The organism is Tsukamurella ocularis, from assembly GCF_965138335.1.
Lineage (GTDB): Bacteria > Actinomycetota > Actinomycetes > Mycobacteriales > Mycobacteriaceae > Tsukamurella > Tsukamurella ocularis_A.
In genome coordinates this window covers 1-54,693 of record NZ_CBCSDV010000013.1, presented here as the reverse complement: position 1 = coordinate 54,693, position 54,693 = coordinate 1, and the positions used below count along the sequence as shown (strand labels likewise).

Sequence of the window (54,693 nt, the reverse complement as noted above, 5' to 3'; positions counted from 1 at the left end):
CGTGATCTGCAGGGTGCCACGCGCGGGGCGGTTGCGGGTGATCCGCCGCTCGGCGAGATCGGCGAGCACCGTCGTGTCGTCGGGGTGCTCGGACGCGCGCAGCGAGAGGGCGAACCGCGCCGCGGCACCGTCCTGCGCCTGGATCGCGAGCATGCCCCGGGCGGCGTCCGGGGCGGTGCGCCAGTCCCGCACGCCGGGCACGAGTCCCTGGGCGCGGAGGCGGAGCGCACGGATGCGGCGGATCTCGGGATCGACGGCGGCCATGGGCGGAATCCTGCCACGGGCGTAGCCTCGTCGGTGTGTGGAACACCTGGCTGACGCGCACCCTGGACATCGACCTGCCGATCCTCGGCGCCCCCATGGGCGGTCGCGCCGGCGGTGAGCTCGCCGGGCAGGTGACGGCCGCCGGCGGGCTGGGCATGGTCGGCGCCGCCCGGTACGCCACGCCCGAGTGGATCGATGAGCAACTGCGCGTGATCCGCGCTGCGGCGGGCGCGGGCGCTCCGCTCGCGTTCGGGCTGCAGACCTGGTCGCTCGCGGACAGCCCCGAGCTGCTGGACTCCGTGCTCGCCGCGCGGCCGAAGCTGGTCTCGCTGTCGTTCGGTGACCCCGCGCCGTTCGTGCAGCGGGTCAAGGACGCCGGGGCAGTGGTGATCTCGCAGATCAACTCCGTCGAGGATCTCCGGGAGGTCGAGGCCGCGGGCGTCGACGCCGTGGTCGCACAGGGCGGCGAAGCGGGCGGGCACACCGGGCGGGTCGCGACCCTGCCGCTCCTGCAGGAAGTGCTCCGCGCCACCGACCTCCCCGTGCTCGCGGCGGGCGGTATCGGCACCGGCGCAGGCCTGGCAGCCGTGCTGGCCGCCGGCGCGCAGGGAGCGCTCATCGGCACCGCCCTGCTCGCCTCGCCCGAGACCGTCGGGCCCGATTACGCGATCCCGGCTTTGCTCAAGGCCCGCAGCGCCGACACCGTCTACACCGACGTCTTCGACAAGGCGCGGCACCAGCCCTGGCCCACGCGCTGGTTCGGTCGCGCGCTCACCAACGACTTCACCGACCGCTGGCACGACGGCGACGGTGCCGAGGCGTCCTCCGGCACGGAGGAGGCGGTCAGCGCCGCCTACGACGGTGCGCTGCCCGAGGTGGGCGTCGTCTACGCGGGGCAGGCCGCGGGCCTCGTCGACGAGGTGCGCCCCGCCCGCGAGGTGGTCGCGTCCATCGCCGCCGACGCCGAGGCCCGGCTGCGCGCCGTCGCCGGACTGCTCGACTGAGGCGGAGCCACGGCGGCTGCTCCCGCGCATCGGTCTCCGACCTGGGATTCGATCCCGGTGTCGGTGGCGGGAGGTACGTTCGTCTGCGTGAACGTCGACGCCGCTGCTGCCTCCCGGATCGCACCCCTCCTCTCGGAGGTGCGTGCCTGATGGCCGGCCTCGTCGCACCGAAGATCTCACCCCTGCGCCTCGGCGACCTCGAGGAGGGGAACACCGACGAGCTGATGCCGGGCGACACCGAGGATCGCCGTCGCTTCGCGGGCCCCACCGTCCAAGGGCGCGACCTCAGTGGGATCACGTTCAGTGAGTGCGAGCTGGCGGGCTGGGAGGTCCGCGATGCGCTATTCACCGAATCGGCGTTCCTCGAGACACGGATCAGCGCGCTGTTCGCCACGGGCTTCCGGGCCACGCGCTCGACCCTCCGGCAGGTCGAGGTCGACGATGCCCGCATCGGCGCCGTCGAGCTCATGGACGCCAAGCTGCGCTCCGTCGTCTTCACCGACGTCCGGCTCGGCTTCGTCAACCTGCGTGGCGCCGGGCTCACCGACGTGGTCTTCCGCGGATGCGTGCTCGACGGCGTCGACGCCGCCGACGCGACGCTCAACCGGGTGGCCTTCGAGGACTGCACCGCGGGCGAGCTCGACGTCACACGGGCGAATCTGCAGCACGTGGACCTGCGCGGCCTGCAGTTGGAGCGGATCCGCGGGCTCGAAGGCATCGCCGGCGCCACCATGTCGCACCTGCAGGTGGTCGGCCTCGCGGAGGTCTTCGCCGCGCACCTGGGCGTCAACGTCACCGACTGACGGGCGCGCGAGCGCTACAGCGCCATCGCTGCGTTCGCCATGCCGCCGGTGACGACGGTGCAGAGCACGACCAGGCCGATGCCCACGAGGGGCCAGTAGAACCAGTACCGCTGTCGGCGCGCCTGGACGACGCTACCGATGAAGGCGCCGACCACGATGGCGGCGATACCCGCCCACTGCAGGAGGATCGCGGCGCCGGCGGCGTCCGAGGCGGCGCAGGGGCCGGGCGGGCACCCGTCGGCCGCCATCGCGTAGAAGCCGGCGAACATCGCCGCGACGTACGCGGTGCCCAGGAACAGGATCCACAACACGACACCTGCGGCGGTGTCCGCGGCCGAGGACCGCTTCGTCCGCGGCGCGGGCTCGGTGGTGACCAGGGTGGGGAGGGCTATCGGATCGCTCATGGAATCAGCATCGCCGGGTCGCGGGCGCGCGTGATCCGTGGAACTACTCAGTGCCGACCCGTAGTCTCCCCGCTTCCGTCGTGAGGTCCGTTCGGAAGGGCGGTAGGTTCGAAACGTGACCATCGACGCCGTTCTCGCCCCCAGCACCCTGCCCTTCGCCCTGCCGGATTTCGCCGCGTTCGCGGACGCGGACTTCGAGGCGGCGTTCGCCGAGGGCTTCGCCCGGCACCGTCGGGACATCGCGGCGATCGCCGAGAATCCCGAGCCCGCCACGTTCGCGAACACCGTGGAGGCGATGGAGCGCGCCGGGCAGGACCTGGGGCGCGTCGCGGCGGTCTTCTTCTCGCTGACCTCCACCGACCGCACCGACGCACTGGAGGCCGCACAGGCGGCGATCTCGCCGCGGTGGTCGGCGCACTTCGATGCGATCCTGATGGACGCCGCGCTGTTCGCCCGCATCGACGAGCTCCACTCCCGACGGGCCGAGCTCGACCTCGACGCCGAGCAGCAGCGCCTCCTCGAGCGCTATCACCTGCGGTTCACCCGGGCCGGCGCCGGGCTGGACGCCGCCGCGCAGGAACGGCTTCGGGCGATCAACACCGAACTCGCCGAGGTCACCACCGAGTTCTCCCGTCGTACCCTGGCCGAGACCAACGTCTCGGCCGTCCATTTCGCGACCGAGGCCGAGCTCGACGGCCTGGACGCGGATGCGGTGGCGGCCGCCCGTGCAGCGGCCGAGGCCGCGGGTCGCGAGGGATTCCTTCTCGCGCTGGGATACCCGCTCAATCAGCCGAGCCTCGCACGGCTGACGGACCGGGAATCGCGCCGCAAGGTCTTCGAGGCGTCGTCGGAGCGGAACACGCGCGGCGGCGAGAACGACACCCGCGAGCTGATCGCCCGCGTCGCAGCCCTGCGCGCCGAGCGGGCCGCGATCTTCGGGTACCCGCACCACGCGGCGTACCAGATCGCCGACCAGACCGCCGGTACGGCGGAGGCGGCCCTCGCGATGCTGCGGGACCTCGCCGTCCCGGCCGCGCGGAACGCCGCCGCCGAGCGCGCCGAGCTGGAAGAGATCGCCGGGCATGCGATCGAGGCCTGGGACTGGCCGTTCTACGCCCGCCTCGCCGAGCAGCGCGCGCAAGCGGGGGAGAGCGGCGCAGAGGGGCCGCGGCTCAGCGACTTCCTCGCGCTCGACACGGTCATCGAGAAGGGCGTGTTCGAGGCCGCGTCCCGCATGTACGGGCTCGGCTTCACCGAGCGCACCGACCTCATTCTGCACCACCCGGACGCGCGGGCGTGGCAGGTCACGGGGCCCGACGGCACGCCGCTCGGTCTGTTCATCGGCGACTACTTCGCGCGCCCGAGCAAGCGCGGCGGCGCGTGGATGACGAGCTTCGTCGACCAGTCCCGCCTCCTCGACGCGCGGCCCGTGATCATCAACGTCTGCAACTTCGTCCGGCCGCCCGCCGGGCGGCCCGCGCTGCTCACCCGTGACGAGGTGACCACCGTCTTCCACGAGTTCGGGCACGCGCTGCACGGCCTGCTCTCGGACGTGACGTACCCGTACTTCTCGGGAACGAGCGTCCCGCGCGACTTCGTGGAGTTCCCCTCGCAGTTCAACGAGATGTTCGCTGCGTGGCCGACGATCCTGGACGGCTACGCCCGGCACCACGAGACGGGCGAACCGCTGCCGGCGGGACTGCGGCGGTCGGTGCTCGAACCCGGCACGCGCGGTGAGGGATTCGGCACCGTCGAATACCTGGCGGCAGCCGTGATCGACCTGGCCTGGCACACGATCGAGCCCGGCACCGTCGTCGCCGATGTGGACGCCTTCGAGACCGCGGCGCTCGCCGAGGTGGGCCTCGACGTACCGGGGGTGCCGCCGCGGTACCGCGGGCCGTTCTTCAACCACATCTTCTCGGGCGGCTACAGCGCCGGGTACTACAGCTACATCTGGTCGGAGGTGCTCGACGCCGACGCCTCCGCGTGGTTCACCGCACACGACGGCCCGACGCGCGAGAACGGCGAGAAGCTGCGTGCGGCTGTGCTCTCCCGCGGCGGGAGCGTCGACGCCTCGCAGGCGTACCGCGACTTCCGCGGCGCCGACCCGGACATCACCCCGCTGCTGGAACGTCGCGGCCTGACGGCGTAGCGGCACGATGTTCCGACTCCCGGAGGTGCCGGTGTCGTCGGGCCTGACGAGTCGTTCGATATACGTGGTGTAATCGCAAATGTGAGCGTAGAATGAGGTCATGGCCATTCCGTCGGCGCTGCGCGATCTACCTGGGGATTTGATTCCACGGGGACTCGCCGCTGCCGGTGTTGAGGAGTGCGCGGTGGCTCGGATTCTGTTCGAACAAAGGTGTGATGAGAATCTGGCGTTCTGTCGCACCATGACGAGCGTCTATGCGCTGCACCGGGTGATGTACGCGGACGGTGAGGCGGAGTACCTGGCGCAGCCGGGTGGCTACGAAGAGGCGGTGCAGGCCAGGCGTCGGCTCTCCGCTGCGGCCGAAGCTTTGGAAGCGCAGGTCTCCACGTTGCTGCGCATAGGCTCGGCAGCGGCAGCACATGCGATCGAGAAGGCCGTGGGCTTCGTCGAGCGCATCCCGAAGGTGTTCGCGCTCATCAGTGAGGGTGTGATCTCGCCGAAGGCCGGCGAGGTCGCATTGACGCGCTCGCGCGTGCTCACCGCGGAACAGGTCCGGGTCTTCGACGGGCGTCTCGCGGAGCGCCTGACCGAGCAGTACGAGGTACTCGCGATCCCCGCCCTGCGCGAGGCGGCCGACCTTCTGGTTGATCAGATCGATCCCGAGGCCGTGGAGCGGCGCCGTCGGGCGGCCGAGCAGGACCGCCGGGTCACGTTCCGCCCCGAGGAGGACGGGATGGCGGCCGCGTTCGCGCTGCTGCCGGCGCACGACACCGCTGAACTGTCGACGCGGGTGGACCACATCGCGGGCACCGTGTGCGCGGAGGATCCGCGGACGCTGCCGCAACGGTACGCGGATGGCTTGATGCAGCTCACCCGCGGGTACTCGACGCTCGGGTGTCGTTGCGAGGCATCGGAATGCAAGTACCGCGAAGCCCGCTACCAGGGTGAACCGGACGCCGACGGCGTGATCACCCGGTTCATCACGATGATCAACGTGGTGGTCAATGAAAAGGATCTCGCCGAGCCGGCGGAAGGCACGGAGCGAGTTGCGGAGTCCGAATCGGTCGGCAAGGCACTGGAAGGCGGACCTGCGGGGTTCGGGTACCTGGTGGGCCACGGGCCGATCACAGGGGCGCACGCGCGCGAACTCGCCGCCCGCAAGGATGCGAAGATCCGCCCGTTCGGGCAGCGGATCTCGGACACCGTGGCCGAGGCCGCCACGCAAGAGGTGGCCGGAGCGGCGCAGTGTTCGGCAGAGGCGGAGTCAGAGGCCGAGCCAGAGACAGGGGGCGAGTCAGAGGCAGGNNACGGGGCGTCGCNGGGGTCGCGGGNCATCGCGTTCGCATGCGCATTCGCCGAGATCATCGCCCACCTCGAGGGGCACACCGGGCCAGGGGAAGGCTTCGGCGGCACGAGCTCCGACGACCCGCAGCCCGATGATTCCGGACCCGATGATTCCGGCCCGGCCGGCTCCGGTCTCGGCGATGGTGACCCGCCGCCCGCCGGCGGACCGCCGCCGCACGCGGGGCCGGGCGGGCTTCCGTCGCCGAGTGGCCGCTCGTTATCGGATGTCGGTCCGCCGGACGCGCACGTCGTCGATTCTTCGCGCGTGAGCGGCAGGCGCCGCCCGGCCGGTGCACTGGTCACGGCACGCGGTAGCGCCGGGTACCGCCCCTCTGCGGACCTGCGCCGGTACCTGAGGTTGGTGTTCCCGCGGTGCGTGTTCCCGTTCTGCAACCGTCCGGCGTCGAGGGCGCAGATCGACCATCGCCGCGAGTACGACCATCGCGCGCCCGAGCTGGGTGGCATGACGACGGCGGAGCAGATGCAGCCACTGTGCGTCGCCCACCATCAGCTGAAGACCGCGGGGGATTGGATCGTCGCGCGACTGTCCGACGGTCGGATCCTGTGGACCTCGCCGGACGGCAGGCGCTACATCGTCGACCCGCACGGCGTCGTGCTGGAGCTCTTTCCGGATCTCGCTCGCGTCGAGTGGATCGTCCCCGAGCGGGCGCCGTCGCCCGAGGTCGCGCCCGCGCCATGCGGACGGACGCGTCTGCAGCGCGAGCACGCCCGCCGGGAGAGGCTGCGCCGCCGGAACATCGCCGCGATGGAAGCGGAGCGCGAGCGGGAGGACGAACCGTCGAGTGAGGTCGACGACGGTCTCGCGGCCGTGCTCGGAGTCCCGCGACCGGCGCGTCGCGCTCCCTCGTTCGAGCCTCCACCGCCCTACTGACCGGCCGGGAAGACCGATCGCAACGGGCACCCACTCACATGCCGGCGTGACAGCCGTTCTCGCGGCGTCAGGAAACGATCACGCCGCGCGGGTCGGTGCGGCTCTCCCGGTCGGCGACGGCGCGATGGATGTCCCGGGCGCGGAAGTCCAGGCCGTTCCGGTCGCTCGTCAGCCAGACGAGGAAGACGACGAATGCGATCAATGCCAGCACGCTGAGCATCTCGACCTCCTTGGTTCGTGGAAATCACTTCTGATAGTGATGAACCATCAAGCTATCACCGTGATTCCGGCCGATCGAGGTGACGCTGAGCACGTCAGCGGCGAAAGCGCAGCGTGACGAGCTGGAAGGGGCGCAGCGTGATTCGCATCTCACCGGCGGGCTCGGGATCGGCCTGCGGTCGCTCCAGCAGGTCCGTGCGGACCACGGACTCGTGCTCGAAGTCGGCGCGCACCGTCGTATGAACCCGGGTGCCGCGGGATTCGTAGAGGCGCACGACCACGTCGCCGGAGCCGTCCTCGGCCAGCTTGACCGCCTCCACGACGACGCCCGGATGATCGACGGAGACCAGCGGGGCCACCGCCGCGGCCGCGCCGGCCACGCTGCGCGGTGCGAGATTGCGGCGGTAGCCCTCCTCGACGGCGTCGCCGATCGTCGCGTTCGGCCGGACCGCGACGGCGAGACGGTGCCGGCCCTGGTCGGTGTCGGGATCGGGGTAGCGGGGAGCCCGGAGCAGTGACAGGCGCACGACCGTGCCGGAATCGCCCGTGCGGCGGGTGATGTCGTGGCCGTAGGTGGAGTCGTTCGCGACGGCGACGCCGTAGTCGGGCTCGCCGACGTGCACCCAGCGGTGCGCGCAGATCTCGAACTTCGCCGCGTCCCAGGAGGTGTTCGCGTGTGTCGGCCGGAAGACGTGACCGAACTGCGTCTCCGCGGCACTGCGGTCGGCGTGGACGTCGAACGGGAAGGCGAGCTTGAGCAGCTTCTGCCGCTCGTGCCAGTCGATGTCGCTCTCGATGTCGAGAGCCGGGGAGTCCGCGCGCAGGGAGATCCGCTGCGTGATCGTCGAGTCTCCGAAGGCGCGGCGCACGACCACGGCGTCGCCGTCGACAGCGACCGATTCCACGTCGACGAGGTCCGTGACGTCGCGGCGGTAGAACGAGTCGATGTCCCACGCCTCCCAGTGGTTCGGGATGTCGCGGTGCAGCTGCAGGAGGTTGCCGGGCGCCGCCATCGCTTCCCGGCCGGTCGCGGCGTCGACGAGCGAGACGAGCAGGCCGCGGCCGTCGATGAGCGCGGAGATCACGCCGTTGTCCAGTCGGAAACCCGGGCCCTCGGCGGTCGGGGCCACGGGAACCGCTGCGTCGACCACCGCCGCGCCCAGGGCGGGCACCCCGTCGCGGGCGTGCGGTGCGGCGTTGAACACCAGTCGGCGCTCGCCCGCATCGGCGGCCTGCGGAGTCCCGGAGTCGTTGCCCGGCAGCGCTTCCAGTGCCGCGGCGATGATCCGCTCCAGTCGCTTCGCCACCGCGGCGTAGTTCCGTTCCGCGTCCCTGTGCACCCACGCGATGGAGCTGCCGGGAAGGATGTCGTGGAACTGCTGGAGCAGCACGAGGTGCCAGATCTCCTCGAGTTCCTCGGCGGGGTAAGCGAACCCGGTGCGCACCGCGGCCGTCGCCGCCCACAGCTCGGCCTCGCGCAGCAGGTGCTCGCTGCGACGGTTGCCCTGCTTGGTGTTCGCCTGCGAGGTGTACGTGCCGCGATGGAACTCCAGGTACATCTCGCCCACCCACCGCGCCGGGTGGGGCAGCTCCGCGGCGGCGGCGTCGAAGAACTCGGCGGGCGAGGCGATCTCGACGGTCGGGGAGCCCTCCAGCGAGGCCGTCCGCGCCGCGGCCGCGAGCATCTCCCGGGTCGGCCCGCCGCCACCGTCGCCCCAGCCGAACGGGACGAGCGAACGCGTGCCCGCGCCCTGCTCCCGGTAGTTCTTCTGCGCCCGTGCGAGATCCGCACCGGAGAGGTCCGAGTTGTACGTGTCGACGGGCGGGAAGTGCGTGAACAGCGCGGTGCCGTCGATGCCCTCCCAGAGGAAGGTCGAGTGCGGCATCCGGTTGGTCTGGTTCCACGAGAGCTTCTGCGTGAGGAAGTACTGCGAGCCCGCGGCGGCGACGATCTGCGGCATCGCGGCGGAGTAGCCGAAGGAATCGGGCAGCCAGGCCTCCGGCGGGTCGATCCCGAACTCGTGCAGGAAGAACCGCTTGCCCGCGACGAACTGGCGGGCCATCGCCTCGCCGCCGGGCATGTTCGTGTCGGCCTCGACCCACATGCCGCCCACCGGGACGAACTGTCCGGTCGCGACCTTGTCCTTGATCCGCCCGAACAGGTCCGGGTACCTGTCGCGCACCCACGCGAACTGCTGCGCGGACGAACAGGCGAAGCGGAACGAAGGATCGCGGTCCATGAGGTCCACGACGTTCGCGAAGGTGCGCGCGCACTTGCGGGCGGTCTCGCGCACGGGCCACAGCCAGGCGGAATCGATGTGCGCGTGGCCCACCGCCGTGATCCGATGCGCCGATCCGTACGCGGGGGAGGCCAGCGCGGGCGCGAGCGCCTCCCGCCCCGCCGCGGCGGTACCGGCCACGTCGTGCGGATCCATCGCATCGAGCATCCGCTCCAGCGCGCGGAGCACCTCGTGTCGCCGCGGCAGGTCGAAGGGCAGCTCGTGCATGAGGCCGTTCAGCGTCCAGATGTCCTGCTGCAGCTCCCACACCGTCACGTCCCGCACTGCGAGGTCGATCGTGCCGAGGCGGTACAGCGGACCGTCGCCCGCGGTCTCCCGATCACCCAGGTACGTGGGAGAGACGAAGTCGCCGCCCAGATCGGGGTTCGCGGCGGCCTCGATGTACAGATCCACGGTCTCGCCGGGGGCCAGCGGGACGTAGGCGTTGAACGGCGAGATCCCCTTCACGACGGTGCCGTCCGCCCGGTACACGAGCCCCTCGGCGTTGAAGCCGGGGCCGCCCGTGAAGCCGAGCTCCACGCGGAGCTCGAGGGCACCGTCGACCTCCGTCCAGTCCGCCGGCGGCGCCCCGGTCACGTGGAGCCACAGCGTGGACCACGGCGCGCCCCACGGTGTGCCGGGCGTGATGGGCGTGAACTCCTGCGCTACCGCCTCGGCGAAGGGCACGGGCTCGCCCGGCGCCGCCCACGCCGTGACGGTGACCGGGGCGGAGTGCGAGTACACCGCCCCGTTCAGGAACTCCCGGGTGAACCTGTCAAGCCGCTCTTCGGTCAGCCGCCGGTCGTCGTGCATGACTGCACGCTACTTCCGTCAGGGCGTGTGATGTGCGGGAAGGAACGCGGACGCGTCGTGCCCCGCCTCCTCGGCCCGGATCACGTGCACTACGGCGTTGATGAGCGCCAGGTGGGTGAAGGCCTGCGGGAAGTTCCCCAGGTGCTTGCCCGATTTCGGGTCGATCTCCTCCGCGTACAACTTGAGCGGCGACGAGTACGCCAGCAGCCGCTCGCACAGCGCCCGCGCGCGGGTGACTTCGCCGATCTCGACCAGCGCCGAGACCAGCCAGAACGAGCAGATGGTGAACGTGCCCTCCTCGCCGTGCAGGCCGTCGTCGGTCTCCTCCACGCGGTAGCGCAGCACGAGCCCGTCCTCCGTGAGCTCGTCGGCGATCGCGAGTACCGTCGCCCGCACGCGCGCGTCGTCCGACGGCAGGAATCGCAGGAGTGGCACCAGCAGGAGCGAGGCGTCGAGCGCGGGCGCGCCGTAGCGCTGGGTGAACACGCCGCGGTCGTCGACGCCGTGCTCGAGGATGTCGGCCTTGATCACCTCGGCCTTCTCCGCCCACTCGCGGGCGTAGTCGTTCTCGCCGTGCATGGCCGCGAGCTTCGCGCCGCGGTCCAGCGCGACCCAGCACATGACCTTCGAGCTGGTGAAGTGCTGCGGCTCGCCGCGCACCTCCCAGATGCCGCGATCGGGCTCGCGCCAGTGCTTGAGCGCCTCCTCGACCTGCTCCTTGAGCACCGGCCACAGGGTCTCGGGGATCCGCTCGGACGACTTGGTGTTCAGGTACACCGAGTCCAGCATCGTGCCCCAGATGTCGTGCTGCCGCTGGTCGAACGCCCCGTTGCCGATGCGGACCGGCCGCGCACCGTCGTACCCGGAGAGGTGACCGAGTTCCTCCTCGAGGAGCGTGCGCTCCCCGCCGACCCCGTACATGACCTGCAGCGGGTGCCGCTCGCCGTTGTTGGCACCGGAGACGTCGGCGATGAAGGAGAAGAAGTCCTCGGCCTCCCGGTCGAGGCCCAGCGTGTAGAGGCCCCACAGCGCGAACGTCGAATCGCGCACCCAGGCGTACCGGTAGTCCCAGTTGCGCTCGCCGCCCGGCGTCTCCGGGAGCGACGTGGTGGAGGCGGCGAGCAACGCGCCCGTGGGGGAGTAGGTCAGGCCCTTGAGCGTGAGCGCCGAGCGTTGCAGGTAGGTGCGCCACGGGTGATCGGGGAACTGGCCGCGGTTGATCCACTGGCGCCAGGACTCGGCGGTGGCCCACATCTTCTGCGTGGCCTCGGGATAGGTCTGCGGCACGGGGTGCTTGCTCCACGACAGGGCGACGAAGACCTCGTCGCCCTCCTTGAGCCGGGTGTGCGCGCGGGCCTCCCGGCCCTCCAATCCCAGCCGCATGTTCGTCGTGAGCTTGAGCTCCGGGTTCATGCCGAAGTCGGTGCGCGCCCGCGCGACCGCCTCGCCGTAGCCGTCGGCCGAGTAGGTCCACTCGGCGCCGGCCCGGTGGTAGTCGAACGCGGGCTCGCAGTTGAGCTGCAGTTCGACGGTGCCGGAGACGCACCGGGCCGTGCGGAGCAGGATGTGCTCGGCGTCCCAGTCCGTCGGGGTCCGACGGTGCGTGCGCGACCGGGTGCGCGTGTCGTGCCACGGGCCCATCACGAGGGCGTCGCGCACGATGAGCCAGCCCGTCGAGGTCTGCCACGTGGTCTCGAGCATCAGGCTGCCGGGCAGGTACCGCCGGTCGACCGGGACCTTCACGCCGTACGGCCCGAGCCGGAAGGAGCCGGCGCCGCGATCGAGGATCGCGCCGAAGACGCTGGGGGAATCGGGCCGGGGGATGCACATCCACTCGACGCTGCCGTCCCGCGCGACCAGGCACGTGTTCTCGCAGTCCGAGAGGAAGGCGTAGTCGTGGATGGGCGGGAAGACGGCGTCGCCGATCGACGGGGCGTCGGTGACGAGCGCGTCGAGGCCGAGCACATCCGGGCCGGACGCGTCGGAGCCGGATGCGGCGGGGCCGGATGCGGCGGGGCCGGATGCGGCGGGGCCGGGAGCTTCGAGGGTCGGGCCGTCGTTCTTCGCTGCCATGCACACCATGATGAGGCACGGCGGTGGGTTCGCGCACGGCGGTCGCTAGGCTGGTCGGGTGCATGCGATCGCGCAGTGGTGGGACTCGGTGGAGCTGTGGCTCACGGGTCTGCCCTACGTACTGCAGGTCAGCCTGGTGATGGTTGTACTCGCAGTGATCGCAATGCTGGTGGTGCGCGTCCTGAGCGCTCTCATCGATCGCGTCGCCGACGCGCTGGACGCTCGCCTCGAGCGGTCCGGTCGCGCGGACGTCGCAGGTCAGCGTGCCGGAGAAGGGAATGACGAGAGTGTCTGAGACAGGCCGCGGATGGCGGGCGCTGGTGCCCAAGTCGAAGGTGACGCTCGCGCTGATCGCGCTGCTGGTGCTCCTCGTGGTCGCGTGGGCCCTGCTGCGCTGATCGCGCTTCGTAGGATTCTCGCCTGACCGAAGTCCCGAGGAGAACGGCGAGACGTGATCCGACCCAGCCTCCGCGGCCGTGCTGTGAGCATCGTCGCGGTCGCCCTGACCGTGCTGCTCGCAGCATGCGGCGGCGGTTCCACCGATGACCCGCACGGCGTCGACATCTCCAGTGGCGACCAGCGCGTGAACCTGGTCGCCTTCGCGGCGCCCAAGCCCGCCTTCGACGTGGCCATTCCGCTGTTCCGGGAGAGCAACCCGGACGTGGGTTTCTCGCAGTCCTACGGCGCCTCGGGCGACCAGTCCCGCAAGGTCGCCCGCCACGTGCCGGCCGACGTGGTGAACATGTCCGTGGCGCCGGACGTGACCCGCATCGTCAAGGCCGGGCTCATCGACAAGGACTGGGAGAAGGCGTTCCCGCGGCGGTCCGTGCCCTTCACCTCCCTCGTCGCCGTCGTGGTCCGGCCCGGCAACCCCAAGGGCATCCACGACTGGGCGGACCTGCTCAAGCCCGGCGTCGAGGTGGTCACCCCGAATCCGGCGAGCTCCGGCTCGGCCAAGTGGAATCTGCTCGCGCCCTACGCGGCGCTGTCGAACGGCGGCCAGGAACCCGAGAAGGGCCTGGCCTTCGTCAAGGAGCTCATCCGCGAGCACACGACGGTGAGCCCCGGCTCCGGCCGCGACGCCACCTCCGCCTTCGAATCCGGGCAGGGCGACGTGCTGCTCAGCTACGAGAGCGAGGCCGTGCTGCTGCAGCGGCAGAGCGAGAAGGACGGCAAGCCCAGGCCCGAGTACTTCATCCCGCCGCAGTCGTTCCGGATCGACTTGCCCGTGGCCGTCGTGAACACCGCGCAGTCACCCGAGGCGGCGCAGCGCTTCGTCGGTTTCCTGTTTTCGCCGGCGGCGCAGCGCGCCATTCCGCGGTCGGGCTTCCGGGCGGGCGATCCGGCGATCGCCGCCGAGACGGCGCACCTGTTCTCCGCGCAGCCGCAGAAGCTGTGGACCGTCGACGAGCTCGGCGCCGTGCTCGGCAGGGGCACCGGCGCGAAGAACAACGGCAAGGACCTCACCGGCTGGCCGGCCGTCGACGCCGCGCTGTTCGGCGACAAGGGCGCGATCGCCACGGCCTACAAGAACGGCGGCAAGTGATGCGGCGCCTCGTCAACCCGCTGCGCATCGGCGTCGCGTGGCTGTGGATCTCGCTGATCGTGCTGCTGCCGATCGCCGCGATCACGACCAAGGCCTTCGACCACGGCTGGTCGGGCTTCTGGGACGCGCTCACGGCCAAGAACGCCGTCTCCACGCTGGTCATCACCGTGTGGGTCTCGCTGCTCGTGACGCTGATCAACGTGGTGATGGGGACCGTCATCGCCTGGGTGCTGGTGCGCGACGACTTCCCCGGCAAGGGCGTCGTCAACGCGCTCATCGACCTGCCCTTCGCGCTGCCGACGATCGTCGCCTCGATCGTGCTGCTCTCGCTGTACGGTCCGGACAGCCCCGTCGGGCTGACACTGAACGCGAGCCAGCCGGCCATCGTCATCGCGCTGGCCTTCGTGACCCTGCCCTTCGTGGTGCGGCAGGTGCAGCCGGTGCTCATCGAGCTCGACCGGGAGGTGGAGGAGGCCGCGGCCTCGCTCGGCGCGCCCAACCGGGTGATCGTCGCGAAGATCGTGATCCCCACGCTGCTGCCCGCCATCCTCTCCGGCGCCGGCCTCGCCTTCACCCGCGCGATCGGCGAGTTCGGCTCCGTCGTCCTCGTCGGCGGCAACATCCCCGGCGAGACCCAGGTCGCCTCGCAGTACATCCAGCAGCAGCTGGAGGTCGACAACCAGGTGGCCGCGTCCGCGGTGTCCGTGGCGCTGCTCGCCATCGCGTTCGTGCTGCTGGCGGTGATGCGGTTCGTCGGATCGCGGACGGCCAAGCGGGAGGAGAACGACTGATGACCGGACGCAGGACGACCCCGCGCGGTGGTCCCGGGGGACGCAGGGAGGAGAACAGCGAATGAATCTCTCCAGGAAGACGGTGCTGAGCCTCCGGTCGGTCGCGCTGCTGTACCTGCTGGTGCTGCTCGTGCTGCCCATCGGCGTGATTCTGTACCGCTCGTTCGAGCGCGGCTTCGGCGAGTTCTGGGCCTGGATCACCACCCCGGCTGCGATCTCCGCACTGCAGCTGTCGGTGCTCATCGTCGCCATCGTGGTGCCGCTCAACGTGATCTTCGGCGTGCTCGTCGCGCTGGCCCTGGCGCGCGGGAAGTTCCGCGGCAAGGCCGCGCTGCAGGCGGCCGTCGACCTGCCGTTCGCGGTCTCGCCGGTGGTCGTGGGCGTCGCGCTGATCATGCTGTGGGGCGTGGGCGGGTGGTTCGGCGGCATCGAGTCGCTGGGCTTCCGGATCATCTTCGGGTTGCCCGGCATGGTGCTGGCGACGACCTTCGTGACGCTGCCCTTCGTGGTGCGCGAGGTGGAGCCGGTGCTGCACGAGATCGGTCAGGACCAGGAGCAGGCCGCCGCGACCCTCGGCGCGAGCGCGCGGCAGACGTTCTGGCGGATCACCCTGCCCGCCATCCGCTGGGGCCTGACCTACGGCGTGGTGCTGACCATCGCCCGTGCGCTGGGCGAGTACGGCGCCGTGCTCATGGTCTCGTCCAACTTCCCCGGCATCTCGCAGACGCTCACCCTGCTGGTGAGCTCGCGCAACCACGACGACTACAACACCTTCGGGGCGTACGCCGCCGCGACGCTGCTCATGCTGCTGGCGCTCGTCGCGCTGGTGGTGATGTCCCTGCTCGAAGCGACCCGCAGGAGGAACCGCGATGACGATTAACGTGGTGGGAGCCAACAAGCGCTACGGCGACTTCGCGGCCCTCGATGACGTCTCCCTGGAGATCCCGGACGGCTCGCTGACCGCGCTGCTCGGGCCCTCGGGGTCCGGCAAGTCGACGCTGCTGCGCTCGATCGCCGGCCTCGACCGGCTCGACTCGGGCCTGGTCGAGATCAACGGCACCGACGTCACGCATGCGACGCCGCAGCAGCGCGACATCGGCTTCGTCTTCCAGCACTACGCGGCGTTCAAGCACATGACGGTGCGCGAGAACGTGGCGTTCGGCCTCAAGATCCGCAAGCGCCCCGCGGCGGAGGTCAAGGCCAAGGTCGACGACCTGCTCGAGGTCGTCGGGCTGACGGGGTTCCAGACCCGGTATCCGGCCCAGCTCTCCGGCGGGCAGCGCCAGCGGATGGCGCTCGCCCGCGCGCTGGCCGTCGACCCGCAGGTGCTGCTGCTCGACGAGCCCTTCGGGGCGCTGGACGCGAAGGTCCGCGAGGAGCTGCGGTCCTGGCTGCGCCGCCTGCACGACGAGGTGCACGTGACCACCGTGATCGTGACCCACGATCAGCAGGAGGCCCTAGACATCGCGGACCGCATCGCAGTGCTCAACAAGGGCCGGATCGAGCAGGTCGGCACACCGGCGGACGTCTACGACCGCCCCGAGACCGAGTTCGTCATGTCCTTCCTGGGCTCGGTGGCCAAGCTCAACGGCGTGCTGGTGCGCCCGCACGACATCCGCGTCGGCCGCACGCCGGAGCTCGCCCGCGCGGGCGGGCTCAGCTCCGAGGAGGCGGGCGTCCTCCGCGCCGAGGTCGAGCGCGTGGTCTACCTCGGCTTCGAGGTGCGTGTCGAGCTGACGAACGCGGCGACGGGGGAGCGCTTCCACGCGCAGATCACCCGCGGCGACGCCACCGCGCTGGACCTGTCGGAGGGCGACGTGGTGTACGTGCGCGCCACGCACGTCCCGGAGATCGCCGTTCCGAGGTAGCGTTCGCCGCAGCGCGGCTGATGTACGGTCGTGAACATGGCGGCGCGGCATGAAGAACCGCGGGAGTCGCGCGATCGCGATGCAGGGCTGCGGGCGCGGGACGTCGATCGAGCGTGGGTGATGGCCCGGCTCGACGAGGCGTTCGTGGACGGTCAGCTCTCCGCCGACGAACACCTCGATCGACTGGAGAGCGCCCGGACCGCGGTGCGGGTCCACGAGCTCGATCACGTGCTGCGCGATCTCCGGCTGCCGGCGGCTCCGACGGCGCGGCCGCGGGAGAGCCTGCGGCGTGCGCGGATCGTGGTCGGCCTGGCGATCGTCGTCGTGGTCGCGGCGATCGCCGCGGTGGGCGCGGCATGGCTCTCCACCGAGGCGACACCCGACGGTGCCGCACCCGACCGTGCCGCACCCGACCGTGCCGCACCCGGCGGTGCGGCCCCAGCGGTCGAGACCGAGGCGGATCGCCTCGTGGGTGGCCCGGTCTTCGCGGCCGCCGGCCTCGACGAGGTGGTGCGGGCGATCCGCGAGAAGTTCGGCACCACGGTGATCAAGGGCGTGCACTTCTATCGCGACAAGGCGGTGGCGAGCATTCCCGAGGCGGCCTCCCCGACGGGCTCGGCCTGGTACACCTACTCGCTCGGAGGCGCCTTCCATGAGCGCGAGGTGTACGGCGGCCTGTCGGTGTCGTCGGACCCGGATCTCCGCGTGGACGTGGCGAAGCTCGACACGCGTCGCCTCGCGGCGCTGATCGCCGGGGCGCCCGAGCGGCTGGGATTGACGACGGCGACGTTGTCGCCGAACGTGCCCTTCCGCGTCACCGTGGGCGGAGACGACGGCGGCCAGGTGTGGATGGGCGTGAACGATATCGGCATCGATTCGCACCTCGTCGCCGGGCTCGATGGCACGATCCACGGCGTGCACCGCTGCGGTTGGGGATGCTGATCCGGAAATCCGATTGTGCGCGTCGGTAATGTTGCCGGTATGACCGATTCGAGCGGTATCGACTTCCAGCGCGTCAGCAGTCGCGAGCAGCTCCTCGGGTTCCAGGAGTGCGCGACCATCGGCTTCCAGAGCCGCCTGCCCGACGCCGAGCAGTGGCTCGAAATGGTCTCCGCGCAGCTGGACTCGCTGGACTTCCGCGTCGCCGTCGACGGTGCACGGACCGTCGGGACCTTTCTCTCCTTCGACCAGGAGCTGACCGCCGTCGGCGGTGCGCGAGTGCCGGTCCGCGCGGTCTCAGCGGTGACGGTGCTGCCCACGCACCGCCGCCGCGGCATCCTCGGCCGGCACATGCGCGAGTGCCTGACCGCGGCCCGTGCCGACGGGGCCGCCGCGGCCACCCTCATCGCCGCCGAGCACGCGATCTACGGCCGGTACGGCTTCGGGCAGAGCACCGAGTCCACCGATCTCCGGATCGCGGTGGATCGCGGCCGACTGCCGCAGCCGACCGTCGACGAGGTGCGGTACGCCGGCGGCGAGGAGTACCTCTCCGCGTCGATCCGGATCCGCGAGCTGCTCGACGTGCCGGGCCGTGTGTCGAAGCTCGATGTCGAGATGCGCCGCGCGGCGGGGCTCGTCAGGGGCGGTGACCCCGACGAGACGCGGCGCGTGGTCCTACGCCGCTCCGGCGAGGTGGCGGGCGTGCTCGCCTACACGGTCGCGCCCAAGTGGACCGACAGTCGCCCCGACTCCACGCTCAAGGTCACCGAACTGCTCGGCGTCGATGCGGCCGCCGAGCGGGATCTCTGGTCGTTCGCCATGAGTATCGACTGGGTGCGGTGGGTGGAGGCCGTGCAGCGGCCGCTCGACGACATCGCGACGACCGTCCCGGCGGACCCGCGGACCGTGCAGCCGTCCAATCGCACCGACTTCCTGTGGATCCGGCCCTTCGACGTACCCGCCCTGTTCTCGGCGCGCACCTACGCCGCGCCGGGCCGGCTGGTGCTCGACGTGACCGATCCGGGGTACGACGGTGCCGGCCCCGGCCCGGCGCACGGGCGGTTCCTGATCTCCACCGACGGGGGAGCGGGCACCTGCGTTCCCACCGACGAGCCGGCGGATCTCGCGCTCGACGTCACCGACCTCGGCCGGCTGTGGCTCTCCGACGAGCCCGTCACCCGCCGCGTGGCCGTGGGGTCCGTCCGCGAGCTGACCGACGGTGCGGCGGCCCGCGCCGACCTCATGTTGTTCAGCCCGCGGCGCGCGTGGGCCGTCGAGATGTTCTGATGCGCGACCACTCGTGATCGAACGGCGGTGTGGGAGAGCGCCGACGGTTCGGAGTGGTACCGGATCGGGGAACTCCCCGAGGGCAGGTAGCGGCATACGCGGCACTCTCGGTTTCTGTCCATCCTGGACAGCGTGTCCGAACCGGTCAGAATCCGAGAGTCGACCGCAAGGCGAGCACACCGCGCCGACGATGACGGCCGCACCCCCGCGGAGCGGGAGTGCGGCCGGCGGACCGCCGAACTACTCAGACCAGGTGGGCCAGGGCGTCCCCGACCAGACCCGCGGCGAGGGTGTTGCCGCCCGCGGGGTCGATGAGCAGGAACGAGCCCATCTCGCGGTTGACGTCGTAGTCGTCGGCGACGATCGGCTCGGCGGTCTGGATCGAGATCCGGCCGATCTGGTTGAGCTCCAGCGTGGTGCCCTCGCCGACGGTGAGATTCTGCTCGTCGAACACCGCATCCAGCCCGCCGACGATCGCCTGCGTGGTCTTGGTGCCGTGCTTGAGCAGCAGCCGCGCGCCGATGCGCAGCGGCTTCTCGGCCAGCCAGCACACCGTCGCCTCGAACTGCTGCCGGGCCTCGGGGGCGTCGGCGGCGGAGACGATCACGTCGCCGCGGCTCACGTCCACGTCGTCGGCGAGGATCACCGTGACCGAGCGGCCGGTGTGCGCCGAGGCGAGCTCGCCGTCGGCGGTGTCGATGCGCTCGACGCGGCTGCGGGTGCCGGCGGGGAGCACGAGCACCTCGTCGCCGACGTCGACGGTGCCGGCGGCCACCTGTCCGGCGTACCCGCGGTAGTCGGGGTAATCGGGGGTACGGGGCCGGATCACGTACTGCACCGGGAAGCGGAAGCCGATCGGCTTCGTGTCCGGGTCCGTCGGGATCGACTCGAGGTGCTCGATGAGCGACGGGCCGTCGTAGTACGGCGTCTGATCCGAGCGCGAGGCGACGTTGTCGCCGTGCAGCGCCGAGACGGGGATCGCGTGGACGGCCTCGTCGGCCCAGCCCAGCGAGCCGGTGAGGGCGCGGAACTCCGCCGAGATCTCCTGGAACACCGACGCGGGATCGGAGACGAGGTCGATCTTGTTCACGGCCAGGACCAGGCGCGGCACGCCCAGCAGCGAGAGCACCGCGGCGTGGCGGCGGGTCTGCTCGATGACGCCCTTGCGCGCGTCGGTCAGCAGGATCACGACCTGCGCGGTGGACGCGCCGGACACCGTGTTGCGGGTGTACTGCACGTGGCCGGGGGTGTCGGCGAGGATGAAGGACCGGTTGGGCGTCGCGAAGTAGCGGTAGGCGACGTCGATGGTGATGCCCTGCTCGCGCTCGGCGCGCAGGCCGTCGACCAGCAGCGACAGGTCGGGGGTGTCGAGGCCCTTGTCGACGGACGCGCGGGTGACGGCGTCGATCTGGTCGGCGAGCACCGACTTCGTGTCGTAGAGCAGCCGCCCCACGAGCGTGGACTTGCCGTCGTCGACGGAGCCGGCGGTGGCCAGGCGGAGGAGCGCGGGTGCGGTGCTCATCAGAAGTAGCCCTCTTTCTTCCGGTCCTCCATGGCGGCCTCGGAGACGCGGTCGTCGCCACGGGTGGCGCCGCGCTCCGTGAGGCGCGACGCCGCGACCTCTGCCATGATCTGCTCGTTGTCCGACGCGGTGGATTCGATCGCGCCGGTGGTGGAGCCGTCGCCCACGGTGCGGTAGCGCACCGACAGGGTCTGCACCTCTTCGCCCTCGCGCGGGCCGCCCCACACGCCGGAGGTCATCAGCATCCCGTCGCGCGAGTAGACCTCGCGCTCGTGCGCGTAGTAGATCGACGCCAGCTCGATGTCCTCGCGCGCGATGTAGCGCCAGATGTCGAGCTCGGTGAAGTTGCTGATGGGGAACACCCGCACGTGCTCGCCCGGCGCGTGCCGGCCGTTGTACAGGTTCCACAGCTCCGGGCGCTGCCGCTTCGGGTCCCACTGGCCGAAGGCGTTGCGCAGCGAGAAGATCCGCTCCTTGGCGCGGGCCCGCTCCTCGTCGCGGCGGCCGCCGCCGAAGACCGCGTCGAACCGGTTCTCGGAGATGGCGTCGAGCAGCGGCACCGTCTGCAGCGGGTTGCGGATGCCGTCGGCCCGCTCCTCGAGCCGGCCGTCGGCGAGGTAGTCCTCGACCTTCGCGACGTGCAGGCGCAGGTTGTACTTCTCGACCATCCGGTCGCGGAAGTCCAGCACCTCGGGCAGGTTGTGGCCCGTGTCGACGTGCAGCAGCGCGAACGGCAGCGGCGCCGGCCAGAAGGCCTTCACCGCGAGGTGCAGCAGCACCGTCGAATCCTTGCCGCCCGAGAACAGGATGACGGGGCGCTCGAACTCGCCCGCGACCTCGCGGAAGATGTGGATGGCCTCGGACTCCAGCGCGTCGAGCGTGCTGAATTCCGTGGGGTCGCCAGTGGACACGATCGGCTCCGTGGGCTCGGTGATGGTCATGAGGCGTGCAGTCCGCATTCTGTCTTGGTCGAACCGGCCCAGCGGCCGCTTCGAGGATCGGAACCCGGGGCGGGCTTGTTGGTGCAGGGCTGGCAGCCGATCGACGGGTAGCCCTCGTCGACCAGCGGGTTCACCAGGATGCCGTTCTCCTCGATGAATCGCTGCATCTGCTCGTCGGACCAGTCGACGATCGGGTTGACCTTGAGCAGCCCGAAGCCCTCGTCGAAGGAGATGAACGGGGCGTTCGCGCGGGTGGGCGACTCGACCCGCCGGATGCCGGTGACCCAGGCGCGGTAGCCCGACAGGGTCTGGCGCAGCGGCACGACCTTGCGCAGGTTGCAGCACTGCGCGGGATCGGTCGCGAACAGGTCCTTGCCGACGGTCGCGTCCTGCTCGCCGACGCTCTGCGCGGGCGTCACGTTGAGCAGCTCCACCTCGTAGATCGACTCCACCGCGTCGCGCATGCCGATCGTCTCGGGGAAGTGGTAACCGGTGTCGAGGAACAGCACCTTCGGCCGGTCCTGCACCTGCTTGGCGAGGTGCACCAGCACGCCGTCCTGCATGTTCGACGCGACGACGAAGTCCTCGCCGAAGGTGTCCAGCGTCCACTGCAGGAGCGTCAGCGGATCGGCGCCCTCCAGCTCCTTCGACGCGCGCTCCGCGAGGGCGCGGAGCTCGTCCGCGTCGCGTCCGGTCAGGGGGTTCGACGGTGCGGTCATCGCAGGTCCTCCTCCGCGGCGCGGAGGGTCCACTGCGCGAAGCGCTCGTCGGCCTCGCGCTGTGCGACGAAGTTCCGCACCACTCGCTCGATGTAGTCCCCGAGTTCCGTCGACAGCACCTTGTGCTGGCGCAGCTTGCGACCGAACCCGCTGTCGAGACCGAGGCTTCCACCAAGGTGAACCTGGAAGCCCTCGACTTGATTCCCCTCGTGGTCGTCCACGAGCTGGCCCTTGAAGCCGATGTCGGCGATCTGGGAGCGGCCGCAGGAGTTGGGGCAGCCGTTGATGTTCACCGTGATCGGCACGTCGAGCTGGGCGTTGATGTCGGCGAGCCGCTGGTCCAGATCGGGCACCAGCACCTGCGAGCGCTTGCGGGTCTCCACGAAGGAGAGCTTGCAGAACTCGATGCCGCTGCACGCGATGAGGTTGCGACGCCAGATCGACGGGCGGCCCTGCAGGCCCAGCGGCGCCAGCTCGTCGATCAGGGAGTCGACCTGGTCGTCGGGAACGTCGAGGACGATGAGCTTCTGGTACGGCGTGAACGAGGCGCGATCGGTGCCGACCCGGTCCATCGCGTCCGCGACCCCGCTCAGGACCGTGCCGGAGACGCGGCCGGCGATGGGGGAGAAGCCGACCGCGTTGAGGCCGTTGCGCAGCTTCTGCACGCCGATGTGATCGATGGGGCGCTCCGGCTGCTCGGGCGCGGGGCCGTCGATGAGCTTGCGGCCCAGGTACTCGTCCTCGAGCACCTGCCGGAACTTCTCGATGCCCCAGTCCTTGATCAGGAACTTCAGCCGCGCCTTCGAGCGGAGCCGGCGGTACCCGTAGTCGCGGAAGATCGAGACCACGCCCTCCCAGACGTCCGGCACCTCGTCGAGCGGGATCCAGGCGCCCACGCGCTGCGCGAGCATCGGGTTCGTCGAGAGGCCGCCGCCGACCCACAGGTCGAGGCCCGGGCCGTGTTCGGGGTGCACGACGCCGACGAAGGCCACGTCGTTGATCTCGTGGACCACGTCCTGCTGGCCCGAGATGGCGGTCTTGAACTTGCGCGGCAGGTTCGAGTACTTCGGGTCGCCGATGTAGCGGCGCACGATCTCGTCGATCGCGGGCGACGGGTCGAGCACCTCGCCGAACGACTCGCCGGCGAGCGGGGAACCGAGCACCACGCGCGGGCAGTCGCCACAGGCCTCGGTGGTCTTGAGCCCGACGGCCTCGAGGCGCTTCCAGATCTCCGGGACGTTCTCGATCTCGATCCAGTGGAACTGGACGTTCTCGCGGTCCGAGATGTCGGCGGTGTCGCGGCCGAACTCGGTGGAGAGCTCGCCGAGGGTGCGCACCTGCGCCGCGGTGAGCTTCCCGCCGTCGCACCGCACCCGCATCATGAAGTACGGCGCCTCGAGCAGGTCGATGTTCTCGTCGCCCGTGAAGGTGCCGTCGTAGCCCTGCTCGCGCTGGGTGTAGAGGCCCCACCAGCGCATGCGGCCGCGCAGATCGGCCTTGTCGATCGACTCGAAGCCCTGCTTCGAGTAGATGTTCTCGATCCGGGCGCGCACGTTGAGCGGATTGTCGTCGCGCTTGGTCTGCTCGTTGGGGTTGAGCGGCGTGCGGTACCCGAGCTTCCACTGGCCCTCGGACTTGCGCTTGACCGGGCGCGTGCGCGCCGGCCGCGTCGGGGCGGCGTCAGCGGCGGGGACAGGGGCGTCGGCGATCGACGTCATGGAGACTCCTGGGATTCATGGGATGGTGCGCCGGGCTGGTGGCGCTTCCGGGAATCGACGCCGGGCGGAGGCGTCGCGAATCAGGCCCGACAGCCGCTGCTGCAGACCCGCAGGTAATCGATGTGCCGGCGCGACGCCAGCAGCTCACCCTGTCCATCCATCGAGATCATTGTGCCACCGGCTGGGCGGAAACGAGGAATCGGGTTTCGCTCACCGGTGCACGAAATTCCGTGGTCGGCGCACCTGCCAGACTGGACGCGTGTCCGCGCCCTCGACCCCAGAGCTCCGCCGGCTCGACGGTGCCGCGGCACCGTTCGGCCTCTACCTGCACGTGCCGTTCTGCGCGACGCGCTGCGGCTACTGCGACTTCAACACTTACACCGCCGGTGAGCTGGGCGCCTCGACGTCGCCCCGGGCCTGGGCCGAGGCGATCGACGGCGAGCTCGCGCTGGCCCGCCGCACGCTCGGCGACGTCCCGGTGTCGACGGTCTTCGTGGGCGGCGGCACCCCGTCGCTCCTGGGCGGCGAGGGACTCGCCGCCCTGCTCGACACGGCCCGGCGCCACTTCACCTTCGCCGATGACGTCGAGGTGACCACCGAGTCGAACCCCGAGTCCACCTCGCCGGAGTTCTTCGCGCGGCTGCGGGAGGCCGGCTTCACGCGGATCTCCCTCGGCATGCAGTCGGCGGCGGCGCACGTGCTCAGGGTGCTCGACCGCACGCACACGCCCGGGCGGGCGGTGGCCGCGGCGAAGGAGGCGCGCGCGGCGGGATTCGAGCACGTGAACCTCGATCTCATCTACGGCACGCCCGGCGAGTCCGACGACGACCTGCGGGCGTCGCTCGACGCCGTGCTCGCTGCTCACGTCGACCACGTCTCCGCGTACGCGCTCATCGTCGAGGACGGTACGGCGCTGGCCCGGCGGATCCGCCGCGGCGAACTGCCGGACACCGACGACGACGTGCTCGCCCACCGCTACGAGATGCTCGACGGGGCCCTGCGGGACGCGGGCTTCGACTGGTACGAGGTGTCGAACTGGGCGCGCTCGGACGCGGCGAAGTGCCGGCACAACGAGCTGTACTGGGAGGGCGCGAACTGGTGGGGCGCCGGTCCCGGAGCGCACGGCCACGTCGCCGGGACGAGGGTGTGGAACGTCAAGCACCCCGCCCGGTACGCCGACGCCGTGGCGGCCGGCGGGCTGCCGATCGCGGGCCACGAGGTGCTCACCGCCGAGGACCGGCACGTCGAGGACGTGATGCTGCGCGTGCGCATGCGGTCCGGGATCCCGGTCACCGTGCTCCGGCCCGACGAGGCCGCCCGGGCCGAGGCCGAGGTCGCCGTCGGGAACCTGGACCGCGCGGGCGACGCCTACGTGCTCACCGACGCCGGGCGGCTGCTGGCCGACGGGGTGGTGCGCCGGATCCTGGACTGACGCACGACGCGGACTCAGGACAGGGCGAAGACCACCGTCACCGTCACGGTGAGCGACTGCTCGCCGGACTCGATGGGGACGGGCGAGGCGGCGACGCCCGGCGCCGCGTCGGGGGCGGAGAACTGCCGGGTCGGGGTGGGCCGTGCGGCCGCGCCCTCGGTCACCGTCCGGACCTCGCCGAGCTTGCCGCCCGAGAGCTTGGCGTACTGCTCGGCGCGGCTCCTGGCCTCGGCGAAGGCCTTGTCGCGGGCGGTCGCCTTGAGCGCGGAGTCGTTCTCGATGTCGAAGCCGACGGAGCTGATCCGGGTCGCGTCGCCGCCCGCGGTCGCGAGGTCGCCGAGCAGCTTCGACGCGGTCTCGAGCTTGCGGACCTTCACCGTGAGGGACTGCGTCGCCTCGTAGGAGGTGATCTGCCGGTCGGTGCCGTAGCGGGGGTTGACCCGCACGTTCGCGGTCGCGACGTCCTTCTTGTCGACGCCGTTGGACCCGGCCGCGTCGATCACCTTCTGCGCGCTCGCCGAGGCGTCGTTGAGCGCGGTCGTCACATCGCCCGCCTGGTGCTGGACCGCCAGCTCCACCGTCAGCACGTCCGGTTTGCCGGAGGCGTCACCCGTGCCGACCGCCGTGATCTCCCGCGGGGAGTCGTTGGACGTGCTCGACGAGCCGCACGCCGTCACCGTCCCGCCCAGTGCCACCGTCGCGAGGAGTGCGACGCCCGTGACGCGCAGTTTCCGTGCTGTGCTGGATGTCGAGTTCGCCATGGCCTCAGCGTGGCAGCGGTCGCCCGCCGCCGCAGCGGATCGCTCGTTACGGCAACGGAGAAGACGGTTACACCAACTCCCATTCGACGGTGACCCGCGCGGTCACGAGGCGTTCGCCGGCCTCCATGGCGGGGCCGGCCGGGGCGGCGGCGACCGACTTCGCGGCGAAGTGCACCTCGGTGCGCGGGCTCGGGGCGGGATCGTCGGTGATGGAGAGCACCGCGCCGAGGGCGGCGCCGGACAGCGCGGCGTACTGCTCGGCCTGGGCCCTCGCGTCGGCGAAGGCGGCCTCCCGCGCCCCGGCGGCGGGGGCGGCACCGTCGGACAGGGCGAAGGTGACGGACTGGATCCGCGCCGCGTCGCCCGCCGCCGTCGCGGCGGCCTGCAGCACCGCGGCGGCATCGGCGACGGTGCGGATGGTCACGGTGAGCGACTCGCCGGCCGCGTAGCCCTCGAGCCTGCGGTCCTCCCACGGGCCGGTCTCGACGGCCTGCAGGCTCACGTTCGACGTCGCGACGTCGCCGTCGGACACCCCGGCCGCGCGGACCGCGTCGACGACGGCGCGCGCCGCCGCGCCGGCGCCGGAGAACGCCGTTGCGACGTCGGCCGCGCGGAACTCCACCCCGATCCGGGCGATGACGACGTCGGGGGTCGCGGCGGCGATACCGGATCCGGTGAGGCGGATGGTGCGCGTCATGGGGGTCCTCTCAGTCCTGGCGGGCGTGCTTGCCGTGCCTCCCCGAGGATGCCGGACGCGGCGGGGTGCCGGGCGGGAGCACGTGCACGCGGCAGTGCAGGACCTCGCGGCCGCGCAGGGCCGACCGCACGGCGCGGTGGAGGCCGTCCTCGAGGTAGAGGTCGCCGTTCCACTGCACCGCATGGGGGAACAGATCGCCGTAGAAGGTGGAGTCCTCGGAGAGCAGGCGGTCCAGGGCCAGCACCGTCGTGGTGGTGATGATCGCGTTGAGCCGCACCTGCTGGGGTGGGATCTGCGACCAGTCGCGGGCGGTGAGGCCGTGATCCGGGTACGGCTTCCCGTCGAGTACGCCCTTGAAGATCACGGCTCGACTCTAGCCCGCGTAAGCTGGACATTCGAAGTCCACAGGAGAAAGGACGGTGCGATGTCGACGACGGAGGACCGGCGCTTCGAGGTGCTCCGGGCGATCGTGGCCGACTACGTCGAGACACAGGAACCCGTCGGCTCGAAGGCCCTGGTGGACCGGCATCAGCTCGGCGTCTCCAGCGCGACGGTCCGCAACGACATGGCGGTGCTCGAGGCCGAGGGCTACATCACGCAGCAGCACACCAGCTCCGGGCGCATCCCCACGGAGAAGGGCTACCGGCAGTTCGTCGATCGCATCGCGCAGATCAAACCGCTCTCGTCCGCCGAGCGCCGCGCGATCCTCCAGTTCCTGGAGACCGGCGTCGACCTCGACGACGTGCTGCAGCGCTCGGTGCGGCTGCTCGCCCAGCTGACGCGGCAGGTCGCGGTCATCCAGTACCCGGTGCTCAGCTCCGCGCGGGTGCGGCACCTCGAGGTGGTCGCGCTGGCACCGACCCGGCTGCTGCTCGTGGTGATCCTCGATTCGGGGCGCGTCGAGCAACGGCTCGTGGAGCTCGGCGGACCCGCGTCGGACGAGGACCTCTCGCGCCTGCGCGAGCTGTTCGGCGCCGCGGTGCACGGCAAGTTGATCCCCGACGCCTCGATGGGCGTCGCCGACCTGGCGCCGCTCGCGCCCCGGGACCTGCGCGACGCGGTGATCCGGATCTCGACGGTGCTGGTCGAGACCCTGGTCGAGCGCGCCGACGACCGGCTGGTGCTGGGCGGCACCGCGAACCTCACGCGCAATGCGGCCGACTTCGACGCCGTCTCCGGCTCCCTGCGCAGCGTGCTGGAGACGCTGGAGGAACAGGTGGTGGTGCTCAAGCTGCTCACGGCGCGGCAGCAGCCCGGCACGGTGTCGGTCGCGATCGGCTCGGAGACGCAGGACGAGAACCTGCGCGGCGCGTCGGTGATCTCCACCGGGTACGGCGCGCCCGGCGCGGTCTTCGGCGGCGTCGGCGTGCTGGGGCCCACGCGCATGGACTACCCGGGCACCATCGCCTCCGTCGCGGCCGTCGCACGGTACGTCGGCGAGGTGCTCGGGGAGCGCTGATGCCCGTCAGCGCATGATTCACGGCGGGGTGACCTGCGCGAATGGTCCGAATCGCCCCGGTGGTGGAATCATGGGTTGAGCGCGGTCCGAGCAGGTCCGTTGAATGTCGTCCATACGTTAGAGGGATTCGCCGCAGTGGCACGTGATTACTACCGCATCCTCGGGGTCGATTCGAAGGCCTCCGACCAGGAGATCAAGCGCGCGTACCGCAAGCTGGCCCGCGAGCTGCACCCCGATGTGAACCCCGACGAGGCGGCGCAGGAGAAGTTCCGCGACGTCTCCGACGCCTACGAGGTGCTCAGCGATCCCGAGAAGCGCCGCGTCGTGGACATGGGCGGCGATCCGCTCGACAGCTCGCCGGGCGGCGGCGGCTTCGGCGGGGGCGGCTTCAGCGGCTTCGGTGGCGGCGGCCTCGGCGACGTCTTCGAGGCCTTCTTCGGCGGCGGCATGGGCGGCGGGCGCGGCCCGCGCGGCCGGGTCCGTGAGGGCAACGACGCGCTGATCCGCATGGAGCTGGACCTCGACGAGTGCGCGAACGGCGTGAGCCGCGAGCTGACCGTCGACACCGCGATCCTCTGCGACAAGTGCCAGGGCGCCGGCACCGAGGGCGACAGCAAGCCGGCGACGTGCCCCACCTGCCACGGAGCGGGCGAGGTCCAGTCGGTGCAGCGCTCCTTCCTGGGCCAGGTCATGACGTCGCGCCCGTGCCCCACCTGCTCGGGGGTCGGCGAGGTCATCGAGAACCCCTGCAGCAAGTGCAGCGGCGACGGCCGCGTGCGGACCCGCCGCAATCTCACCGTGAAGATCCCCGCCGGCGTCGGCGACGGAATGCGCGTGCGGCTGGCCGGGCAGGGCGAGGTCGGCCCCGGCGGCGGCCCCGCCGGCGACCTCTACGTCGAGGTCACCGAGAGCGAGCACGAGTTCCTCACCCGCGACGGCAGCACGCTGCACGTCACCGCCCGGGTCCCGATGTTCGACGCGGCGCTGGGCGCAGAGGTCACCGTGCCCACCGTCATCGACGGCGAACTCACGGTGGACGTGCCCCCGGGCACGCAGACCGGCGACACCACGGTGCTGCGCGGTCACGGCATGCCGCAGGTCAACTCGCAGGTGCGCGGCAACCTCGTCGTGCACTTCGACGTCGCCGTCCCGTCGCGGCTCGACAAGAAGCAGACGGAGAAGCTGCGCGAGCTCAAGGCGCTGTTCCCGGGCGAGGGCCCGCACGCCGCCCGCCGCGGCGGCCAGGACCAGGGCGGCGGCATCTTCTCCCGCCTGCGCGACACCTTCGCCGGACGGTAGCCGCAGGTGGCGGCCACCGTCTTCCTCGCGGAGGCGCTGCCCGCGCCGGGGGAGGAGTACCTCCTCGCCGGCGACGAGGGCCGGCACGCCGCGGCGGTGCGGCGGGTCCGTCCGGGCGAGGAGCTCGTCCTCTCCGACGGTGCCGGCGGCTTCGCCCGGTGCACCGCGACCGCCGTCGGCAAGGCCGACGTGACGGTGCGCTGCGCCGAGACCTGGACGGTGCCGCCCGCGTCGCCGCGCGTGGTGCTGGTGCAGGCGCTGCCCAAATCCGATCGGTCCGAGCTGGCGGTCGAACTCGCCACCGAGGCCGGGATCGACGCGATCGTGCCGTGGCAGGCCTCCCGATGCGTCTCCCGGTGGGACGGGGGCGGGTCCGGCGGTAAGGGCTCCGGCAAGGCCGAGAAGGGCGTCGCGCGGTGGCGTGCGGTGGCCCGCTCCGCCGCGAAACAGGCACGGCGAGCGTATGTTCCGGAGATCCACGACCTGGTGACGACGCGGGAACTCGTTCCGTTACTCACCAGTATGGATGCGAATGTAGTTGTCTTGCATGAGGGTTCGGCGGTGCCTCTCGGCGAGGTTGACTTCTCAGTAACCGAAACCGTCGTTATCGTGGTGGGGCCGGAGGGCGGAATCAGCCCCGAGGAACTGGATGCCCTGGTCGGGATGGGTGCGCAGCCCGCGCTCCTCGGCCCGACGGTGCTGCGGACCTCCACCGCGGCGGCCGTCGCCCTGGGTGCTCTGGGAGTGATGACCGACAGATGGTCCGGCACGCCGCCGGACTGATCGACCGGCCGGCGCGGTGCCGGCCGGCGGCTGGGACGAAGGAGTGCTCGGACACGATGGCGCGTCGCATCTTCTACGGCAGCGAGGAATCGCAGCACGGGCACTTCTACCCCGGCGACGCCGATAAGCCGCTGATCACGCTCGTGCACGGCGGCTACTGGCGGAACCTGTACTCGATGACGATGGAGTCGAAGGTCGCCAAGGACCTCAACGACCGCGGCTACCCGGTGTGGAACATCGAGTACCGCCGCGTCGGCGAGCCGGGCGTGGTGTGGCCGATCCTCGGCGACGACGTGCTCGCGGCCATCGACCACGGCACGGCCAAGCTTGCCAAGGGCGCCGGGCACATCGTCGCGGCCCACAGCGCCGGGGCCACCCTGGCAGTCTGGGCCGCCGCACAGCGCCCCGATCTCCTGGGCGTGATCTCCCGCGGCGGCGTCCTCGACCTCATCGAGCGCGGCGACGGCGATCAGTCGATGCGCCTGCTCTTCGACCTCGCGCCCAACGCCAACCAGCGTCTCATCAAGCGGACCTTCGCCCAGGCCAGCCCCGTGGCGGCGATGCCCTTCACGACGCGGGTGCGCGCCCTGCACGGCCGGCTCGACGAGCAGGTGCCCTACCAGCTCTCCGAGTGGTTCCTCGCGCAGGCGCAGGAGAACGGCATGGACGCGACGCTCACGATGATCGAGGGCGAGGGCCACGACGACTTCCTCGAACCCGGCTCGAAGGGGCACGCCGCGACCGTCGCGGCGATCGAGGAGCTCTCCGTACGATGACCCCGTCCGGGGCCGGATCCGCCCCGGGCGAAACCCACGGGCCATCCGGGGGTGAGCGGTACTAAACTGGGGGTATCCGCACCGTCAGGCGCGGGGACCGCCGAGTTAAGGATTGACGCACCGCGTGCCAGACCCCACCAGTTCCGACACCCCCGCTCAGGCAGTGACGCCGGCGCGGTCCACCGTCGAGATCCCCATCGAGCTGACGTTCGGTCTGCTCGGCCCCGCGGACGCGAACCTCCGTGCGCTCGAGAGCGTGCTGGACGCGGACGTGCACGCGCGCGGCAACGTGATCACCCTGTCCGGCCGCCCCGCCGACGTCGCGCTGGCCGAGCGCGTCCTGGCCGAGCTGCTCGCCGCGGTGCGCAGCGGCGTCGCGGTGAGCCCCGAGGAGGTGCGCCGATCGGTCGGCATGATGACCGACGGATCCGGCGAGTCGCCGGCCGAGGTGCTCACCCTCGACATCATCTCGCGCCGCGGCAAGACGGTGCGCCCCAAGACGGTCAACCAGAAGAAGTACGTCGACGCGATCGACGAGCACACGATCGTCTTCGGCGTCGGACCGGCGGGCACCGGCAAGACGTACCTCGCGATGGCCAAGGCAGTCCAGGCCCTGCAGTCCAAGCAGGTCAGCCGCATCATCCTCACCCGTCCCGCCGTGGAGGCGGGGGAGCGGCTCGGCTTCCTGCCGGGCACCCTCAACGAGAAGATCGACCCGTACCTGCGCCCGCTCTACGACGCGCTGCACGACATGATGGACCCCGAGGCGATCCCGAAGCTCATGGCCGCGGGCGTCATCGAGGTCGCGCCGCTGGCGTACATGCGCGGCCGCACGCTCAACGACGCCTTCATCATCCTCGACGAGGCGCAGAACACCACGGCCGAGCAGATGAAGATGTTCCTCACCCGCCTCGGCTTCGGCTCGAAGATCGTGGTCACCGGTGACGCGACGCAGGTCGACCTCCCGGGCGGCGCCACCAGCGGCCTGCGCGCCGCGGTCGGCATCCTGCGCGGCATCGACGACATCCACATCGCCGAGTTGTCCAGCGCCGACGTCGTGCGGCACAGGCTGGTCGCGGAGATCGTGGACGCGTACTCCCAGTTCGAGGAACAGCTCGAAGCCACCAAGCGCCCGCAGCTGGGCGCGCGACGGATCCCGGGGCGCCGATGAGCATCGAATTCGCCAACGAGTCCGGCTTCGACGTCGACGAGGCGGAGGTGGTGGCCGTCGCCGGTTTCGCCATCGCCGCGATGGACGTGCACCCGGGCGCCGAACTGAACATGCTCGCCGTCGACCTCGACACGATGGCCGACCTGCACGTGAAGTGGATGGACCTGCCCGGCCCCACCGACGTGATGAGCTTCCCGATGGACGAGCTGACCCCGGGCGGCCGCCCGGACATGGTCGACGCGGGGCCCGCGACGCTCGGCGACATCGTGCTGTGCCCGCAGTTCGCCGCGGAGCAGGCGGCGGCCGCCGGCCACTCCACCGGCCACGAGCTGAACGTGCTCACCGTGCACGGCGTGCTCCACCTGCTGGGCTTCGACCACGCCGAACCCGACGAGGAGCGCGAGATGTTCGCGCTCCAGGACAGCATCCTCTCCGAGTACTACGCGCAGCAGCGCGACAAGGAGCGCCGCGCCCGCCAGTCGGCGCGCGATGAGAAGCTGTTGGGCCGCACCGGTTTCCTGGGGCGGCGGGACTGAGCCGTGTCCTCGTCGATCCTCCTGATCGTCGGCGTCGTCGCCCTGGTCCTGCTGGGCGGACTGTTCGCGGCCGTCGATTCCGCTCTGCTCACCGTGTCCCCGGCGCGTGTCGAGGACCTCGTCGAGGACGGCCGCCCGGGCGCGAAGCGCCTGCAGCGCGTCCTGGTCAACCGGCCCCTCTACGTCAACCTCGTGGTGCTGCTGCGCACCGCGTGCGAGGTCCTGGCCACGGTGCTGGTCTTCCTCGTGCTCGACCGCTACCTCTCCACGGTCGGGACGGCGGTCGTGACCGCCGCCGTGATGACGGTGGTCAGCTACGTCCTCATCGGCGTCGGGCCCCGCACCCTCGGCCGCCAGCACGCCTACACGCTCGGCTGTGCGACCGCCGTGATCCTGCAGGCCATCGCGATCCTCATGGGCCCGATCACCCGCTTGCTCATCCTGCTCGGTAACGCCATCACCCCCGGCCGCGGCTACCGCAACGGCCCGTTCGCCACGGAGGTCGAGCTGCGTGAGCTCGTCGACCTGGCGCAGCAGCGCGGCGTGGTGGACGAGGACGAGGGCAAGATGATCCAGTCCGTGTTCGAGCTCGGCGACACCGCCGCGCGTGAGGTCATGGTGCCGCGGCCCGAGATCGTGTGGATCGAGGCCGACAAGTCCGTCTCACAGGCCACCCGGCTCGCAGTCCGGTCGGGCCATTCCCGCATCCCCGTCATCGGGGAGAACGTCGACGACGTGCGGGGCGTCGTCTACCTCAAGGACCTCGTCGCCCTGCCCGACGGTGCCGATCGGCACGCCATCGAGGTGGGCCGGATGGCGCGCCCCGCGGTCTTCGTGCCCGACTCCAAGCCCGTCGACGCGGTGCTGCGCGAGATGCAGCACACCAACAACCACATGGCGGTCCTGGTCAACGAGTACGGTTCCATCGCCGGCCTGGTGACGATCGAGGACGTCCTGGAGGAGATCGTCGGCGAGATCACCGACGAGTACGACTCCGGTGAGGTCGCGCCGGTGGAGGAGCTCGGCGACGGGGTCTTCCGCGTGTCCGCCCGGCTGGACCTGGAGACGCTGGGCGAGCTCTTCGACACCGAGATCGAGGAGGACGAGGTCGACACCGTCGGCGGCCTCCTCGGCCTGGCACTGGGCCGCGTGCCCCTGCCCGGTTCGGCGGCGCGGGCGCACGGCCTGCTGCTGGAGGCCGAGGGCGCCACCGACCGCCGGGGCCGGGTGCGGATCTCGACCGTCCTGGTGCGCAGCGCCGAGATCGAGGCGGCGGCACCGTCGGACGACGAGGCCGTGACCGCGAACGACGAGAAGGAGTCCGCATGACCGAGCCGTCCGACGAGGACCGCAAGCTGGTGACCCTCGCGCGCGGGGCGATGGGCCGGGCGGGTGCCGGGCACGGCGCGGCGGTCCGGGACCTGGACGGTCGCACCTACGCGGGGGCGCCGGTCGCCCTCGCCGCCCTGGCGCTGACGGGGCTGCAGGTGGCCGTCGCGACGGCCCTGAGCTCGGGGGCCGAGGGCTTCGAGGCCGCGGTCCTGGTGGGCGGGGCCGACGGTGCCGATGCCGGCGTGGCGGCCCTGCACGAGGTGTCGCCTGCGGCACCGATCCTGTTGTTCGACGCCCGTGGAGAGGCCCTGACGTGACCGAAGAGATCCAGCCGCACGGCGACGAGGGGGAGGACTTCCGGTCCGGTTTCGTGTGCTTCGTCGGACGGCCCAACACGGGCAAGTCCACACTGACGAACGCGCTGGTCGGGACGAAGGTCGCGATCACCAGCTCGCGGCCGCAGACCACGCGCTCGACGATCCGCGGCATCGTCAACCGACCCGACTGCCAGCTGGTGCTCGTGGACACCCCCGGCCTGCATCGGCCGCGCACTCTGCTGGGCCAGCGCCTGAACGACCTGGTACGCGACACCTACTCCGAGGTCGACCTGATCTGCCTGACCATTCCGGCGGACGAGAAGATCGGCCCCGGCGACACGTACATCCTCGATCAGGTGCGGCACATGGCGCCGCGCACGCAGCTCATGGGCGTGGTCACCAAGATCGACAAGGTGGGCCGGGACAAGATCGCCGAGCAGCTGCTGGCGGTATCGGCGTTCCTGGGCGACGGCTGCGACGTGATCCCGGTGTCGGCCACCGCGGGCGAGCAGGTCGAGGAACTGGTGCAGCTGATCGCCTCGAAGATGAAGCCCGGGCCTGCGTTCTACCCGGACGGCGAGATCACCGACACCGACGACGACACCATGATGGCGGAGCTGATCCGCGAGGCCGCACTCGAGGGCGTCCGTGACGAGCTCCCGCACTCGCTGGCCGTGGTGATCGAGGAGGTGCTCGAGCGGGAGAAGACGGAGGCCCAGGAGAAGTCGGGCAAGCCGGCGATGCTGGAGGTGCACGCTCTGGTCTACGTGGAGCGTCCGTCGCAGAAGGCGATCATCATCGGCAAGGGCGGTTCCCGGCTCAAGTCGGTGGGCACCGCCGCACGCGGCGAGATCGAGAAGCTCCTGGGCCGCAAGGTCTATCTCTCCCTGCACGTCAAGGTCGCCAAGGATTGGCAGCGCGACCCGAAGCAGTTGGGGCGCTTGGGCTTCTAGGCACCCAGAAGGCGCCGCCACCAAGGCCGACGGTCCCGCACTGGGAACTCCAGATCCAGCTCGCCGGGATCGTCGGTGAGGCCGTTGGCGAAAGCTTCGAGGCGCTCGGGGACCGGGTCACCCAGCACTCGGTACCCCACTACGGCCGTTCGGGCGGCTGCGCGGCGCCGGAGCATGGCAAGGTCGCTGTCCGACATGGTTCTCATCGCTCGCCTCCTGTCGACGGCTGATCTCCATCATCCATCAGGGTCGATCGCTGGGCAACGTAGAGTGCGAGTTTGGGTGGCCAGACGGGATTGGAGCAGGTCTGCGATGACCACCCAGCCATCCAGTGTCTCGTTCGGATCCGAGCTGTAGGTCGCCGACATCGCCCACTGGAACCGCGTCCACCACTCTTTTCGATTGTCGGCCAGCCGTTTCTGGCCGATCGTCACGATGGCGATGATCGCGGCTGCCGCACCGACGATGATCGTGGCCCATCCAGGTGTCATTGTCTCTCCCCCCGAAGAAATCCGACGCTGCTGACATCGTGCACCGGAGCGCCGACAGGTTTCAGGAGTGCTGGTCGAGGAGTGCGGCGAGCGGGATCTCCTCGAGTTCCGAGTAGCCCGTGCCGTGCCACCGGTACAGTCCCGAGCCGGTCGCGACCAGGAACTCGTCGCCGTGCCTGGCTACGGAGACCTGCGTGGTGTGGATCGGGGCGACTGCGATCGGCTCGTAGGTGTCCGCGTCGAGGCGGACGAGCAGCCAGAACTGTGCCTCGCTCCGGTACGGGCACGGACCGTCGAGCGGCCACCGGCCGTCGTGGCCGCTGCCGTCGGCCGGGTGGCGGACGAGGAACAGGTCGCCGACGACGGTCCGCAGGCTCCACCCATGTGATGGAACGTGAGCGCTGCCCGTCACCGTGAGGTCCGCGCGGACGTCGAGGGCACGGGGACGCCCGTCAAGGCCACCGGTGAGGACGCGCGGTGGGCGGCCGCCGAAGCCGTCGGGGTTGGGGCCGACCTCGTGGAGTACAGGGCCGACGGTGACCGCGCCCGACTCGTCGATGCGCACGAGCCGGTGGGTGCGGTCCTCGGGTTCCATCGCGCCGTTGCACGTCAGCAGGAGGAAGCCGGACTCGGTGGCGACGCCCCACTCCGGGCCGTCGCCCGTGTAGATCGGCCGGCCCACTTCGGCGTCGCCGGCGTCGATCCGGTACAGCCGCACGATGTTCCGATCCTCGCGCAGGGCGATCAGCGCGGTGTCACCGCCGTCGACGACGGAGTCGACCGGCGAGGTCGATACGTGAGTGACGGCCCCGTCGGCGATGCGGAACACCCCGTCCGACCGGAACGCCCAGCACGCGCCCGCGGCGGCCCACACGGACGGGATCTCATAGTCGTCCCTGCCGGTGACTGAGCCGGGCAACACGTACTCCTCGCACCCGCCACCGACGAGGTCGTGCCGTACGACGATCGGCAGCTCCCGATCGATCGTCCACGCGACGTCACCGTCGACGGCGACAGCGCTCGGGCAGATGCGGGCCCGCGGCTCGGGGAGGGGCGCGTCCGCGAGATCGAGATCGACGATGGCCGCCCACTCCTGCCGTACGCCGCCGTCCTCGGCGGTAGCCTCCGTCGGTCCGCCGAACCACTGCGGGCAGGCCTCCACGTCGCGATAGCGGTACGTCCCGGGCACGACGGCGTACCGGTCGCGGTCCTCGTCGATGCGCATGAGGACGGATTCGATCTGCACGCGGAGGATTCGGCCCCGTACCCGGACCCGGTTGCGGTGGTAGGCGTAGTCGGCACAGACCATGCCGCGCACGCGGACCGACCCGGTGACGGGGCGCGACGCGCCCCAGTCCACCTCCCAGCCGATCCCGCGCAGGCGCGTCGGCCATCGCGTCCGTTGGTCGTCGCCGCGTCCCGTGACGGACGGCGCACCGTCGGGGACGGCCTCGCCGACGAGCTCGGTGACCGCCGCGCGGCTGGGATCGACGACGGCCTCCTCACGGAAGGCGATCTTGTACTCGCCGATCTCGCCGACGACGGGAGGGAGCGGGGATCCGTCGCCCAGCATCCAGCTGCCGATGCTCACCCGCAACGGCACAGCCGCACCGCGGGGCTTCTCGTGCGGGGTGTTCACGCCTGCTCCGGCGTGGCGACCTTTCCTGATGAATCCGTCATGGCAGATCTCCTCGTGACGTCAGGACACGAGTGTGCCAGAAGCCGGCGGCGCGGCGCGGAGGTATCCGTCGGCGCGGGGTGGGATGATGGCGGGTATGAGGTCGTACCGGGACAGCGCTGTGGTGCTGCGGCAGCACAAGCTGGGGGAGGCCGACTACATCCTCACGCTGCTGACCCGGGAGAACGGCCTGGTCCGCGCCGTCGCCAAGGGGGTACGTCGGCCGCGGTCGCGGTTCGGCGCCCGGCTGGAGCTGTTCGCCCACGTGGACCTGCAGCTGCACCCCGGCCGCAACCTGGACATGGTGACGCAGGTGCATTCGATCGCCGCCTATTCGGGCGATCTCGCGGGTGACTACGGCCGCTACACCACGGCCTGCGCCGTGATCGAGACCGCGGAGCGGCTCGCGGGCGAGGAGCGGGCTCCGGCGATGGAGCTGCACCGGCTCACTGTCGGCGCACTGCGGGCCGTCGCGGCCGGTGTGCGCGACCGCGACCTGGTGCTGATCTCCTTCCTGCTGCGCGCCATGGAGTCCGCGGGCTGGGCGCCCGCCCTGACGATCTGCGCCCGCTGCGGCGACGAGGGCCCGCATCGCGCCTTCCACGTGGCCGCGGGCGGCGCGGTCTGCGTGCACTGCCGCCCGTCGGGTTCGGCGGTGCCGGGGCAGGGCGTGCTGGACCTGATGGCGGCCCTCGCCCGAGCCGATTTCGACGCCGCCGAGACCACCGGCGAGCGGGTGCGCAGGCAGGCGAACGGGCTCGCCGCGGCGCACCTACAGTGGCACGTGGGGCGGCAGCTGCGCTCGCTGCCCATGATCGAGCGGCACGCGCCGCACAGCCCGGCCCTCGCGGCCGGTGAGAGGGAGGTCGACGGTGCCGGGACTGCGGCGGGGTAGGTCCAAGACGACGATGCCGCAGGCGCCGGTCACCGTCCGGCCCCCGGATCCGCATCCCTCCGGCGCGACGCCCCCGGAGATCCCCGCGGAACTGGTGCCGAACCACGTCGCCCTCGTCATGGACGGCAACGGCCGCTGGGCCAAGGAGCGCGGCATGGCGCGCACGGAGGGGCACAAGCGCGGCGAGGCCGTGCTGATGGACACGGTCTGCGGCTGCATCGAGATCGGGGTCAAGCAGCTCTCGGCGTACGCCTTCTCGACGGAGAACTGGTCGCGCAGCCCGGAGGAGGTGCGCTTCCTCATGGGCTTCAACCGCGACGTCATCCGCCGGCGTCGTGACGAGATGCACGAGATGGGCGTCCGGGTGAAGTGGGCGGGCCGTCGTCCGCGGCTGTGGGCCAGCGTGATCAAGGAGCTCGAGGTCGCGGAGGAGCTCACCAAGGACAACACCGTCATGACGCTCACCATGTGCGTCAACTACGGCGGCCGAGCCGAGATCGTCGATGCCGCACGGGAGATCGCGCGCCGCGCCGCGGCGGGGGAGATCAACCCGGACCGCATCACCGAGCAGTCCTTCCAGCAGTACCTGTACCAGCCGGACATGCCCGACGTCGACCTGTTCCTGCGCCCGTCCGGCGAGAAGCGGAGTTCGAACTTCCTCCTGTGGGAGAGCGCCTACGCCGAGTACGTCTACCAGGACACCCTGTTCCCCGACTTCGACCGGCGGAACCTCTGGGACGCCTGCCTCGAGTACGCCAAGCGGGACCGCAGGTTCGGCGGCGCCCAGTGACCGCGCAGGACCCCCGGCTCGACGCGCTGCGCTCGCGGCTCGAATCCGCGCTGGCCGACGGGGTGGTGCTGCGGCGCGACGAGAACCAGGCCGTGCTGGTCGATTTCGGTGAGACCCCGGCGTCGGTGCAGGTCTTCGAGCTCGCGCGCGACGTGGACGTGTACTCGCTGACCCAGGTCGTGGCCTGGGACTTGGCGCTGACCGACGAGCTCCGCATCGATGTGCGGGCCGTGGCGGAGGGCGTGCAGTTCGGCTCGCTCCGGCTCATGGAACGCGAGGTCTCCGCGGATCTCGTGCTGCACTACAGCTTCCCGGCGGGCACGCTCGCGGGCGATGCGCTGCGGGAGTTCGTGTTGTTCGTGCTGGCGCAGGGCGTGGACGCGCGCCGCCGCCTCGTCGGCTGACGGCGCGCGCCGATCCCTACCGGTGCGCGCTCAGGGGCGCAGGAGCACCTTGCCGACGCGGCCGGGCCGACCGCTCGCCGCTGCGGCGGAGGAGATCTCGTCGAGCGGGTACACGCCGTCGACGGGCAGCGCGAGAGTACCGGCGGCGACGCCGCGCACGACCTCGCCCATCAGCTCCGCGCGCTTCTCCGGCGCCATCTCCTGGCTCACCGTGCGGCCCCAGAAGCCCTTGACCACGATCTCCTTGAAGATCGCGATGTTGACCGGGATCTCGAGCATCGCGCCCTGGCCCGGGTCGGTCGCGCTCATCGCACCGAACGAGACGAGGGTTCCCCGCTGCCCCAGGAGGAGGGCGAGCTGGGTGCTGGCCGCGCCGCCGATCGAGTCCACGGCCGCCGCGTAACCGGCCTCGCCGGCGAGCTCCTTGGCGCGGCTGCGCCAGTCCTCCGTGTCGGTGGCGATCACGTTCGTCACGCCGAAGGTCGCGAGCTCGTCGATCGCGGCGGACCGTCGGACCAGGCCCGTGACGTTGATGCCCCGGGCGGTCGCGAGCTGTGCCAGCAGGCGCCCGACCATGCCGTTGGCGGTGTTCTGCACGATCCACTGCCCGGGCTGGACGTTCAGGTAGTCGAGCAGGCTGATCGCGCTGAAGGGCATCGAGAACAGCTGTGCTGCAGCCTCGTCGGAGATCTCGCCGGGGACCGGCAGGAGGCCGGCGGCTCCCGCGACGAAGTACTCCGCCCAGGTGCCGAATGCCGACCCGGTGGCGACGCGCTGGCCGACCGTGAAGCCCTCGACGCCCTCGCCGAGCGCGTCGACGACGCCGACGGCCTCGGAGCCCGCGGCCGCGGGGAGGCCGGGCTTGTAGCCGTAGTCGCCCTTCACCGTCCACAGGTCGTGGTTGTGGATGGGCGCGAGCAGGGTGCGGATCCGCACCTGGCCGGGGCGCGGCTCGGGCAGGGGAACGTCACGGACGGACAGGACGCTTGCGGGATCGCCGAACTCGTCCTGGATCAGTGCGCGCATGGGGGTGACTCCTTGTCGATGGGGTGTGGGTCGATCGGGTGGGGTGGTGGGGCGGTGAGGTGGTCGGATCAGTCGTCCGAGACCGAGACGGTCACGTCGATGTTGCCGCGCACCGCGTTCGAGTACGGGCAGACCTGGTGCGCCGCGTCCGCGAGCGCCTGCGCCGCGTCGTGTTCGACGTCGGGGATGACGACCTCGAGGGCAACAGTGAGCCCGAACCCTCCGGAACCGTTGGGGCCGATGCCGACTCGGGCGCCGACGCTGGAGTCGCCGAGCGCGACCTTCTGCGTGCGGGCGACCATCTGCAGCGCGGAGTGGAAGCAGGCGGCGTAGCCGGCGGCGAAGAGTTGCTCGGGGTTCGCGCCGTCGCCCGAACCGCCCATCTCCTTCGGGATCGCCAGCTGCAGGTCGACGCGGCCGTCGTCGGTGCGGGTGCGGCCGTCGCGGCCGGCTCCGGTGGCGATCGCCTCGGCGGTGTACACGGGGCTCATGACATTCCTCCTGGGGTGGTTCCGGTGTTTCCGGTGGTTCGGGTGTGCGCCGCGCAGAAGCGGTTCGCCAGGTCACGAAGGAGGATCGCGTCCTCCGCGGGCATGTCGATGCGCTCGTACACCCGGTGGCGGGCCGCATCGACGCGGGGGCGCAGTGCCCGTCCCTCGTCGGTGACGTGGACCGTGACCAGCCGTTCGTCGGCCTGGTCACGGCGACGTTCGAGGAGTCCCGCCCCCTCGAGTCGGCGGATCAGGGGCGAGAGGGTGCCACTGTCGAGGCGGAGGCGTTCGCCCAACGCCGAGACGGTGACACCGTCGCGTTCCCAGAGCGCCAGCAGCGTGACGTACTGGGTGTACGTCAGGCCCAACGCCGACAGCTCGTCGCGGTAGGCGCTGGACGCCACCCGCGCGGCCGAGTACAGCGCGAAGCACAGCTGCTCGTCCAAGGTCTGATTCACGTCCACTGCACAAGAGTGGCACACAACTCGATTGTGCACAATCTAAAAAGAGGGCATTGGACGAACCTAGGCGACCTGTCTACCTGCGGGTTTACACCACGACGGAATATGTCCAGTGGTTGCTTGACAAATCATCCAAAGGTGTCAAATACTGAGTGCAGAGCATATGACCTCAGTCACAGCCCCGTCGGGGCGAACGGATTAAGGAGGGCACCGTGAAGGGCCTGGCTTACATCGATGCGGACGGCAAGGAAGCCGTCTGGACCGACCACAAGAAGCGACTCTGGCTGTGGGGGCTGTTCGTTCCCACCGCCCTGTTCTTCGCGGTGGGGCTCATGGTGCTGCTCGGCATCGGCCACACGCCGCTCATGTACCTCGCGCCGGTGCTGTGGTGGATCGGGCCGCTGCTGCTGTACGTGATCCTCCCGATCGTCGACATCAAGGCCGGCGACGACGGCGAGAACCCGCCGGAGGAGGTGATGGAGGCCCTCGAGGAGTCCAAGTACTACCGCTGGCTGACCTACATCTTCCTGCCCTGCCACCTCGCCTCGCTGATCGCGATGTGCTACTTCCTCACCGCCGATGACCTCACCTGGCTGGGCGGCGTCTACTCCGACGGCGGCGGGCTCGGCCTGATCAGCCAGATCGGCGTGACCCTCAGCCTGGGCGTGGTCACCGGCATCGGTATCAACACCGGCCACGAGCTGGGCCACAAGAAGCCCGAGAACGAGCGTTGGATCGCCAAGCTCACCCTCGCGCCCGCCATGTACGGCCACTTCTTCATCGAGCACAACCGCGGCCACCACGTTCGCGTCGCCACCCCGGAGGACCCGGCCAGCGGCCGCTTCGGCGAGACCTTCTGGGAGTTCCTGCCGCGCAGCGTCTGGGGCAGCCTGAAGTCCTCGTGGAGCCTGGAGAAGACGCGCCTCGAGCGGCTCGGCAAGAGCCCGTGGACGCTGAAGAACGACGTGCTCAACGCCTGGATCATGACGGTCGTGCTGTACGGCGCGCTGACCGCGGTCTTCGGCTGGTACGTCCTGCCGTTCCTGATCATCCAGGGCGTGTACGGGTTCAGCCTGCTGGAGTCCGTGAACTACCTCGAGCACTACGGCCTGCTGCGGCAGAAGACCGCCTCCGGGCGCTACGAGCGCTGCGCCCCGAAGCACTCCTGGAACTCGGACCGCATCATCACCAACGTGTTCCTGTACCACCTGCAGCGCCACAGCGACCATCACGCGAACCCCACGCGCCGGTACCAGACGCTCCGGTCCTTCGAGGAGGCCCCGTCGCTGCCCCAGGGCTACGCCACGCTGATCGGCGTCACGTACTTCCCGCCCGTGTGGCGCAGGATCATGGACCAGCGCGTCCTCGACCACTATGACGGTGACATCACCAAGGTCAACATCCATCCCCGCGTCCGCGACAAGGTGCTCGCCAAGTACGGCGCCACCGCGACCGGAGAGCAGGCCGCCGCATGAGCTCCTATCAGTGCCCCGTGTGCGACTACGTCTACGACGAGGCCGTCGGCGCCCCCCGCGAGGGGTGGCCCGCCGGCACCACCTGGGACTCCATCCCCGACGACTGGAACTGCCCCGACTGCGGGGTCCGCGACAAGATCGACTTCGAACCGGTCTGACGCGCCGAACCCCCACCTCGCCGAGCCCTCCACCCGACGAGACCACCCGACGTGAAAGGAACCGATCATGAGTGACGCCCCCTTCAAGCTGTTCCGCTGCCTCCAGTGCGGCTTCGAGTACGACGAGGCCGAGGGCTGGCCCGAGGACGGCATCGAGCCCGGCACCCGCTGGGACGACATCCCGGACGACTGGTCGTGCCCCGACTGCGGCGCCGCCAAGGCCGATTTCGAGATGGTCGAGGTGTCCCGGGCATGAGCACCGACAGCGTGGTGATCGTCGGCACGGGCGTCGCGGGCGCCACCGCGGCCCTGGCGCTGCGGACCGGCGGATTCGACGGGGCCGTGACCCTCGTCGGGCGTGACCAGCACCTCCCGTACCGGCGGCCCACGCTGTCGAAGGACGTGCTCCTGACGGGGATGCCCGTCGAGAAGGCGCTCCTCAAGCCGGCGACGCACTGGGAGGACATCGGGGTCGCGGTCCGCACCGGGGTCGCCGTGACGGGCGGGGACACGGCCGCCCGCACGCTGGACCTGTCCGACGGTGCCGCACTCACCTACGGCTCGCTGGTCCTGGCGACCGGCGGCGCGGCGCGGGAGCTGCCCGGCCTGCCGCCGGCGCCCCGTGTGCGGTACCTGCGGGACTTCGCCGACGCCACCGCCCTGCGCGACGAGCTGGGCCGCGCCGGCAGTGTGATCGTCCTCGGCGCGGGGCTCATCGGATCCGAGGTGGCCTCGGCCGCGGCGAAGCTGGGCGCGACCGTCACCGTCGTCGAACCCGCGGCACTGCCGCTCGCCCGCGTCGTGCCGCCGTCGATCGGCGAGCGCCTCGCCGGCCTGCAGCGCGACGCCGGCGTGGACCTGCTCCTCGGCGTCCGCCCCGGCGCGATCACCGTCGACCCCGACCAGGTCTCCGTCGCCCTCCCCGGTGGCGCCGCCCTCGTCGCCGACCTCCTCGTGGTCGCGGTGGGCTCGAGCGCAGACACCGGGCTCGCCGAGCGCCTGGCCCTGCGGGTGGACGACGGTATCCTGGTGGACGAGCAGTACCGCACGTCCGCCGAGGGCGTCTACGCCGTCGGCGACTGCGCACGGGTGCCCAACCCGCTGGACGGGGGGACGTACCGCGCCGAGAACTGGTCGGCGGCACAGGACCAGGGCACGGCGGTCGCGCAGGTGCTCCTCGGCGGTGCGCCCGCCCCCACGGTCCCGTGGGGATGGTCGAACCAGTTCGGGGCGGTGCTGCAGTTCGCGGGGTGGCCCGCGGCGGACGACGAGCTGGAGGTGGACGGCGCCATGGACACTGCGAACGGTGAGCCCTTCTTCGCGCGGTGCCGGCGCGACGGTGCACTCGCGGGTGCCGTGGCGATGGGCCGGCCCAAGGAGCTGCGGGCGGTCCGCGGCGAGCTGTCCGAGCAGATCGCGGCGGCGGTCGCGCGATGACCGTCCTCGTCGGGCGCGATGCCGCTGATGCCGCGCCCAAGCAATCGGTGCGGGATCAGGCGCTCGACGCGGTCAGCGGCGTCCTCAGCGGGCGGGAGTGGTCGGCGGTCACGATGGCCGCCGTCGCCCGCGAGGCGGGCGTCAGCCGGCAGACCCTCTACAACGAGTTCGGCTCCCGCAAGGGCATGGCCGTCGCCTACGTCACCCGATTCGTCGACGGCCTGCTCGCCTACGTACAGGAGCGGATCGACGCCAACCCCGGCGAGATCGATGCGGCGGTCGAGGACGCCATGCGCGGCGTCTTCCAGATCGGTATGGGCGACCCCGTGGTCATCAACATCGTGGGACCGAACCCCCACCGCGACCTCATGGGGATCGTGACGATCGACGGCACGCCGATCATGCAGCGCGCTTCCGAGGGGCTCGCGGAGATCCTCGCGATGAGCTGGGCGCAGGTCCGCCGGGCGGATGCGCAGGTCGCCGCCGCCGTCCTCGTGCGGCTCGCGTTCAGCCACCTCACGATGCCGATCGAGGGCCCCGAGGAGGCGGCGCGCGAGGTCTCCGCGGTGCTCTCGCCCTTCCTCACCCAGGCCGTCCGCGCCTGAGCCCCGTCCGTCAGGGGCGTGGGCAGTCGGCGCAGCGACCGAAGATCTCCAGCGTGTGCGTCACGTCGGTGAAGCCGTGCGCGGCGGCGGTCCGCGCGGACCACGCCTCGACGGCCCGGTCGGTCACCTCGACGGTGCGCCCGCACTCGCGGCAGACCAGATGGTGATGGTGCTCGTCGGAGCACAGCCGGAACAGGGCCTCGCCGCTGTCCGTCCGCAGGGTGTCCACGGCGCCCGCGTCCGCCATCGCCTGCAGATTCCGGTACACGGTGGTCAGCCCGATCGACTCGCCGTCCGCGCGCAGTTGCTCGTGCAGTTCCTGGGCCGATTTGAACTCCGAGACCGACTGCAGCGCCTGCGTGATGGCGCCGCGCTGTTTCGTTGCGCGAACACCCGTGCCCTTGGCGGCGTGGGTCGTCACCATCAGGCTCCCGGCCGCTCGGTGGCGTGCGCGACCGCATCGACCACGATGTGCGCGAGGTGATCGTCGACCAGGCGGTAGACGATCTCGCGGCCGTTGCGCTCGCCGCGCACGACGCCGGCCGACTTGAGCACGCGCAGGTGCTGGCTGACGAGGGGCTGGGTCACGCCGAGGGCGTCGACCAGCTGGTGCACGCACAGCTCGGAGTGCATGAGCTCGAGCACGATGGAGATCCGCACCGGCGCGGCCAGGGCGCGCAGCAGGTCGCCCGTGGCGGTGAGCACCTCGGGATCGGGCTGGGTGCGCGGCGGGGCCTCGGGGTCGACGGGGCAGTCGGCGACGAGCGCGGTCGGGACGATGTCGGTGGGAATGGGACGCCTCCTCTTATCAACAATCATTTTCATATGCGGGATCGGCCACGTCAAGCCGCCGGGCGGGAGGCGTCCCATCGCGCCGCGGGCCGGGGCGCGAACGGTAGAGTCGGTGCGTACGTTTTTCTGGTCTCACAACCCGTCGGAGATGAAGCGCGCCGTGGCCAAAGCAACCAAAGTCGATACCGTCGCCAACCTGTGCAAGCGCAGGGGACTGGTCTTCCAGTCGGGTGAGATCTACGGCGGAACGAAGTCGGCCTGGGACTACGGCCCGCTGGGCGTGGAGCTCAAGGAGAACATCAAGAAGCAGTGGTGGCGCAACATGATCACCTCGCGCGACGACGTGGTGGGCCTCGACAGCGCCATCATCCTGCCCCGTCAGGTGTGGGTGGCCTCCGGCCACGTCTCGGTGTTCAACGATCCGCTGGTCGAGTGCCTGAACTGCCACAAGCGGCACCGTCAGGACCACCTGCAGGAGGCGTACGCCGAGAAGCGCGCCGCCAAGGGTGAGGAGATCGACCCGGACGACGTGCCGATGACGGAGATCGTCTGCCCCGACTGCGGCACCAAGGGGCAGTGGACCGAGCCCCGCGACTTCAACATGATGCTCAAGACGTACCTCGGCCCGATCGAGTCGGAGGAGGGGCTGCACTACCTGCGGCCCGAGACCGCGCAGGGCATCTTCGTGAACTTCAAGAACGTGATGACCACGGCGCGCAAGAAGCCGCCGTTCGGCATCGGCCAGATCGGCAAGAGCTTCCGCAACGAGATCACGCCCGGCAACTTCATCTTCCGGACCCGCGAGTTCGAGCAGATGGAGATGGAGTTCTTCGTCAAGCCGGGCGACGACGATCAGTGGCACCAGTACTGGATCGACTACCGCCTGAAGTGGTACACGGACCTGGGTATCGATCCGGAGAACCTGCGCCTGTTCACGCACCCGCAGGAGAAGCTGAGCCACTACTCGAAGGGCACCGTCGACATCGAGTACCGCTTCGAGTTCGCGGGCAGCGAATGGGGCGAGCTCGAGGGCATCGCCAACCGCACCGACTTCGACCTCAGCACGCACACGGAGCACTCGGGCGAGTCGCTCGAGTACTTCGACCAGCAGTCGGGCGAGCGCTACACGCCGTACGTCATCGAGCCCGCGGCGGGCCTCACCCGCTCGCTCATGGCCTTCCTGGTGGACGCCTACACCGAGGAGGAGGTGCCGAAGGCCAACGGCGGCACCGACACCCGCGTGGTGCTCAAGCTCGACCGGCGCCTCGCCCCGGTCAAGGTCGCCGTCCTGCCACTCTCCCGCGACGAGAAGCTCTCGCCCAAGGCCCGCGAGCTGTCCGCGCAGCTGCGCCAGTTCTGGAACGTCGACTTCGACGACGCCCAGGGCATCGGCAAGCGCTACCGCCGCCAGGACGAGATCGGCACGCCGTTCTGCGTCACCGTCGACTTCGACACGCTCGAGGACGAGTCCGTGACCGTGCGCGAACGCGACACGATGGAGCAGGAGCGGGTGCCGCTCGCGGAGATCCAGCAGTACCTGGCCGCGCGCCTCGCCGGCTGCTGACGCCGAGCCGAGAACCGAACGACCGAGGCCGCCCACCCCGCGCGGGGTGGGCGGCCTCGGACGTTCCGGGACGGCTAGCCGCAGGTGATCTCGACGCGGAACTTCTTGGTGCTCAGGTCCGCGGCGCGGGCCTCGCCGGTGATCGTGTACCGGTTGCCGGCCTTCGAGGCCCTCGCCGAGCCGACCTTCCCGACGGGCGTGTTCAGCACCGTCATCACGTTCCCGCCGGTGGCGATGAACAGGCTGTTCACCGTGGGCGGGTTGCCCTCGGTGAGCATGGCGCCGACGCCGCGGGCGGTCTGCACGCTGCCCGAGCCGACCGTGATGCCGTCTCCGTTGCGCGAACACCCGGCGTTGACGTATTCGGCCGCGGTCTCGGCCTTGCCGTCGATCTCGACCACGGTGCTGGAGTCGGTGTTGGGGGAGGTGCACGCCGCGAGCGCCACCAGGGTGCAGCCCGCGAGGGCGACTGCCGCTTTCTTCATGCGATCACCGTACCGGGGGATCGCGGCAGGTCCGACGCGCCGCACCAACCGGGTCGCACCGTCCCACTATGGGATACTCGACGTATGACGAACGGCAAGGTGGTCCATTTCGACACGCAGCGCGGCTTCGGCTTCCTCGCGCCGGACGCGGGGGGCGAGGACGTCTTCCTCCACGTGAACGACATCGACTTCGACGAGTCGGCGCTGCGGCCCGGGACCGCCGTGACCTTCGAGGTGGAGAAGGGCGACAAGGGGCTCAAGGCCGTGAACGTCGCCGTCGTCGGCGGTGCGCCCGCCGCCGCGCCCCGGCGCGACAACCGGGACCAGCGCGACGGTCGGGGCGATCGCCGCGACCACGCGCCGCGTCGCGACGCCGCCCCGCGGCCCGTCGCCGGTGCGCTCGACATGCAGTCCTTCGTCGACGAGCTCACCGAGCTCCTGCTCGACTCCTCGAACGATCTGACCGCCGGCCAGATCATCGAGATCCGCCAGCGGATCGCCGATTTCGCCTTCGCGCGCGGCTGGGTCACCGAGTAGGTGCCGCTGCTGCCCGGGCCGGCCGCCTATCAGCCGGCCGACGTCGAACGCCTCGTCGCCGAACCTCCGAAGACGGCCGGCCTCGAGGCGGATACGGAGCCCACGCTGTTCTCGGGCCCGCAGTGGGAGGCCCTGCGCTGGGAGGGGCACAGCTCCGCGTTCGCGCGGGACCGGGCGCGGGTGCTGCACAGTGCCGCGCTGCGCCGTCTCGCCGATAAGACGCAGGTCGTGGGCCCGCGCGAGGGTGATACGCCGCGCACCCGGCTCACCCACTCGCTCGAGGTCAGCCAGATCGGCCGCGGTATCGCCCTCGGCATCGGCTGCGACCCGGACCTGGTGGACCTCGCGGGCCTCGCCCACGACATCGGGCACCCGCCGTACGGGCACAACGGCGAGCGGGCACTCGACGAGGTCGCCCGGAACATCGGCGGCTTCGAGGGCAATGCGCAGAACCTGCGGATCCTCACCCGGCTCGAACCCAAGGTGCTGAACGCCGCGGGGGAGTCCGTGGGCCTCAATCTCACCCGCGCGGCCCTCGACGCCGCCACCAAGTACCCGTGGCTGCGCCGCGAGCCCGGCGGCAAGTTCGGCGTCTACGACGACGACGCGCACGTCCTGGAGTGGATGCGCGGCGGCGAGGACGGGCCGCACGGCACCCGCCAGTGCCTCGAATCGCAGGTCATGGACTGGTCCGACGACGTCGCCTACTCCGTGCACGACGTCGAGGACGGCGTGCTGTCGGGCCGCCTCGACCTGCGCGCGCTCTCGTCGCCCGCGGAGGTGCGCAGCCTCTCCGGCTTCGGCGCGAGCAGCTTCCGCGGCGCCGAGGCGGCCGAACTGGAGGAGGCGGGCGCCCGGCTCGCCTCCTTCGAGGTGGTCGCCGCGGCCGCGAAGTACGACGGGGGCCTCGCCACCTCGGTGGCGCTCAAGCGCATGACCAGCGAGCTGGTGGGGCGCTTCGCCTCCGCCGCGATCGACGCGACCCGCGCCGCCACGGGCAACGAGCCGGTGTGCCGCTACGAGGCGGACGTCGAGGTGCCCCCGTCCGTCCGCGCCGAGGTGATCCTGCTGAAAACGATGGCGCTGCAGTACATCTACTCGAATCAGCTGCACCTGGCCATCCAACAGGGTCAGCGCGACCGGATCCTTCGCGTGGCCGACTACCTGATGGGCGCGTCACCGTCGAACATCGATCCGCTCTACTCCCCGGCCTACCTGGCCGCCGACTCCGACGCCGTGCGCCTGCGCGTGGTCGTCGACCAGATCGCGTCGATGACCGAGACGCGTCTCGAGCGGCTCGACGAGGTGGTCCTAGCCGCTCCGGCACTCGAGTACTGAGTGCGTCTACGGTTGTTCGAATCCGAGGCTTGATCCGTTGTAGTAGGTCACGACGGGGTTCCCGGTGGAGACAGATGCGGCGAGCAACGATCTGAGGTCATCCAGAGTCGAGTCTGTTGCCAAGTACGGGACCGTCCTGCGCTCGATTCTCAGAATGTCTGGGACGTAGGGCTTCCGGCGATCGAGGCTGTGGTTGTACGGGAAGAACGAATACGCGGGGGCCCAGCACCACGTCGGATAGTGTCCGTCTTCGGGGATGAAGAAGGTTCGGTAGAGGCGGGTCCGTCCGATTTCAAGAGCCGGTGCGTGGGTGTCCTGCTCGATTCGAAGAGTTCGGCTTCTGATCGCTTCATAGCCGGAGGTTCCGTAGTCGCGCACCACGAAATGATCGTTCTCAATACCGAGTTCGAGCACACCGGAGATCTTTCCGTCGGGATACGAATGGCTACCGATTCGCTTGAAAACGCCCACTTCGTCTGTGCCCATACCGTCGAGAGGTGCGGACGCCCGTCCGTCGGGGGCGATCAAGACTCGGGTCTGGATCGGTGGAAGGCCGGCGAGGAGATTCTCCATCTCGGCGAGCGCGGTCCTGGCCTCGCCGTACGAAATATGGACGGTTGCAGCAGACTCGGCCGCTCGGCGGGTCAGGATTCGCCGAAGAGTTGGGTGCTGCTTCTTCGGCAGGGCGATCGTGGATTCACGTTCGACCGCGCCCCACTTGTACCAGAGGCACTGCGAGAATCTCATGTCCGGGTGTGTGCACGCGGTTTCGCGCCATTCCCACAGATCTCCGGGGGAATCCTCGGGATTCCGGTCGACTTTCCGCTTGACGTTGCCGTAAGCGTCATGGTCGAGAAGTTCGCGCGGGATCGGAGGCTCAGAGGTGAGGCCTGCGCGGAAGCAGACGCATGCGACGTACATCTCCCGCTCGCTCATCCAAGTAGTGTGGCATCCGACCTGCTCGGGTTCCACGAGTTTCCGGAAGGATGCGTGTGAGGAGCCTTCGCGTTCTGAGTGACTGCAACGCTCCGCGTTGTGCGGCGCGTGCACCACGCAACGTAGACTCGAACCCGTGGTCGGCAGAATCCCGGAGCGTGACATCGCGGCGATCCGCGACCGTGCGCGCATCGAGGACGTCGTCGGCGAGTACGTTGCCCTGCGGCCCGCTGGCGTGGGGTCGATGAAGGGCCTGTGCCCGTTCCACGACGAGAAGACCCCCAGCTTCCACGTGCGCCCCACCCAGGGCTTCTTCCACTGCTTCGGCTGCGGCGAGGGCGGCGACGTCATCTCGTTCCTGCAGAAGATCGAGCACGTGCCCTTCGTGGAGGCCGTCGAGCAGCTCGCCGACAAGGTGGGCATCCAGATCACCTACGAGGGCGGCGGCCCAGGGCCGAAGCAGGACCGCGGCACCCGCATGCGGCTCGTGGCCGCCAACGCCGCCGCGCAGAAGTTCTACGCCGAGCAGTTGCGCACCCCCGAGGCGGAGATCGCTCGGAAGTACCTCACCGACCGGGAGTTCACGGAGGAGGACGCGGCCTTCTACGGCTGCGGCTACGCCCCGTCGGGGTGGGACACGATGACGAAGGCGCTGCTGCGGCAGGGCTTCGACGTCAAGGAGCTGGAGGCCGCCGGCCTCACCAAGCCCGGGCAGCGGGGGCCGATCGACCGCTTCCACCGGCGGTTGCTGTGGCCCATCAAGAACCTCGGCGGCGACGTGATCGGCTTCGGCGCCCGCAAGCTGTTCGACGACGACAACCTCGGCAAGTACATGAACACCAACGAGACCATGCTCTACAAGAAGTCGCAGGTGCTGTTCGGTCTCGACCACGCGAAGAAGCACATCGCCAAGGGGCACCAGGTGGTGGTCGTCGAGGGTTACACCGACGTCATGGCCATGCACGCGGCGGGCGTCGAGACCGCCGTCGCGTCGTGCGGCACCGCGTTCGGCGAGGAGCACGTCTCGCTGGTCCGGCGGCTCATGATGGACGACAGCTACTTCCGCGGCGAGGTGATCTACACCTTCGACGGCGACGATGCCGGGCGGGCCGCCGCGATGAAGGCCTTCGACGGCGACCAGAAGATCGCCGGCCAGACCTTCGTCGCCGTCGCGCCCGACGGTATGGACCCCTGTGAACTGCGGCAGAAGCACGGCGACGAGGCCGTGCGCGACCTCATCGCTCAGCGCGTCCCCATGTTCGAGTTCGCGGTGAAGACGCTGATCACCGAGTTCGACCTCGATACCGCCGAGGGGCGCGTGCACGCCCTGCGCCGGTCGGTGCCCGTGGTCGCCCGGATCAAGGACATGGCGCTGCGGGACGAATACGCCCGGCAGCTCGCCGGCTGGGTCGGCTGGGAGGACGTGACGCAGGTGTTGCGCCGCGTGCGCGAGGAGTCCGCGCGGATCCGCCGCGGCGAGGGGCGTCCCGGGCCGGGCGCACCGGCACCGTCGACCAACCGGTTCCGCGAGCCCGCGGCGGCCGCTCCCGTGCCCCCGCCGACGCCGGCGGGGCCCCAGCGCCCCAACCCGGCCGACCCGGTGCTGTGGGTGCAGCGCGAGGTCCTCAAGGCCGCGCTGCAGGTGCCGTCGCTGGCGGGCATGGTCTTCGACGCGCTCTCCGACGACATGTTCACCGACCCCGCCTACCGCCAGGTGCGGCTGGCGATCGAGGCGGCGGGTGGCATCGCGGCCGGTCTCGGCGGCCCGGAGTGGGTCGACACCGTGGTGCGCCACGTCGACGGTCCCGTGCTGGAGCCGCTGGTCACCGAGCTCGCGGTCGAGCCGATGCAGGTCGCGGGGGATCCGTCGCCGCGGTACGTCGAGTCGGTGATGGCGCGGCTGCAGGAGGTCTGGGTCGGAGCGCAGGTCGCCGACCTGAAGTCGAAGCTGCGCCGCATGTCGCCCAATTCCGACGGTGACTACAACCGCCTGTTCGGCGATCTCGTGGCGCTCGAGAGCTACCGCCAGAGTCTGCTCAAGATGGCCGTGGGTGATTCGGCGTTCTGACGCGCCGACGCATCAGTCCAGATCGGTCTTGGGGGAGTAGATCACCGTCTGCGCGTCGATCTCGCGCATGGTGCGCATCTTCGGATCGGGATTGAGCTGCTCGGCGAGCTTGCGGCGGCCGATCTCCACGGCCTTCTTCGTCGCCGGGCTGGTGGCGATGGCCTTCGCGGTGCGGTTGATCTGCTCGTACCGGCGGCGTCCGGCCTTGGTGCCCAGCACGTAGCCGGCGCCTGCGGCGATAACCAGTCGCATCATGCCGCCACTGTACCGGCCGCGGGCCCGCTCCGGCGGGCGGTCCCCGGCCGATAGGCTCGATCCATGAGCTCGTACCCGCCCGCGCAGACCACCGCAGAGTTCGAGGCCAACATCGCCGAGGTGATGCGCCGCATCGATGCCGCGGCGGCCCGGGCGGGGCGGTCACCGTCGGACGTACGCCTGCTCCCCGTCAGCAAGACGGTGCCCCAGGAACGGCTGCGGCTCGCCGTCGCCGCGGGCTGCCGCGAGCTCGGGGAGAACAAGGTGCAGGAGGCCAAGCGCAAGAGCGCGGAGATGGCCGATCTCGACGTCTCCTGGGCCGTCATCGGGCATCTGCAGACCAACAAGGCCAAGGACGTCGCCGCCGTCGCCGCGGAGTTCCAGGCCCTCGACAGCGTGCGCGTCGCGGAGGCGCTCGACCGCCGGCTGCAGGCGCTGGGCCGGGGGCTGGACGTCTACGTGCAGGTGAACACGTCGGCCGAGGAGCAGAAGTACGGACTGCCGCCGGCCGAGGTGCCCGCCTTCCTCACCGAGCTGCCCGCCTTCACCTCGCTCCGGGTGCGGGGATTCATGACGCTCGCCGAGTTCTCGTCCGACGAGGAGCGGGTGCGCGCCTGCTTCCGGCGGCTGCGCGACGTCCGGGACCGGGCCGTGCAGGACTGGCCCGAGGCGGTGGAGCTGTCGATGGGCATGTCGGGCGACTACGAGGTCGCCGTCGAGGAGGGCTCGACGTGCGTCCGCGTCGGCCAGGCGATCTTCGGCTCGCGCGCGCTGCCCGACAGTCACTACTGGCCCGAGGGGCAGTAATCTTCCCCCTGTGCTGACCGACGACGAGGACCGCCAGTTCACCGCCGCCGACATCGCCGAGCTCCTGGCGGTCGTCGTCGCGCTGGGGCTGCTCTTCTGGCTGCTCGAACCGCTCGATCCGTGGCTGAAGTACCCGGCGATCCTGCTCGGCTCCGTCGCCGTGCTCGCGGTGTGGCGGGGCGTGCGCAGGGTGATCGAGAAGCGCGGCGGCGGGCGCGCGGGCGGGATCGCGCCGCTCCAGTTGGCCGAGACCGCGCCGGGCGAGCACTCGCTGATCCTGGTGGCCGGCGGCACCCCGTCCGACGATGCCGTCGCCGCGCTCGGCCACGAGCCGAACGGCTACTTCTGGCAGGGAGTCGCCGAACGGATCCTGCCGGAGCAGATGCGCACGGGAATCCGGTTCGACAGCGAGGCGGGCATGTTCAGCGCGCGGAGCGACAAGGAGACCCTGGTGATCCTCGGCTCGGAGATGGCCCGGATCGTGAACGATCCCGCGCGGCTGCGCGAGGTGGTGGCGGCCGCGGAGGCCGACGGCTTCGTCTTCGACGACTGACCGGGGAGGGATCGTGCTCGGTCTCGTGCGGTCGTGCTCGGCGCATCTCGATCCCGAGGTCCGGCAGCGGTGGCGCGCCCACCTGTGCGGCCTGTGCCTGACGCTCCGCGACACCGCCGGGCAGTCCGCGCGGGTGTGCACCGACACCGACGCCGCGCTCCTCTCCGCGCTCGTCGAGGCGCAGCAGCCCCGGCCGGCCGCCACCCGCACCGCGGGCCCCTGCGCGCTGCGCGGGATGCGGCGCGCCGAGGTGATCGCGCCGGCGGAGCTCGGCGTCAGGCTGGGGGCCACGGCGGCGCTGACGCTGGCGGCCGCGAAGGTCGGCGACCGTGCGGCCGAGCGCGAGGCGGGGC

Annotated in this window: 57 protein-coding genes and 2 pseudogenes (1 of these 59 only partly in view); 37 read left to right on the top strand and 22 right to left on the bottom strand. The window is 70.7% G+C overall.

What is annotated here, in order from left to right; all coding sequences use genetic code 11:
* A protein-coding gene (locus ACNAYW_RS13350; protein WP_415850178.1) for a winged helix DNA-binding domain-containing protein crosses the window boundary here: on the bottom strand, window positions 1-264 show its beginning. Its footprint begins 846 nt before the window's first position; 264 of the gene's 1,110 nt are visible here — the first part of the coding sequence; its start codon is at window positions 262-264; its stop codon lies beyond the left edge, outside the window.
* Between the two features lie 95 nt (window positions 265-359).
* Between ACNAYW_RS13350 and ACNAYW_RS13345 the strand changes: the two genes are divergently transcribed.
* Both ACNAYW_RS13345 and ACNAYW_RS13340 read left to right on the top strand, forming a co-directional pair.
* Window positions 360-1,268 (top strand): NAD(P)H-dependent flavin oxidoreductase, encoded by a 909-nt coding sequence (locus ACNAYW_RS13345; RefSeq protein ID WP_415850237.1) that lies wholly within the window; start codon window positions 360-362, stop codon window positions 1,266-1,268.
* Window positions 1,269-1,417: 149 nt separating this feature from the next.
* Entirely contained in the window at window positions 1,418-2,071 is a 654-nt protein-coding gene (locus tag ACNAYW_RS13340; RefSeq protein WP_415850177.1) for a pentapeptide repeat-containing protein, read from the top strand.
* Window positions 2,072-2,085: 14 nt separating this feature from the next.
* Here ACNAYW_RS13340 and ACNAYW_RS13335 read toward each other — a convergent pair whose 3' ends face one another.
* On the bottom strand, window positions 2,086-2,475 hold the full coding sequence (locus tag ACNAYW_RS13335) for a hypothetical protein (RefSeq protein WP_415850176.1): 390 nt from the start codon (window positions 2,473-2,475) through the stop codon (window positions 2,086-2,088).
* 115 nt (window positions 2,476-2,590) lie between these two features.
* Between ACNAYW_RS13335 and ACNAYW_RS13330 the strand changes: the two genes are divergently transcribed.
* From ACNAYW_RS13330 to ACNAYW_RS13320, 3 genes and pseudogenes are all read left to right on the top strand, one after another.
* Window positions 2,591-4,627 carry a M3 family metallopeptidase gene (locus ACNAYW_RS13330; protein ID WP_415850175.1) on the top strand — a complete coding sequence of 679 codons (2,037 nt, stop codon included), beginning with the start codon at window positions 2,591-2,593 and terminating at the stop codon, window positions 4,625-4,627.
* A 100-nt stretch (window positions 4,628-4,727) separates the two neighbouring features.
* Window positions 4,728-5,932 (top strand): annotated as a pseudogene (locus ACNAYW_RS13325) (DUF222 domain-containing protein); the annotation flags it as partial.
* A gap of 304 nt (window positions 5,933-6,236) precedes the next feature.
* Window positions 6,237-6,863 (top strand): HNH endonuclease signature motif containing protein, encoded by a 627-nt coding sequence (locus ACNAYW_RS13320; RefSeq protein WP_415850174.1) that lies wholly within the window; start codon window positions 6,237-6,239, stop codon window positions 6,861-6,863.
* Between the two features lie 67 nt (window positions 6,864-6,930).
* On the opposite strand, the gene ACNAYW_RS13315 is transcribed toward ACNAYW_RS13320, so the two are convergent.
* The 3 genes and pseudogenes from ACNAYW_RS13315 to ACNAYW_RS13305 all read right to left on the bottom strand — a co-directional run.
* Entirely contained in the window at window positions 6,931-7,083 is a 153-nt protein-coding gene (locus tag ACNAYW_RS13315) for a hypothetical protein (RefSeq protein WP_415850173.1), read from the bottom strand.
* A 94-nt stretch (window positions 7,084-7,177) separates the two neighbouring features.
* Window positions 7,178-10,174 carry an alpha-mannosidase gene (locus tag ACNAYW_RS13310; protein WP_415850172.1) on the bottom strand — a complete coding sequence of 999 codons (2,997 nt, stop codon included), beginning with the start codon at window positions 10,172-10,174 and terminating at the stop codon, window positions 7,178-7,180.
* Window positions 10,175-10,192: 18 nt separating this feature from the next.
* A pseudogene (locus ACNAYW_RS13305) lies at window positions 10,193-12,085 on the bottom strand (glycoside hydrolase family 15 protein); the annotation flags it as partial.
* Between the two features lie 220 nt (window positions 12,086-12,305).
* Between ACNAYW_RS13305 and ACNAYW_RS13300 the strand changes: the two are divergent.
* The 7 genes from ACNAYW_RS13300 (at window position 12,306) to ACNAYW_RS13270 (ending at window position 18,678) form a co-directional block, all read left to right on the top strand.
* Window positions 12,306-12,542, top strand: coding sequence for a hypothetical protein (locus ACNAYW_RS13300; RefSeq protein WP_126197010.1), 237 nt, complete (start codon window positions 12,306-12,308; stop codon window positions 12,540-12,542).
* Window positions 12,543-12,698: 156 nt separating this feature from the next.
* Window positions 12,699-13,793, top strand: coding sequence for a sulfate ABC transporter substrate-binding protein (locus tag ACNAYW_RS13295; RefSeq protein WP_415850171.1), 1,095 nt, complete (start codon window positions 12,699-12,701; stop codon window positions 13,791-13,793).
* Entirely contained in the window at window positions 13,793-14,584 is a 792-nt protein-coding gene (gene cysT, locus ACNAYW_RS13290; RefSeq protein ID WP_415850170.1) for a sulfate ABC transporter permease subunit CysT, read from the top strand. Before ACNAYW_RS13295 ends, cysT begins: the two co-directional genes overlap by 1 nt.
* 61 nt (window positions 14,585-14,645) lie before the next feature.
* Window positions 14,646-15,464, top strand: a complete 819-nt coding sequence (gene cysW, locus ACNAYW_RS13285; protein WP_415850169.1) for a sulfate ABC transporter permease subunit CysW — start codon at window positions 14,646-14,648, stop codon at window positions 15,462-15,464.
* Window positions 15,454-16,452: a sulfate/molybdate ABC transporter ATP-binding protein gene (locus ACNAYW_RS13280; RefSeq protein WP_415850168.1), complete on the top strand. Its 999-nt coding sequence runs from the start codon at window positions 15,454-15,456 to the stop codon at window positions 16,450-16,452. Before cysW ends, ACNAYW_RS13280 begins: the two co-directional genes overlap by 11 nt.
* Before the next feature lie 36 nt (window positions 16,453-16,488).
* Window positions 16,489-17,394, top strand: coding sequence for a DUF1707 SHOCT-like domain-containing protein (locus tag ACNAYW_RS13275; protein WP_415850167.1), 906 nt, complete (start codon window positions 16,489-16,491; stop codon window positions 17,392-17,394).
* Between the two features lie 39 nt (window positions 17,395-17,433).
* Window positions 17,434-18,678, top strand: a complete 1,245-nt coding sequence (locus ACNAYW_RS13270) for a GNAT family N-acetyltransferase (RefSeq protein WP_415850166.1) — start codon at window positions 17,434-17,436, stop codon at window positions 18,676-18,678.
* A 244-nt stretch (window positions 18,679-18,922) separates the two neighbouring features.
* Here the strand turns inward: ACNAYW_RS13270 and ACNAYW_RS13265 are convergent, their stop codons facing one another.
* From ACNAYW_RS13265 to ACNAYW_RS13250, 4 genes are read right to left on the bottom strand one after another with little or no spacing between them, the layout of a single operon-like run.
* Entirely contained in the window at window positions 18,923-20,200 is a 1,278-nt protein-coding gene (locus ACNAYW_RS13265; protein WP_415850165.1) for a sulfate adenylyltransferase subunit 1, read from the bottom strand.
* Window positions 20,200-21,141 (bottom strand): sulfate adenylyltransferase subunit CysD, encoded by a 942-nt coding sequence (gene cysD, locus ACNAYW_RS13260; protein ID WP_415850164.1) that lies wholly within the window; start codon window positions 21,139-21,141, stop codon window positions 20,200-20,202. The genes ACNAYW_RS13265 and cysD overlap by 1 nt, the downstream gene beginning before the upstream one ends.
* A complete protein-coding gene (locus ACNAYW_RS13255) occupies window positions 21,138-21,860 on the bottom strand; it encodes a phosphoadenylyl-sulfate reductase (RefSeq protein WP_415850163.1) in 723 nt (240 codons plus the stop codon). The genes cysD and ACNAYW_RS13255 overlap by 4 nt, the downstream gene beginning before the upstream one ends.
* Window positions 21,857-23,578: a nitrite/sulfite reductase gene (locus tag ACNAYW_RS13250; protein ID WP_415850162.1), complete on the bottom strand. Its 1,722-nt coding sequence runs from the start codon at window positions 23,576-23,578 to the stop codon at window positions 21,857-21,859. Before ACNAYW_RS13250 ends, ACNAYW_RS13255 begins: the two co-directional genes overlap by 4 nt.
* Before the next feature lie 259 nt (window positions 23,579-23,837).
* Here ACNAYW_RS13250 and hemW point away from each other — a divergent pair, with 259 nt between their 5' ends.
* Entirely contained in the window at window positions 23,838-25,010 is a 1,173-nt protein-coding gene (gene hemW / locus ACNAYW_RS13245; RefSeq protein ID WP_415850161.1) for a radical SAM family heme chaperone HemW, read from the top strand.
* 14 nt (window positions 25,011-25,024) lie between these two features.
* On the opposite strand, the gene ACNAYW_RS13240 is transcribed toward hemW, so the two are convergent.
* The 3 genes from ACNAYW_RS13240 to ACNAYW_RS13230 form a co-directional block, all read right to left on the bottom strand.
* The gene (locus ACNAYW_RS13240) at window positions 25,025-25,771 is read right to left on the bottom strand and encodes an SIMPL domain-containing protein (RefSeq protein ID WP_415850160.1); all 747 of its coding nucleotides are present in this window, start codon (window positions 25,769-25,771) and stop codon (window positions 25,025-25,027) included.
* 67 nt (window positions 25,772-25,838) lie between these two features.
* The gene (locus ACNAYW_RS13235; protein WP_415850159.1) at window positions 25,839-26,468 is read right to left on the bottom strand and encodes an SIMPL domain-containing protein; all 630 of its coding nucleotides are present in this window, start codon (window positions 26,466-26,468) and stop codon (window positions 25,839-25,841) included.
* A 10-nt stretch (window positions 26,469-26,478) separates the two neighbouring features.
* Complete coding sequence (locus ACNAYW_RS13230) at window positions 26,479-26,832, bottom strand: type II toxin-antitoxin system VapB family antitoxin (RefSeq protein WP_415850158.1); 354 nt, start codon at window positions 26,830-26,832, stop codon at window positions 26,479-26,481.
* Between the two features lie 60 nt (window positions 26,833-26,892).
* Here ACNAYW_RS13230 and hrcA point away from each other — a divergent pair, with 60 nt between their 5' ends.
* From hrcA to era, 9 genes are all read left to right on the top strand, one after another.
* A complete protein-coding gene (gene hrcA, locus ACNAYW_RS13225; protein ID WP_415850157.1) occupies window positions 26,893-27,927 on the top strand; it encodes a heat-inducible transcriptional repressor HrcA in 1,035 nt (344 codons plus the stop codon).
* Between the two features lie 135 nt (window positions 27,928-28,062).
* On the top strand, window positions 28,063-29,226 hold the full coding sequence (gene dnaJ, locus ACNAYW_RS13220; protein WP_415850156.1) for a molecular chaperone DnaJ: 1,164 nt from the start codon (window positions 28,063-28,065) through the stop codon (window positions 29,224-29,226).
* A gap of 6 nt (window positions 29,227-29,232) precedes the next feature.
* Complete coding sequence (locus ACNAYW_RS13215; protein ID WP_415850155.1) at window positions 29,233-30,009, top strand: 16S rRNA (uracil(1498)-N(3))-methyltransferase; 777 nt, start codon at window positions 29,233-29,235, stop codon at window positions 30,007-30,009.
* A gap of 56 nt (window positions 30,010-30,065) precedes the next feature.
* Window positions 30,066-30,785 (top strand): alpha/beta hydrolase family protein, encoded by a 720-nt coding sequence (locus ACNAYW_RS13210; RefSeq protein WP_415850154.1) that lies wholly within the window; start codon window positions 30,066-30,068, stop codon window positions 30,783-30,785.
* A gap of 112 nt (window positions 30,786-30,897) precedes the next feature.
* Complete coding sequence (locus tag ACNAYW_RS13205; protein ID WP_415850153.1) at window positions 30,898-31,956, top strand: PhoH family protein; 1,059 nt, start codon at window positions 30,898-30,900, stop codon at window positions 31,954-31,956.
* A complete protein-coding gene (gene ybeY / locus ACNAYW_RS13200) occupies window positions 31,953-32,492 on the top strand; it encodes an rRNA maturation RNase YbeY (protein WP_415850152.1) in 540 nt (179 codons plus the stop codon). The genes ACNAYW_RS13205 and ybeY overlap by 4 nt, the downstream gene beginning before the upstream one ends.
* A 3-nt stretch (window positions 32,493-32,495) precedes the next feature.
* Window positions 32,496-33,821, top strand: coding sequence for a hemolysin family protein (locus tag ACNAYW_RS13195; protein WP_415850151.1), 1,326 nt, complete (start codon window positions 32,496-32,498; stop codon window positions 33,819-33,821).
* A complete protein-coding gene (locus ACNAYW_RS13190; RefSeq protein ID WP_415850150.1) occupies window positions 33,818-34,141 on the top strand; it encodes a cytidine deaminase in 324 nt (107 codons plus the stop codon). The genes ACNAYW_RS13195 and ACNAYW_RS13190 overlap by 4 nt, the downstream gene beginning before the upstream one ends.
* A complete protein-coding gene (gene era / locus ACNAYW_RS13185; protein WP_415850149.1) occupies window positions 34,138-35,094 on the top strand; it encodes a GTPase Era in 957 nt (318 codons plus the stop codon). Before ACNAYW_RS13190 ends, era begins: the two co-directional genes overlap by 4 nt.
* A 236-nt stretch (window positions 35,095-35,330) precedes the next feature.
* On the opposite strand, the gene ACNAYW_RS13180 is transcribed toward era, so the two are convergent.
* Both ACNAYW_RS13180 and ACNAYW_RS13175 read right to left on the bottom strand, forming a co-directional pair.
* A complete protein-coding gene (locus tag ACNAYW_RS13180) occupies window positions 35,331-35,585 on the bottom strand; it encodes a hypothetical protein (RefSeq protein ID WP_415850148.1) in 255 nt (84 codons plus the stop codon).
* 61 nt (window positions 35,586-35,646) lie between these two features.
* Window positions 35,647-37,224: a hypothetical protein gene (locus ACNAYW_RS13175; protein WP_415850147.1), complete on the bottom strand. Its 1,578-nt coding sequence runs from the start codon at window positions 37,222-37,224 to the stop codon at window positions 35,647-35,649.
* Between the two features lie 136 nt (window positions 37,225-37,360).
* On the opposite strand from ACNAYW_RS13175, the gene recO reads away from it, so the two are divergent.
* The 3 genes from recO to ACNAYW_RS13160 are packed head-to-tail and all read left to right on the top strand — an operon-like array spanning window position 37,361 to window position 39,352.
* Window positions 37,361-38,158, top strand: a complete 798-nt coding sequence (gene recO, locus ACNAYW_RS13170) for a DNA repair protein RecO (RefSeq protein WP_415850146.1) — start codon at window positions 37,361-37,363, stop codon at window positions 38,156-38,158.
* Between the two features lie 13 nt (window positions 38,159-38,171).
* On the top strand, window positions 38,172-38,948 hold the full coding sequence (locus ACNAYW_RS13165; RefSeq protein WP_415850145.1) for an isoprenyl transferase: 777 nt from the start codon (window positions 38,172-38,174) through the stop codon (window positions 38,946-38,948).
* Window positions 38,945-39,352: a hypothetical protein gene (locus ACNAYW_RS13160; RefSeq protein ID WP_415850144.1), complete on the top strand. Its 408-nt coding sequence runs from the start codon at window positions 38,945-38,947 to the stop codon at window positions 39,350-39,352. Before ACNAYW_RS13165 ends, ACNAYW_RS13160 begins: the two co-directional genes overlap by 4 nt.
* 30 nt (window positions 39,353-39,382) lie before the next feature.
* On the opposite strand, the gene ACNAYW_RS13155 is transcribed toward ACNAYW_RS13160, so the two are convergent.
* The 3 genes from ACNAYW_RS13155 to ACNAYW_RS13145 form a co-directional block, all read right to left on the bottom strand.
* Window positions 39,383-40,378, bottom strand: a complete 996-nt coding sequence (locus ACNAYW_RS13155) for a zinc-binding dehydrogenase (protein WP_415850143.1) — start codon at window positions 40,376-40,378, stop codon at window positions 39,383-39,385.
* A gap of 68 nt (window positions 40,379-40,446) precedes the next feature.
* Complete coding sequence (locus ACNAYW_RS13150) at window positions 40,447-40,869, bottom strand: organic hydroperoxide resistance protein (RefSeq protein WP_415850142.1); 423 nt, start codon at window positions 40,867-40,869, stop codon at window positions 40,447-40,449.
* Window positions 40,866-41,333, bottom strand: coding sequence for a MarR family winged helix-turn-helix transcriptional regulator (locus tag ACNAYW_RS13145; protein ID WP_415850141.1), 468 nt, complete (start codon window positions 41,331-41,333; stop codon window positions 40,866-40,868). The genes ACNAYW_RS13150 and ACNAYW_RS13145 overlap by 4 nt, the downstream gene beginning before the upstream one ends.
* Before the next feature lie 209 nt (window positions 41,334-41,542).
* Here ACNAYW_RS13145 and ACNAYW_RS13140 point away from each other — a divergent pair, with 209 nt between their 5' ends.
* The 5 genes from ACNAYW_RS13140 (at window position 41,543) to ACNAYW_RS13120 (ending at window position 45,005) form a co-directional block, all read left to right on the top strand.
* Complete coding sequence (locus ACNAYW_RS13140; protein WP_415850140.1) at window positions 41,543-42,805, top strand: alkane 1-monooxygenase; 1,263 nt, start codon at window positions 41,543-41,545, stop codon at window positions 42,803-42,805.
* Entirely contained in the window at window positions 42,802-42,963 is a 162-nt protein-coding gene (locus ACNAYW_RS13135) for a rubredoxin (RefSeq protein ID WP_415850139.1), read from the top strand. The genes ACNAYW_RS13140 and ACNAYW_RS13135 overlap by 4 nt, the downstream gene beginning before the upstream one ends.
* Before the next feature lie 67 nt (window positions 42,964-43,030).
* Window positions 43,031-43,219, top strand: coding sequence for a rubredoxin (locus tag ACNAYW_RS13130; protein ID WP_068521261.1), 189 nt, complete (start codon window positions 43,031-43,033; stop codon window positions 43,217-43,219).
* Complete coding sequence (locus tag ACNAYW_RS13125) at window positions 43,216-44,400, top strand: NAD(P)/FAD-dependent oxidoreductase (protein ID WP_415850138.1); 1,185 nt, start codon at window positions 43,216-43,218, stop codon at window positions 44,398-44,400. Before ACNAYW_RS13130 ends, ACNAYW_RS13125 begins: the two co-directional genes overlap by 4 nt.
* A complete protein-coding gene (locus tag ACNAYW_RS13120; protein ID WP_415850137.1) occupies window positions 44,397-45,005 on the top strand; it encodes a TetR/AcrR family transcriptional regulator in 609 nt (202 codons plus the stop codon). Before ACNAYW_RS13125 ends, ACNAYW_RS13120 begins: the two co-directional genes overlap by 4 nt.
* Before the next feature lie 10 nt (window positions 45,006-45,015).
* Here the strand turns inward: ACNAYW_RS13120 and ACNAYW_RS13115 are convergent, their stop codons facing one another.
* Together ACNAYW_RS13115 and ACNAYW_RS13110 are read right to left on the bottom strand one after the other, a co-directional pair.
* Complete coding sequence (locus ACNAYW_RS13115) at window positions 45,016-45,429, bottom strand: Fur family transcriptional regulator (RefSeq protein ID WP_146486589.1); 414 nt, start codon at window positions 45,427-45,429, stop codon at window positions 45,016-45,018.
* The gene (locus ACNAYW_RS13110) at window positions 45,429-45,830 is read right to left on the bottom strand and encodes an ArsR/SmtB family transcription factor (protein ID WP_415850136.1); all 402 of its coding nucleotides are present in this window, start codon (window positions 45,828-45,830) and stop codon (window positions 45,429-45,431) included. Before ACNAYW_RS13110 ends, ACNAYW_RS13115 begins: the two co-directional genes overlap by 1 nt.
* 127 nt (window positions 45,831-45,957) lie before the next feature.
* On the opposite strand from ACNAYW_RS13110, the gene ACNAYW_RS13105 reads away from it, so the two are divergent.
* Window positions 45,958-47,361, top strand: a complete 1,404-nt coding sequence (locus tag ACNAYW_RS13105; RefSeq protein WP_415850135.1) for a glycine--tRNA ligase — start codon at window positions 45,958-45,960, stop codon at window positions 47,359-47,361.
* A gap of 74 nt (window positions 47,362-47,435) precedes the next feature.
* On the opposite strand, the gene ACNAYW_RS13100 is transcribed toward ACNAYW_RS13105, so the two are convergent.
* Window positions 47,436-47,846: a lipoprotein LpqH gene (locus ACNAYW_RS13100; protein WP_415850134.1), complete on the bottom strand. Its 411-nt coding sequence runs from the start codon at window positions 47,844-47,846 to the stop codon at window positions 47,436-47,438.
* An 84-nt stretch (window positions 47,847-47,930) separates the two neighbouring features.
* Here ACNAYW_RS13100 and ACNAYW_RS13095 point away from each other — a divergent pair, with 84 nt between their 5' ends.
* Entirely contained in the window at window positions 47,931-48,383 is a 453-nt protein-coding gene (locus ACNAYW_RS13095; RefSeq protein ID WP_415850133.1) for a cold-shock protein, read from the top strand.
* Window positions 48,384-49,721, top strand: a complete 1,338-nt coding sequence (locus ACNAYW_RS13090; RefSeq protein WP_415850132.1) for a deoxyguanosinetriphosphate triphosphohydrolase — start codon at window positions 48,384-48,386, stop codon at window positions 49,719-49,721.
* Window positions 49,722-49,727: 6 nt separating this feature from the next.
* On the opposite strand, the gene ACNAYW_RS13085 is transcribed toward ACNAYW_RS13090, so the two are convergent.
* Complete coding sequence (locus ACNAYW_RS13085; protein WP_415850131.1) at window positions 49,728-50,657, bottom strand: hypothetical protein; 930 nt, start codon at window positions 50,655-50,657, stop codon at window positions 49,728-49,730.
* 136 nt (window positions 50,658-50,793) lie between these two features.
* On the opposite strand from ACNAYW_RS13085, the gene dnaG reads away from it, so the two are divergent.
* Window positions 50,794-52,725, top strand: a complete 1,932-nt coding sequence (gene dnaG / locus ACNAYW_RS13080) for a DNA primase (RefSeq protein WP_415850130.1) — start codon at window positions 50,794-50,796, stop codon at window positions 52,723-52,725.
* Window positions 52,726-52,737: 12 nt separating this feature from the next.
* On the opposite strand, the gene ACNAYW_RS13075 is transcribed toward dnaG, so the two are convergent.
* The gene (locus tag ACNAYW_RS13075) at window positions 52,738-52,980 is read right to left on the bottom strand and encodes a hypothetical protein (RefSeq protein ID WP_068521248.1); all 243 of its coding nucleotides are present in this window, start codon (window positions 52,978-52,980) and stop codon (window positions 52,738-52,740) included.
* A gap of 63 nt (window positions 52,981-53,043) precedes the next feature.
* Here ACNAYW_RS13075 and ACNAYW_RS13070 point away from each other — a divergent pair, with 63 nt between their 5' ends.
* From ACNAYW_RS13070 to ACNAYW_RS13060, 3 genes are all read left to right on the top strand, one after another.
* The gene (locus ACNAYW_RS13070) at window positions 53,044-53,787 is read left to right on the top strand and encodes a YggS family pyridoxal phosphate-dependent enzyme (RefSeq protein WP_415850129.1); all 744 of its coding nucleotides are present in this window, start codon (window positions 53,044-53,046) and stop codon (window positions 53,785-53,787) included.
* Between the two features lie 10 nt (window positions 53,788-53,797).
* Window positions 53,798-54,340 carry an Imm51 family immunity protein gene (locus tag ACNAYW_RS13065; RefSeq protein WP_415850128.1) on the top strand — a complete coding sequence of 181 codons (543 nt, stop codon included), beginning with the start codon at window positions 53,798-53,800 and terminating at the stop codon, window positions 54,338-54,340.
* A gap of 13 nt (window positions 54,341-54,353) precedes the next feature.
* A partial coding sequence (locus ACNAYW_RS13060) for a DUF5685 family protein (RefSeq protein WP_415850127.1) occupies window positions 54,354-54,693 on the top strand: 340 nt, incomplete at its 3' end.

Excerpts from the sequence above, each read along its gene's own strand:
- ACNAYW_RS13070 (WP_415850129.1), top strand. The coding sequence starts at position 53,044 with ATGAGCTCGTACCCGCCCGCGCAGACCACCGCAGAGTTCGAGGCCAAC.
- ACNAYW_RS13180 (WP_415850148.1), bottom strand. The coding sequence starts at position 35,585 with ATGACACCTGGATGGGCCACGATCATCGTCGGTGCGGCAGCCGCGATC.
- ACNAYW_RS13125 (WP_415850138.1), top strand. The coding sequence starts at position 43,216 with ATGAGCACCGACAGCGTGGTGATCGTCGGCACGGGCGTCGCGGGCGCC.
- ACNAYW_RS13250 (WP_415850162.1), bottom strand. The coding sequence starts at position 23,578 with ATGACGTCGATCGCCGACGCCCCTGTCCCCGCCGCTGACGCCGCCCCG.
- ACNAYW_RS13275 (WP_415850167.1), top strand. The coding sequence starts at position 16,489 with ATGGCGGCGCGGCATGAAGAACCGCGGGAGTCGCGCGATCGCGATGCA.
- ACNAYW_RS13135 (WP_415850139.1), top strand. The coding sequence starts at position 42,802 with ATGAGCTCCTATCAGTGCCCCGTGTGCGACTACGTCTACGACGAGGCC.
- ACNAYW_RS13265 (WP_415850165.1), bottom strand. The coding sequence starts at position 20,200 with ATGAGCACCGCACCCGCGCTCCTCCGCCTGGCCACCGCCGGCTCCGTC.
- ACNAYW_RS13100 (WP_415850134.1), bottom strand. The coding sequence starts at position 47,846 with ATGAAGAAAGCGGCAGTCGCCCTCGCGGGCTGCACCCTGGTGGCGCTC.
- ACNAYW_RS13335 (WP_415850176.1), bottom strand. The coding sequence starts at position 2,475 with ATGAGCGATCCGATAGCCCTCCCCACCCTGGTCACCACCGAGCCCGCG.
- ACNAYW_RS13085 (WP_415850131.1), bottom strand. The coding sequence starts at position 50,657 with ATGAGCGAGCGGGAGATGTACGTCGCATGCGTCTGCTTCCGCGCAGGC.
- ACNAYW_RS13130 (WP_068521261.1), top strand. The coding sequence starts at position 43,031 with ATGAGTGACGCCCCCTTCAAGCTGTTCCGCTGCCTCCAGTGCGGCTTC.
- hrcA (WP_415850157.1), top strand. The coding sequence starts at position 26,893 with ATGTCGACGACGGAGGACCGGCGCTTCGAGGTGCTCCGGGCGATCGTG.
- ACNAYW_RS13075 (WP_068521248.1), bottom strand. The coding sequence starts at position 52,980 with ATGATGCGACTGGTTATCGCCGCAGGCGCCGGCTACGTGCTGGGCACC.
- ACNAYW_RS13120 (WP_415850137.1), top strand. The coding sequence starts at position 44,397 with ATGACCGTCCTCGTCGGGCGCGATGCCGCTGATGCCGCGCCCAAGCAA.
- ACNAYW_RS13210 (WP_415850154.1), top strand. The coding sequence starts at position 30,066 with ATGGCGCGTCGCATCTTCTACGGCAGCGAGGAATCGCAGCACGGGCAC.
- ACNAYW_RS13150 (WP_415850142.1), bottom strand. The coding sequence starts at position 40,869 with ATGAGCCCCGTGTACACCGCCGAGGCGATCGCCACCGGAGCCGGCCGC.
- ybeY (WP_415850152.1), top strand. The coding sequence starts at position 31,953 with ATGAGCATCGAATTCGCCAACGAGTCCGGCTTCGACGTCGACGAGGCG.
- ACNAYW_RS13110 (WP_415850136.1), bottom strand. The coding sequence starts at position 45,830 with ATGAAAATGATTGTTGATAAGAGGAGGCGTCCCATTCCCACCGACATC.
- ACNAYW_RS13280 (WP_415850168.1), top strand. The coding sequence starts at position 15,454 with ATGACGATTAACGTGGTGGGAGCCAACAAGCGCTACGGCGACTTCGCG.
- ACNAYW_RS13155 (WP_415850143.1), bottom strand. The coding sequence starts at position 40,378 with ATGCGCGCACTGATCCAGGACGAGTTCGGCGATCCCGCAAGCGTCCTG.
- ACNAYW_RS13115 (WP_146486589.1), bottom strand. The coding sequence starts at position 45,429 with ATGGTGACGACCCACGCCGCCAAGGGCACGGGTGTTCGCGCAACGAAA.
- ACNAYW_RS13095 (WP_415850133.1), top strand. The coding sequence starts at position 47,931 with ATGACGAACGGCAAGGTGGTCCATTTCGACACGCAGCGCGGCTTCGGC.
- cysW (WP_415850169.1), top strand. The coding sequence starts at position 14,646 with ATGAATCTCTCCAGGAAGACGGTGCTGAGCCTCCGGTCGGTCGCGCTG.
- ACNAYW_RS13310 (WP_415850172.1), bottom strand. The coding sequence starts at position 10,174 with ATGCACGACGACCGGCGGCTGACCGAAGAGCGGCTTGACAGGTTCACC.
- ACNAYW_RS13340 (WP_415850177.1), top strand. The coding sequence starts at position 1,418 with ATGGCCGGCCTCGTCGCACCGAAGATCTCACCCCTGCGCCTCGGCGAC.
- recO (WP_415850146.1), top strand. The coding sequence starts at position 37,361 with ATGAGGTCGTACCGGGACAGCGCTGTGGTGCTGCGGCAGCACAAGCTG.
- ACNAYW_RS13345 (WP_415850237.1), top strand. The coding sequence starts at position 360 with ATGGGCGGTCGCGCCGGCGGTGAGCTCGCCGGGCAGGTGACGGCCGCC.
- ACNAYW_RS13255 (WP_415850163.1), bottom strand. The coding sequence starts at position 21,860 with ATGACCGCACCGTCGAACCCCCTGACCGGACGCGACGCGGACGAGCTC.
- ACNAYW_RS13165 (WP_415850145.1), top strand. The coding sequence starts at position 38,172 with ATGCCGCAGGCGCCGGTCACCGTCCGGCCCCCGGATCCGCATCCCTCC.
- cysT (WP_415850170.1), top strand. The coding sequence starts at position 13,793 with ATGCGGCGCCTCGTCAACCCGCTGCGCATCGGCGTCGCGTGGCTGTGG.
- ACNAYW_RS13235 (WP_415850159.1), bottom strand. The coding sequence starts at position 26,468 with ATGACGCGCACCATCCGCCTCACCGGATCCGGTATCGCCGCCGCGACC.
- ACNAYW_RS13190 (WP_415850150.1), top strand. The coding sequence starts at position 33,818 with ATGACCGAGCCGTCCGACGAGGACCGCAAGCTGGTGACCCTCGCGCGC.
- cysD (WP_415850164.1), bottom strand. The coding sequence starts at position 21,141 with ATGACCATCACCGAGCCCACGGAGCCGATCGTGTCCACTGGCGACCCC.
- ACNAYW_RS13315 (WP_415850173.1), bottom strand. The coding sequence starts at position 7,083 with ATGCTCAGCGTGCTGGCATTGATCGCATTCGTCGTCTTCCTCGTCTGG.
- ACNAYW_RS13270 (WP_415850166.1), top strand. The coding sequence starts at position 17,434 with ATGACCGATTCGAGCGGTATCGACTTCCAGCGCGTCAGCAGTCGCGAG.
- ACNAYW_RS13240 (WP_415850160.1), bottom strand. The coding sequence starts at position 25,771 with ATGGCGAACTCGACATCCAGCACAGCACGGAAACTGCGCGTCACGGGC.